At 72.0% G+C, this 54974-nt stretch carries 52 protein-coding genes, 2 tRNA genes and 1 pseudogene (1 of these 55 only partly in view); 25 read left to right on the top strand and 30 right to left on the bottom strand.

Translation table 11 applies throughout. The features are described from left to right. The 3 genes from ACZ6NZ_RS30245 to ACZ6NZ_RS30235 all read left to right on the top strand — a co-directional run. Positions 1-204: the 3' end of a BON domain-containing protein gene (locus ACZ6NZ_RS30245; RefSeq protein WP_465861264.1), read on the top strand. It extends 483 nt beyond the left edge of the window; only the last 204 of its 687 coding nucleotides appear in the window; its start codon lies off the left edge, out of view; its stop codon occupies positions 202-204. A 97-nt stretch (positions 205-301) separates the two neighbouring features. After that, positions 302-799: a redoxin domain-containing protein gene (locus ACZ6NZ_RS30240; protein ID WP_465861263.1), complete on the top strand. Its 498-nt coding sequence runs from the start codon at positions 302-304 to the stop codon at positions 797-799. After that, positions 796-1344: a DsbA family protein gene (locus ACZ6NZ_RS30235; protein WP_465861262.1), complete on the top strand. Its 549-nt coding sequence runs from the start codon at positions 796-798 to the stop codon at positions 1342-1344. Before ACZ6NZ_RS30240 ends, ACZ6NZ_RS30235 begins: the two co-directional genes overlap by 4 nt. Positions 1345-1349: 5 nt before the next feature. Here the strand turns inward: ACZ6NZ_RS30235 and ACZ6NZ_RS30230 are convergent. Further along, a pseudogene (locus ACZ6NZ_RS30230) lies at positions 1350-4264 on the bottom strand (helix-turn-helix transcriptional regulator). A gap of 76 nt (positions 4265-4340) precedes the next feature. Between ACZ6NZ_RS30230 and ACZ6NZ_RS30225 the strand changes: the two are divergent. Genes ACZ6NZ_RS30225 through serS form a run of 5 tightly spaced genes read left to right on the top strand, consistent with a single transcriptional unit; the run spans position 4341 to position 9687 of the window. Next, positions 4341-4817, top strand: a complete 477-nt coding sequence (locus ACZ6NZ_RS30225) for a hypothetical protein (RefSeq protein ID WP_465861261.1) — start codon at positions 4341-4343, stop codon at positions 4815-4817. Then, positions 4814-5962, top strand: a complete 1149-nt coding sequence (locus ACZ6NZ_RS30220; RefSeq protein ID WP_465861260.1) for an alcohol dehydrogenase catalytic domain-containing protein — start codon at positions 4814-4816, stop codon at positions 5960-5962. Before ACZ6NZ_RS30225 ends, ACZ6NZ_RS30220 begins: the two co-directional genes overlap by 4 nt. A gap of 50 nt (positions 5963-6012) precedes the next feature. Then, the gene (locus ACZ6NZ_RS30215) at positions 6013-7209 is read left to right on the top strand and encodes a saccharopine dehydrogenase family protein (RefSeq protein WP_465861259.1); all 1197 of its coding nucleotides are present in this window, start codon (positions 6013-6015) and stop codon (positions 7207-7209) included. 25 nt (positions 7210-7234) lie between these two features. Beyond that, positions 7235-8362 (top strand): DNA polymerase III subunit beta family protein, encoded by a 1128-nt coding sequence (locus ACZ6NZ_RS30210; protein WP_465861258.1) that lies wholly within the window; start codon positions 7235-7237, stop codon positions 8360-8362. A 41-nt stretch (positions 8363-8403) separates the two neighbouring features. Further along, complete coding sequence (gene serS / locus ACZ6NZ_RS30205; protein WP_465861257.1) at positions 8404-9687, top strand: serine--tRNA ligase; 1284 nt, start codon at positions 8404-8406, stop codon at positions 9685-9687. A 150-nt stretch (positions 9688-9837) separates the two neighbouring features. Here serS and ACZ6NZ_RS30200 read toward each other — a convergent pair whose 3' ends face one another. From ACZ6NZ_RS30200 to ACZ6NZ_RS30180, 5 genes are all read right to left on the bottom strand, one after another. Further along, on the bottom strand, positions 9838-12981 hold the full coding sequence (locus ACZ6NZ_RS30200; protein ID WP_465861256.1) for a discoidin domain-containing protein: 3144 nt from the start codon (positions 12979-12981) through the stop codon (positions 9838-9840). Between the two features lie 96 nt (positions 12982-13077). Further along, the gene (locus ACZ6NZ_RS30195; protein ID WP_465861255.1) at positions 13078-13980 is read right to left on the bottom strand and encodes a cytochrome c biogenesis CcdA family protein; all 903 of its coding nucleotides are present in this window, start codon (positions 13978-13980) and stop codon (positions 13078-13080) included. Further along, positions 13977-14624, bottom strand: coding sequence for a TlpA family protein disulfide reductase (locus ACZ6NZ_RS30190; RefSeq protein WP_465861254.1), 648 nt, complete (start codon positions 14622-14624; stop codon positions 13977-13979). Before ACZ6NZ_RS30190 ends, ACZ6NZ_RS30195 begins: the two co-directional genes overlap by 4 nt. 51 nt (positions 14625-14675) lie before the next feature. Beyond that, entirely contained in the window at positions 14676-16139 is a 1464-nt protein-coding gene (locus ACZ6NZ_RS30185; RefSeq protein ID WP_357223860.1) for an NADH-ubiquinone oxidoreductase-F iron-sulfur binding region domain-containing protein, read from the bottom strand. After that, a complete protein-coding gene (locus ACZ6NZ_RS30180; RefSeq protein ID WP_465861253.1) occupies positions 16139-17758 on the bottom strand; it encodes a hypothetical protein in 1620 nt (539 codons plus the stop codon). The genes ACZ6NZ_RS30185 and ACZ6NZ_RS30180 overlap by 1 nt, the downstream gene beginning before the upstream one ends. A 270-nt stretch (positions 17759-18028) precedes the next feature. On the opposite strand from ACZ6NZ_RS30180, the gene ACZ6NZ_RS30175 reads away from it, so the two are divergent. Continuing rightward, positions 18029-19474, top strand: a complete 1446-nt coding sequence (locus ACZ6NZ_RS30175) for an alpha-amylase (protein WP_465861252.1) — start codon at positions 18029-18031, stop codon at positions 19472-19474. 75 nt (positions 19475-19549) lie between these two features. Next, positions 19550-20461: a L,D-transpeptidase gene (locus ACZ6NZ_RS30170; protein ID WP_465861251.1), complete on the top strand. Its 912-nt coding sequence runs from the start codon at positions 19550-19552 to the stop codon at positions 20459-20461. A 16-nt stretch (positions 20462-20477) separates the two neighbouring features. Here the strand turns inward: ACZ6NZ_RS30170 and ACZ6NZ_RS30165 are convergent, their stop codons facing one another. After that, positions 20478-21350, bottom strand: coding sequence for an ATP-binding cassette domain-containing protein (locus tag ACZ6NZ_RS30165; RefSeq protein WP_465861250.1), 873 nt, complete (start codon positions 21348-21350; stop codon positions 20478-20480). A gap of 281 nt (positions 21351-21631) precedes the next feature. Here ACZ6NZ_RS30165 and ACZ6NZ_RS30160 point away from each other — a divergent pair, with 281 nt between their 5' ends. Both ACZ6NZ_RS30160 and ACZ6NZ_RS30155 read left to right on the top strand, forming a co-directional pair. Next, positions 21632-22486, top strand: coding sequence for an alpha/beta hydrolase (locus tag ACZ6NZ_RS30160; RefSeq protein ID WP_465861249.1), 855 nt, complete (start codon positions 21632-21634; stop codon positions 22484-22486). A gap of 76 nt (positions 22487-22562) precedes the next feature. Further along, positions 22563-23708, top strand: coding sequence for a site-2 protease family protein (locus tag ACZ6NZ_RS30155; RefSeq protein ID WP_465861248.1), 1146 nt, complete (start codon positions 22563-22565; stop codon positions 23706-23708). Here the strand turns inward: ACZ6NZ_RS30155 and ACZ6NZ_RS30150 are convergent. Then, positions 23693-24964 carry an FAD-binding protein gene (locus tag ACZ6NZ_RS30150; RefSeq protein WP_465861247.1) on the bottom strand — a complete coding sequence of 424 codons (1272 nt, stop codon included), beginning with the start codon at positions 24962-24964 and terminating at the stop codon, positions 23693-23695. The genes ACZ6NZ_RS30155 and ACZ6NZ_RS30150 overlap by 16 nt on opposite strands. Continuing rightward, positions 24961-25683, bottom strand: coding sequence for a hypothetical protein (locus tag ACZ6NZ_RS30145; protein WP_465861246.1), 723 nt, complete (start codon positions 25681-25683; stop codon positions 24961-24963). Before ACZ6NZ_RS30145 ends, ACZ6NZ_RS30150 begins: the two co-directional genes overlap by 4 nt. A gap of 150 nt (positions 25684-25833) precedes the next feature. Between ACZ6NZ_RS30145 and ACZ6NZ_RS30140 the strand changes: the two genes are divergently transcribed. Beyond that, entirely contained in the window at positions 25834-26256 is a 423-nt protein-coding gene (locus tag ACZ6NZ_RS30140) for a hypothetical protein (RefSeq protein WP_366609002.1), read from the top strand. Positions 26257-26289: 33 nt separating this feature from the next. Here ACZ6NZ_RS30140 and ACZ6NZ_RS30135 read toward each other — a convergent pair whose 3' ends face one another. The 4 genes from ACZ6NZ_RS30135 to ACZ6NZ_RS30120 all read right to left on the bottom strand — a co-directional run bounded on the left by ACZ6NZ_RS30135 (position 26290) and on the right by ACZ6NZ_RS30120 (position 29711). Further along, on the bottom strand, positions 26290-27219 hold the full coding sequence (locus tag ACZ6NZ_RS30135) for an LLM class F420-dependent oxidoreductase (RefSeq protein WP_465861245.1): 930 nt from the start codon (positions 27217-27219) through the stop codon (positions 26290-26292). 65 nt (positions 27220-27284) lie between these two features. After that, positions 27285-28322 carry a hypothetical protein gene (locus ACZ6NZ_RS30130; RefSeq protein ID WP_465861244.1) on the bottom strand — a complete coding sequence of 346 codons (1038 nt, stop codon included), beginning with the start codon at positions 28320-28322 and terminating at the stop codon, positions 27285-27287. Beyond that, positions 28322-28591, bottom strand: coding sequence for a hypothetical protein (locus tag ACZ6NZ_RS30125; RefSeq protein ID WP_124859437.1), 270 nt, complete (start codon positions 28589-28591; stop codon positions 28322-28324). Before ACZ6NZ_RS30125 ends, ACZ6NZ_RS30130 begins: the two co-directional genes overlap by 1 nt. 565 nt (positions 28592-29156) lie before the next feature. Further along, a complete protein-coding gene (locus ACZ6NZ_RS30120) occupies positions 29157-29711 on the bottom strand; it encodes a Uma2 family endonuclease (RefSeq protein WP_465861243.1) in 555 nt (184 codons plus the stop codon). A 169-nt stretch (positions 29712-29880) separates the two neighbouring features. Between ACZ6NZ_RS30120 and ACZ6NZ_RS30115 the strand changes: the two genes are divergently transcribed. From ACZ6NZ_RS30115 to ACZ6NZ_RS30090, 6 genes are all read left to right on the top strand, one after another. After that, positions 29881-30474 (top strand): TetR/AcrR family transcriptional regulator, encoded by a 594-nt coding sequence (locus ACZ6NZ_RS30115; protein WP_465861359.1) that lies wholly within the window; start codon positions 29881-29883, stop codon positions 30472-30474. A 10-nt stretch (positions 30475-30484) separates the two neighbouring features. Beyond that, positions 30485-30958, top strand: a complete 474-nt coding sequence (locus ACZ6NZ_RS30110) for a GNAT family N-acetyltransferase (protein ID WP_465861242.1) — start codon at positions 30485-30487, stop codon at positions 30956-30958. Between the two features lie 9 nt (positions 30959-30967). Next, a complete protein-coding gene (locus ACZ6NZ_RS30105; RefSeq protein WP_366609007.1) occupies positions 30968-31447 on the top strand; it encodes a hypothetical protein in 480 nt (159 codons plus the stop codon). Positions 31448-31521: 74 nt separating this feature from the next. Beyond that, positions 31522-32670 carry an MFS transporter gene (locus tag ACZ6NZ_RS30100; RefSeq protein WP_465861241.1) on the top strand — a complete coding sequence of 383 codons (1149 nt, stop codon included), beginning with the start codon at positions 31522-31524 and terminating at the stop codon, positions 32668-32670. Between the two features lie 317 nt (positions 32671-32987). After that, positions 32988-33932 (top strand): RNA polymerase sigma-70 factor, encoded by a 945-nt coding sequence (locus tag ACZ6NZ_RS30095; RefSeq protein WP_465861240.1) that lies wholly within the window; start codon positions 32988-32990, stop codon positions 33930-33932. A gap of 82 nt (positions 33933-34014) precedes the next feature. Further along, positions 34015-35202 (top strand): NAD(P)/FAD-dependent oxidoreductase, encoded by a 1188-nt coding sequence (locus ACZ6NZ_RS30090; RefSeq protein ID WP_465861239.1) that lies wholly within the window; start codon positions 34015-34017, stop codon positions 35200-35202. A 45-nt stretch (positions 35203-35247) separates the two neighbouring features. On the opposite strand, the gene ACZ6NZ_RS30085 is transcribed toward ACZ6NZ_RS30090, so the two are convergent. From ACZ6NZ_RS30085 to ACZ6NZ_RS30070, 4 genes are all read right to left on the bottom strand, one after another. Beyond that, entirely contained in the window at positions 35248-36462 is a 1215-nt protein-coding gene (locus ACZ6NZ_RS30085) for an Imm21 family immunity protein (protein ID WP_465861238.1), read from the bottom strand. A 206-nt stretch (positions 36463-36668) separates the two neighbouring features. Beyond that, entirely contained in the window at positions 36669-37553 is an 885-nt protein-coding gene (locus ACZ6NZ_RS30080) for a hypothetical protein (RefSeq protein ID WP_465861237.1), read from the bottom strand. 42 nt (positions 37554-37595) lie between these two features. Continuing rightward, on the bottom strand, positions 37596-38315 hold the full coding sequence (locus ACZ6NZ_RS30075; protein WP_465861236.1) for a hypothetical protein: 720 nt from the start codon (positions 38313-38315) through the stop codon (positions 37596-37598). Between the two features lie 94 nt (positions 38316-38409). Further along, positions 38410-41175, bottom strand: a complete 2766-nt coding sequence (locus tag ACZ6NZ_RS30070) for an AfsR/SARP family transcriptional regulator (protein WP_465861358.1) — start codon at positions 41173-41175, stop codon at positions 38410-38412. 147 nt (positions 41176-41322) lie between these two features. Here ACZ6NZ_RS30070 and ACZ6NZ_RS30065 point away from each other — a divergent pair, with 147 nt between their 5' ends. The 3 genes from ACZ6NZ_RS30065 (at position 41323) to ACZ6NZ_RS30055 (ending at position 43230) form a co-directional block, all read left to right on the top strand. Continuing rightward, a complete protein-coding gene (locus ACZ6NZ_RS30065) occupies positions 41323-41943 on the top strand; it encodes a dihydrofolate reductase family protein (RefSeq protein ID WP_465861235.1) in 621 nt (206 codons plus the stop codon). A 16-nt stretch (positions 41944-41959) separates the two neighbouring features. Then, complete coding sequence (locus ACZ6NZ_RS30060; RefSeq protein ID WP_465861234.1) at positions 41960-42412, top strand: hypothetical protein; 453 nt, start codon at positions 41960-41962, stop codon at positions 42410-42412. Between the two features lie 113 nt (positions 42413-42525). Next, positions 42526-43230, top strand: a complete 705-nt coding sequence (locus ACZ6NZ_RS30055) for a TMEM175 family protein (RefSeq protein WP_465861233.1) — start codon at positions 42526-42528, stop codon at positions 43228-43230. Between the two features lie 30 nt (positions 43231-43260). On the opposite strand, the gene ACZ6NZ_RS30050 is transcribed toward ACZ6NZ_RS30055, so the two are convergent. The 3 genes from ACZ6NZ_RS30050 to ACZ6NZ_RS30040 all read right to left on the bottom strand — a co-directional run bounded on the left by ACZ6NZ_RS30050 (position 43261) and on the right by ACZ6NZ_RS30040 (position 45049). Further along, the gene (locus ACZ6NZ_RS30050; protein ID WP_465861232.1) at positions 43261-43815 is read right to left on the bottom strand and encodes a hypothetical protein; all 555 of its coding nucleotides are present in this window, start codon (positions 43813-43815) and stop codon (positions 43261-43263) included. After that, the gene (locus tag ACZ6NZ_RS30045) at positions 43805-44353 is read right to left on the bottom strand and encodes a hypothetical protein (RefSeq protein ID WP_465861231.1); all 549 of its coding nucleotides are present in this window, start codon (positions 44351-44353) and stop codon (positions 43805-43807) included. The genes ACZ6NZ_RS30050 and ACZ6NZ_RS30045 overlap by 11 nt, the downstream gene beginning before the upstream one ends. Before the next feature lie 81 nt (positions 44354-44434). Further along, positions 44435-45049 (bottom strand): hypothetical protein, encoded by a 615-nt coding sequence (locus tag ACZ6NZ_RS30040; RefSeq protein ID WP_465861230.1) that lies wholly within the window; start codon positions 45047-45049, stop codon positions 44435-44437. 84 nt (positions 45050-45133) lie between these two features. On the opposite strand from ACZ6NZ_RS30040, the gene ACZ6NZ_RS30035 reads away from it, so the two are divergent. Then, on the top strand, positions 45134-45583 hold the full coding sequence (locus tag ACZ6NZ_RS30035) for a hypothetical protein (protein WP_465861229.1): 450 nt from the start codon (positions 45134-45136) through the stop codon (positions 45581-45583). Positions 45584-45621: 38 nt separating this feature from the next. On the opposite strand, the gene ACZ6NZ_RS30030 is transcribed toward ACZ6NZ_RS30035, so the two are convergent. After that, entirely contained in the window at positions 45622-46296 is a 675-nt protein-coding gene (locus ACZ6NZ_RS30030) for a nucleoside/nucleotide kinase family protein (protein ID WP_465861228.1), read from the bottom strand. A gap of 17 nt (positions 46297-46313) precedes the next feature. Further along, positions 46314-46502, bottom strand: coding sequence for a DUF397 domain-containing protein (locus ACZ6NZ_RS30025; RefSeq protein WP_465861227.1), 189 nt, complete (start codon positions 46500-46502; stop codon positions 46314-46316). A gap of 105 nt (positions 46503-46607) precedes the next feature. On the opposite strand from ACZ6NZ_RS30025, the gene ACZ6NZ_RS30020 reads away from it, so the two are divergent. Next, on the top strand, positions 46608-46952 hold the full coding sequence (locus ACZ6NZ_RS30020; protein ID WP_465861226.1) for a hypothetical protein: 345 nt from the start codon (positions 46608-46610) through the stop codon (positions 46950-46952). Between the two features lie 175 nt (positions 46953-47127). On the opposite strand, the gene ACZ6NZ_RS30015 is transcribed toward ACZ6NZ_RS30020, so the two are convergent. The 6 genes from ACZ6NZ_RS30015 to ACZ6NZ_RS29990 all read right to left on the bottom strand — a co-directional run bounded on the left by ACZ6NZ_RS30015 (position 47128) and on the right by ACZ6NZ_RS29990 (position 52073). Then, the gene (locus ACZ6NZ_RS30015) at positions 47128-47442 is read right to left on the bottom strand and encodes a helix-turn-helix domain-containing protein (protein ID WP_465861225.1); all 315 of its coding nucleotides are present in this window, start codon (positions 47440-47442) and stop codon (positions 47128-47130) included. Then, entirely contained in the window at positions 47442-47834 is a 393-nt protein-coding gene (locus ACZ6NZ_RS30010; RefSeq protein ID WP_465861224.1) for a type II toxin-antitoxin system RelE/ParE family toxin, read from the bottom strand. The genes ACZ6NZ_RS30015 and ACZ6NZ_RS30010 overlap by 1 nt, the downstream gene beginning before the upstream one ends. 83 nt (positions 47835-47917) lie before the next feature. After that, positions 47918-47991, bottom strand: a tRNA-Ile gene (locus ACZ6NZ_RS30005). Positions 47992-48113: 122 nt separating this feature from the next. After that, positions 48114-49352: an FAD-dependent oxidoreductase gene (locus ACZ6NZ_RS30000; protein WP_465861223.1), complete on the bottom strand. Its 1239-nt coding sequence runs from the start codon at positions 49350-49352 to the stop codon at positions 48114-48116. Then, entirely contained in the window at positions 49342-51459 is a 2118-nt protein-coding gene (locus ACZ6NZ_RS29995; RefSeq protein ID WP_465861222.1) for an MMPL family transporter, read from the bottom strand. Before ACZ6NZ_RS29995 ends, ACZ6NZ_RS30000 begins: the two co-directional genes overlap by 11 nt. 541 nt (positions 51460-52000) lie before the next feature. Continuing rightward, positions 52001-52073, bottom strand: a tRNA-Asn gene (locus ACZ6NZ_RS29990). A 294-nt stretch (positions 52074-52367) separates the two neighbouring features. Here ACZ6NZ_RS29990 and ACZ6NZ_RS29985 point away from each other — a divergent pair. After that, entirely contained in the window at positions 52368-52772 is a 405-nt protein-coding gene (locus ACZ6NZ_RS29985) for a hypothetical protein (RefSeq protein ID WP_396791430.1), read from the top strand. A 64-nt stretch (positions 52773-52836) separates the two neighbouring features. On the opposite strand, the gene ACZ6NZ_RS29980 is transcribed toward ACZ6NZ_RS29985, so the two are convergent. Continuing rightward, positions 52837-53844, bottom strand: a complete 1008-nt coding sequence (locus tag ACZ6NZ_RS29980; RefSeq protein ID WP_366613510.1) for a sugar phosphate isomerase/epimerase family protein — start codon at positions 53842-53844, stop codon at positions 52837-52839. Positions 53845-54056: 212 nt separating this feature from the next. Further along, on the bottom strand, positions 54057-54560 hold the full coding sequence (locus tag ACZ6NZ_RS29975; protein ID WP_465861221.1) for a sensor histidine kinase: 504 nt from the start codon (positions 54558-54560) through the stop codon (positions 54057-54059). Between the last annotated feature and the right edge of the window lie 414 nt (positions 54561-54974).

Below are 54974 nucleotides of genomic sequence, written 5' to 3'. Positions count from 1 at the left end.
GCCGACCGGATCGTCGACGCTCTCGCCCGGGCCGGAGCGACCGAGGCCGAACGGATCAGCGTCCGGGTGCACGGCGACACCGCCATCCTCGCCGGCCTGGTGCACTCGATGCCCGAACGGGCCGAGGTCGAGCAGGTGGCCTGGTCCGCGCCGGGCATCCGGGAGGTGCAGAACCACATCGCGGTCGCCCCGGTGCTGCGCTGAGCGGGCGCCGGCGTCCCACTGGGCGGGCGCGGGGCGGGCGCGGAACCACCCGGGGTGGGTGAGCCCGTCTCACCCACCCCGGGAGCAGGCTGGTGGCATGAGTGATCCGAACGGGCTGATCCAATCGGGACGCACTGCGCCCGGTTTCACCCTGCCGGCCACCCCGGACGGGGCCCTGCTGGGGCCTGAGCAGTTCCGTGGCCGGCCGGTCGTGCTCGCCTTCTACCCCGCCGACTGGAGCCCGGTCTGCGGTGACCAGATGTCGCTCTACCAGTCGGCGGCACCCGTCTTCGCCCAGTACCAGGCGGTGGTGCTCGGCGTGTCGGTGGACAGCATCTGGTCACACCGGGCGTTCGCGGAGAGCCGGGGCATCGAGTTCCCCCTGCTGGCCGACTTCGAGCCCAAGGGCGAGGTGGCCCGCAGCTACGGCGCGTACATGCCCAACGGCGAGGCGGCCCGCGCGCTGGTGGTGCTGGACCCGACGGGGAAGGTGGCCTGGAGCTACCTGTCGCCGCCCGACGTCAACCCCGGCGCCGACGGCATCTTCGACGCGCTGGACCAACTCGCCGCCGATCGGAAGGTGATGGCCCGATGAGCACGCCACTGCAGGTCACCGCCCGACTTCGAGACCCGGTGACCACCGACGACCACATCCGGGGGCCGGCCGACGCGGCGGTCACCATCGTCGAGTACGGCGACTTCCAGTGCCAGTTCTGCGGTGCCGCGTACCCGAACCTGCACGAGTTGCTGCGGCAGCGGGCCGACACCGTACGGCTGGTCTACCGCTATTTCCCGATCGCCAACGTGCACCCGTACGCCGAACGGGCCGCCGAGACGGCCGAGGCCGCCGGGGTCCGGGGTCGGTTCTGGGAGATGCACGACTGGCTCTACGAGCATCAGGACCAGCTCGACCCGGTGCACCTCTCGCTCGGCGTCGAGCAGGTCGGCCTGCCGCCGGACGAGTTGAACGCCGAGGTGGAGAACCGTGCGCACGCGGACCGGGTGCGTCGGGACTTCGTGGGGGGCATCCGCAGCGGGGTGAACGGCACCCCGACGCTGTTCGTCAACGGCATCCGGTACGACGGCGGGTACGACCTGGCCGACCTGCTGACGGCAGCGGATGCCGCCGCCAACGCCTGACCCGCTCAGATCAGACGCAACTCGCGCGCCCGCCGGACCGCCTCGCGCCGGCGGGTCGCGTCGAGTTTGCGGTAGATGTTGCGGACGTGGGTCTTGACGGTGTTGACCGAGAGGGACAACTCGCTGGCGATCTCCACGTTGGACAGGATGCTCTGCAGGTAGCGCAGGATGGTCAGCTCCCGTTCGGTGAGCGGCTCGTCGAGCGCGCCCCTCGGCCCGGCGGTCGGCTCGACGGCACCCTGTCCCGCGCCCCGCACCAGGTCACTGACCAGCGTGAAGTGCGCGGTGCCCGCATCCAGGTGCGCGGCCAGCAGGTCCCGCACCGGTGGTTCGGCACGGGTGAAGACCCTGCGGCAGCCCTGCGGGCCGGCCAGGCCCAGCGTCTGCTCCAGGATCCGACCCGCCCGACGCCCGTCCCCGGCGCGCTGGGCCAGCACCGCGTCGAGCAGACCGGCGTCCAGGCGTACCGGTAGCGGCCAGGCCGTGGCGGACGGCGCCTGCCAGTCCGGCAGGGTCCGCTCGGCGATGGCGGCGTCACCGGCTCGCAGCTGCACCTTCGCCAACGTCACGGCGAGCACCGGGTCGGCCCCCTCGTCGGTGGCGTCGGCCAGCAGGTCGCGGGCCGAGTCCAGGTCGCCCCGCGCGGCCCGCAGTTCGGCCTCGGCGGCCCGCAGCAGGCCGGTCAGCTCGTCGGCGGACGGCCGGTCGGCCAGCGCGTCCCGGGCCTGGGCGAGCAGTCGTTGGCCGGTCGCCGGGTCGCCCGAGTCGCGGCGTAGCTGCGCCTGGCACAGCGCGGCCACCGCCGCCGCCACCGGCTCGTCGCCGGCGGCGGTCAGCCAGTCCCCGCCCAGGGCCGGGTCGCCGGCCCAGCCGGGCGTGACGTCGAGCGCCCCGACGGCGAGGGCGAGGTTCGCGGTGGCCTCCTCGGGCTGGTCGCGCAGCAGCGCCACCACGGCGAGAGCCAGGTACGCGTGACCGCAGTCGAGCCGACAGGACCAGCCCCGACAGGGCGGCATGGCGAGCGCGTCCCTGGCCGCCTGCTCGGCGGCCCGCAGCTCGCCGCGCACCGCGAGCAGCAGTGCGGCGCGGCTCGCGGCGACCAGCTCGGTGCGGGGCCGGCCGGCTTCCCGCGCGGCCGCCCGGGCCCGCACGAACCGGGCGGTGGGCAGCGCCCCGTCGGCCACCTCGACCAGCCCCAGCGCGGTGCCGGTGAACGCCCGCAGGTCCAGGTCGTCGGCGGCGCCGCCGCCACCGGCCGTCGGGGCGGAACTCGAAACCCCCGTCGGCGGCCGGGTCGGCGTCGCCTCCGCCGGGCGGGTGCGCAGCAGGCGGGCGGCGGCGGCCCGGACCTCGGCGCGGTCGCCGGCGAGCCGGGCCACTGTCAGCTCCAGCGCGGTGACCAACCGCAGGAACCGGTCCCGTCGCGGCACCGGCAGACCCGCGGCGTGCCCGGCGGCGGCGCGCAGGTGAGCGGTGGCGGCCGGCAGGTCACCGGCGTACGCGCGCTCGGCGGCGCAGGCCAGCGCCACCTCCGGGTCGGCCCGGATCACCTCCGCCGACGGCGGGGTGGGCGCCGGGGCCTGCACCGGGTCCCGGTCGAAGCGGGTCAGCTCCGGCCAGTGCGCGACGAACAGGTCACCGGCCAGGTCCCAGCGGCCGGCGGCCAGGGCGTGCCGCAGCGCGTCGGCGGGACGCCCGTCACCCGCGTACCAGTCGGCGGCTCGGACGTGCAGGTCGCGTAGCTCGTCGGCGGGCAACCGGGCGAGGTCGGCGCGGAGCAGGTCGGCCAGCAGGGAGTCGTACCGGTACCAGGGCGGACGGGTGTCCTCGCGGTGCAGCAGACCACCGGTCCCGGCCAGGTCGGCCAGCACCTGCCCGGCATCGGCGCGGCCGGTCAGCGCCTCGGCCAGGTCGGCGCAGACGGAGTCGACGACGGCGGTACGGCGCAGCATCTCCCCCTCGGCCGGGTCGAGCGTCGCCAGCACCTCCTCACGCAGGTAGCCGGCGATCTCCGGGTGGTCTCCGCCGACCTGCCCCACCCAGCGCTCCGGGTCGGGCTGTCCGCGTACCGCGAGGGCGGCGATGCGCAGCGCGGCCGGCCAGCCTCCGGTGCGCTCCCGTAGCCGGCGCACCGCGGTCGCCGGCAGCGCGGCGGCGTGAGCGGTGAGCAGGTCGGCCACCTCGTCGTCGGTGAACGCCAGCTCGTCCGGGCCGATCTCGGTCAGCTCGCCGGCGAGACGGAGCCGGTGCAGCGGCAGGTGCAGTCCGGCCCGCGCGCCGATCACCAGACGGAGCCGCCGCCCGGCATGACGCAGCAGGAACTCCAGGCCGGTCAACGCCGCCGGGTCGGCGACCCGGTGCAGGTCGTCCAGGATCAGCAGTACCGGCCGGTCGGCGGCGGCGAGCATGGCGGCCAGCGCCTCCAGTTGGTCGGGGCGCGGCGGCCGGTCGGGCACCGGGCCACCCTCCGTCGCCCCGGTCGCCGAACGCAGCGCCGCGGCGAGGTACGCCCAGAGCCGGTCGGAGTCGTCGCCGGCCTCCACCGACATCCACGCCGAGACCGGCATGTCAGCCGATGAGACCGACAGATCACCGGAGTCCGGCACCATCGCGCCCGGCTCCACGTCGGGCGGCGCACCGCCCAGCCGCATCCAGGACGCCAGCAGGGTGGTCTTGCCCCAACCGGCGGGAGCGGCCACCAGGGTGACCGGTCCCGCGCTGCCCTCGTCCAACCGGCGCAGCAGGCGGGGCCGGGCGACCACCGGCTCCGGCGGCACGGCCGGCGTCAGCCGGGACGCCAACAGCGGTGGCCCCGATGCCGGTTCGACCCGTACGTGATCCTGTTCCGGCACCCGGCCCCACCCCCACCACGCGCTCCGCCCCCGGTCGGCGAGCGGTTACCCGGCACGAGCCGGTTCACCCCTTCCGGGCGAGCGCGCTTCACCCGGATGCGACCGACGATCGGGGGACGTGAACCGGGAGGACGGGTGGTACCGATGGGACGGCTGGCGCGGGCGGGACCAGCCCTCGGTGCGGCGGCGCTGGCCGGGGCGGCGCGGCTGCTGCGCGTACCCCGTCGGGGTGGCCGCCCCGGCGCGGGCGGTGACCCCGCGGCACGTGGCCGGCACGGCGCGGACGGTGACGCCGCCGCGCCGGCCCGGTGGGAGGTGGTGACCGTCGACCGGCCGCCGGAGCAGGTGCTGCCCGACGGCCGCCTGCCGGAGCCGCTGCGCCGCCTGGACGGGGCGGTCGAGGTGCGGGTGCGCCCGGCGCCCGGCGACCGGGGCACCGAGCTGGCCGCCCGACCGCGGGCCGGCGTCACGCCGCCCACCGGGCTGGCCGCGCACCTCATCGGCGACGACCCGGCTCTGCTGGTCCGCAGGACCCTGCGCCAGATCAAGCAACGGGTGGAGGCCGGTGAGGTGCTCCGCGCGGACCGCTCGGCGCTGGACCGCCCCGAGGTCCCCGGATGAGAGCGCTGTGTTGGGTGGCCGCCGGCGAGCTGGCCGTACGCGAGGTCCCCGACCCGGAGCTGCGCAACGAGCGGGACGTCATCGTCCGGGTTCGCCGCAGCGCCACCTGCGGCGGTGATCTGCCGCTGCTGGCCGGCGGGCACCCGCTGCTGCGGCCGGGCGACGTGCTCGGTGCGGAGTTCCTGGGCGAGGTGGTGGAGGTCGGCCCCGGGGTCCGCCGACACCGCGCCGGCGACCGGGTGGTCGTCGGCGCGAGTGTGGCCTGCGGCGGCTGCTGGTACTGCCGTCAGGGCCTGCACTCCTGCTGCGACAACGCCCACGCCGACCTGCCCAGCGCCGACCCCGACTGGGTCCGCTCCGACGTCGGCTGTTTCGGCCGGCCCCGCGCGGCGGGCGGTTTCGCGGGCGGCCACGCCGAGTACGTGCGGGTGCCGTACGCCGATGTGAGCGCCTTCGGGGTGCCGGACGCCGTCGCCGACGACCGGGCGGTGTTCGCCGCGGACGTGGCGCCGACCGGGTGGCTCGCCGCCGAGTTGGGCGCGGTGCGTCCCGGCGACGTGGTGGCGATCTGGGGTGCCGGGGCGGTGGGTCAGTTGACCGCCGGGGCGGCGGTGCTGCGCGGAGCCGCCCGGGTGCTGGTGGTGGACCGGCACGAGCAGCGGTTGCGGATGGCCGAGCGGCACTACGACGCCGAACCGCTGGACTACCGCCACACCGACGTGGCGGCTGAGCTGCGCGACCGAAGCGGTGGGCGCGGGCCGGACGTGTGCGTGGTGGCGGTCGGCACGCCGCCGGCCCGGTCGAGGGCCGAGAGGTTCGGTGGCCCGCACGCCGACCGACCGGACGCGCTGCGGGAGGCCGTGCACGCGTGCCGCAAGAGCGGTGTGGTGGTGGTGCTCGGCGCGACGGGCGGGTTCGTCGACGCGTTCCCGCTGGGCGCGCTGACCGAGCGGCGACTCACGCTGCGCGGCGCCAGCCGGCCGGATCTGCGGGACGTGCCGATGCTGCTGGACCGGATGGCCCGCGACGAGCTGCGGACCGAACACCTGGCCACCCACCGGCTGCCGTTGGCGCAGGGCCCCGAGGGGTACGCGCTGTTCCGGGACCGGGCCGACGGCTGCGTGCGCGCCGTGTTCACCCCGTGACCGCCTCCTCGTGATCGCTGATCGGCGATCACGAATGGCAGACTCTGAGGATGACTGGCGAGCGAACGTACGACGTGGTGCTGTTCGGAGCGACCGGGTTCACCGGCGGCCTGACCGCCGAGTACCTGGCCCGGAACGCGCCGGCCGAGTTGCGCTGGGCGTTGGCCGGGCGCAACCCGCAGCGCCTCGCCGCCGTCCGGGAGCGGCTCGCCGCGATCGACCCGGGCCTGGCCGACCTGCCGTTGCTCACCGCCGACGTGACCGACGCCGAGTCCCTGCGGGCGGTGGCGGAGAGCGCCCGGGTGGTGGTCAGCACTGTCGGCCCGTACATCCACCACGGGGAGCCGCTGGTCGGGGCCTGCGCCCGGGCCGGCACCGACTACCTGGACATCACCGGCGAGCCGGAGTTCGTCGACCTGATGTACGTGCGGCACCACGCCGAGGCGGCCCGCACCGGCGCGCGGCTGGTGCACGCCTGCGGCTTCGACTCCGTCCCGCACGATCTGGGGGTTTGGTTCACCGTCAAGCAGCTGCCCGCCGACGTCCCGATCACGGTGGACGGGTACGTGCGCGCCGGCGGTCGGTTCTCGGCCGGCACCTACCACTCGGCGCTCACCGCGTTCTCCCGTACCGGGCAGGCCAGCCAGGCGGCCCGAGACCGTCGGGCGGTCGAGCCGCGCCCCACCGACCGGCGGGTCCGGGCGGTGCCCGGCCGGCTGGCCCGCTCGGCGGAGCTGGGCATCTGGACCGTGCCGCTGCGGACCATCGACCCGCAGGTGGTGCGCCGCTCGGCTGCGGCCCGCCCGGAGTACGGCCCGGACTTCCGCTACCGGCACTTCGCCGCAGTGAAGCGGCTGCCCACCGTGCTGGTCGGCGCGGCCGGGCTCGGCGCGTTGATGGGGCTGGTGAAGCTGCCGCCCAGCCGACGCTGGCTGCTCGGCCGGCTCGCGTCCGGGCAGGGGCCCACGGCGCAGCAGCGGGCGTCGTCCTGGTTCCGGGTCCGGTTCGTCGGCACCGGCGGCGGGCGGCGGGTGGTCACCGAGGTCGCCGGGGGCGATCCCGGCTACGACGAGACGGCGAAGATGCTCGCCGAGTCGGCGCTGTGCCTGGCGCTCGACGAGCTGCCGTCGACCGCCGGCCAGCTCACCCCGGTCGCCGCGATGGGTGACGCGCTGCTCGACCGGCTCGTCCGGGCCGGCCTCACCTTCCGGGTGCTCAAGCAGGAGACGCGGGAGGCGGCGGCTTGACCCTCAACCGGGTCGAGGGGGCAGGATGCCCAGCGTGAGTGACCTGCACAGCATCGGCGAGCTGGCCCGCGCCAGCGGCCTGACCGTCAGCGCGCTGCGATTCTACGACTCGGCGGGGGTGCTGGAGCCGACCCTGGTCGACCCGGTGACCGGCTACCGCTGGTACGCCGAGGGGCAGATCGCCCCGGCCCGGCTGGTGGCCGGGCTGCGTCGGATCGGCATGCCGGTGCCGGAGATCGCCGCCGCGGTACGCGCCGAGCCGGCAGTGGTGCACCACCTGCTCGACGCGCACCTGCGCCGACTGGTCGACGGGCTCAGCGACGCCCGCCGCGAGGTCGACCGGCTCCGCGCCCTGGTGGACCCGACCCCGCCGACCGCCACCACACTCCTGGTCACTCCCGCCGCCCTGGCCGCCGCGCTCGACGCGGTGCGCTTCGCCGTCGGCGTCGACCCGGAGCTGCCGATGCTGGCCGGGGTGCTGTTCGACGTGGAGTCCGCCGGCGTCCGGCTCGTCGCCACCGACCGGTACCGGCTGGCGCTGGCTCGGGCCGGGGCCGACGTCGACGGACCGCCGGTGCGGGTGTTCCTGCCGGTGGCTCTCGTCGACGAGCTCCGCCCGCTGCTCGACACCGACGACACCTGGCCGGTGCGGCTGACGGTGGCGGGCACGGATCTGCGGGTGCGGGTGGCCGACCACACCCTGAGCGCCGCCGCCCTGCCGTACGACTTCCCGGACTACCACCGGCTGTTGCGGAAGTCCGTCGGTGAGCGGCCGACCGCGCGCCGGATCCCGGTGGACGTGGCCGCGCTGCGCGCCGCGCTGGCCGACCCGGGGGCACCCACCGTCGCCCTCGACCACGACGGCACGACCCGGGCGGTCACCGTGCTCGGCGTCGACGAGCACGGCGGGCTGCGGTTGCTCCCCGCCGCCGACCTGGGCACCGACGCGCTGCGCGTCGGGGTGGACGGTGGTTACCTGCTGGACGCGCTGAACGCGGCCGGCGGGGCGCAACTGGTGCTGGAGCTCGACGGGCCGATCGCCCCGCTGGCCGTACGCCGACCCGACGACGCCGACACCTACTCGGTGCTGATGCCGATCCGGCTGGAGAACCTCCCCGTCCCGGGCCGAGAGGGCCGCGACGGTAGCATCTGATGGTTCACCAGTGAACCCCGGACGGAGGCGTACGGAGCAGCATGCTCGACATGGAGTTGATCCGGAAGGATCGCGAGGCGGTGGCGACCGCGTTGGCGAAGCGTCTGGATCCCGCCGAGGTCACCCGATCCCTGGACGAGATCCAGCGGCTCGACCAGGAACGCCGCGCCCTGATCACGGAGATCGACGCCGAGCGGCAGCGCCGCAAGGCCGAGGCCCGGGCGTACGCGCAGGCAAAGCGGGCCGGCGAGGAGCCGCAGGCCGTCGCGCCGGAGGCGGAGCGTAAGCAGCTCGCCGAGCTGGAGTCCCAGCTGGACGAGGTGCAGGCCCGGCTGCGCGACGCGATGAGCGAGCTGCCCAACCTGCCCAGCGACGACGTGGTGGCCGGCGGCAAGGAAGCCAACCGGGTGGTCAAGACCTTCGGCGAGCCGCCGGTGATCGATAAGGTCCGCGACCACGTGGAGCTGAGCCGCGCGTTGGGCCTGGTCGACTACGAGCGCGGGGTCAAGCTCGGTGGGTCCGGTTTCTGGATCTACACCGGCATCGGCGCCCGGTTGGAGTGGGCGCTGCTCAACTACTTCGTCGACCAGCACATCAGGGCTGGCTACGAGTTCCTGCTCCCGCCGCACCTGCTGCTGGATTCGGCCGGCTTCGCCGCCGGGCAGTTCCCCAAGTTCTACGACGACGTCTACCACCTGGACTCGGCGTCCGCCCCGCGCGGCCAGTTCCTGCTGCCCACGTCGGAGACGGCGATCCTCGGCGCGTACCAGGACGAGATCCTGGAAACCCCGAAGCTGCCGCTGAAGGCGTTCGCGTACACCCCGTGCTACCGGCGGGAGTCGGCCGGCTCGCACTCGGACGAGCGCGGCACGGTGCGTGGCCACCAGTTCAACAAGGTGGAGATCTTCCAGTTCACCCTGCCGGAGCAGGCCGACGCGGCGCTGGAGGAGATGCTCGCCCACGCCGAGAGCCTGGTCGAGGGGCTGGGCCTGCACTACCAGCGCACGCTGCTCTCGGCCGGTGACGCCAGCGCCTCGATGAAGAAGACCCTCGACATCGAGGTGTGGATGCCGAGCACCGGCAAGTACAAGGAGGTGTCGTCGGTCTCCTGGGCCGGCGACTACCAGGCGCGTCGGGCGGCCATCCGTTACCGCGAGCCGGGCGGCAAGCAGACCCGTTTCGTGCACACCCTCAACGGGTCGGCGCTGGCCACCAGCCGGCTCTTCCCGGCCATCCTGGAGCAGAATCAGCAGGCCGACGGCAGCGTCCTGATCCCCAAGGTCCTCCAGGACCGCCTGGGCACCGACCGTCTGACCCCGCGCTAGACCCACTCACCCCGCCGATCTTGCACTTTCTGTCGTCTCGATGCCCCGATCCGCGTCTTTTGGGGCGACAGAAAGTGCAAGATCGCGGGTGTGTCGACGGGGCGGGGCCGGTGCGTTCGCACCAGCCCCGCCGTGGTCGATTTCGACGGTTCAGACGCCGAACGCCTCCACGGAGGTCAGCCGGGCGTCACCGGGTTGCCATTCGGCGACCGCGACCGCCAGGTACCGCGCGGAGGATCCGATCGCGACGGTGGTCTCGGGTTTCGGCTTCGGCACCGAGGCGACCGTCACGTAGCCGAGCCCGTCGGCCGAGGTGGCGACGGTGACCGGCCGCCGCCGACCGGGAGTCCAGGTCAGTCGGACCGAGGCCAGGTCCTCCAGCGATCCGAGATCGACCACCATCCGCCCGTTCGGGCCGGGTTGCCAGGCCGTCCCCGGGTCGCCGTCGACGGCGGCCGACGGGTCGGTCATGCCGGCCGGAAGCGGTGACGTCGGGTAGGTCGTCCGGGACCGGGCCAGGTCACTGGTCGGCGTCACCGTCCCACCCGCGAACGCGACGTCCTTGCGGTGTCCGGCGGGTACCGTCACCCGCTGTCGGGCGCCGCCGGCCGCGGACTCGATCTGCACCTTCACGATCTGCCCGGCCGGCGCGGTGACTCGGAGGTGGTGCGAGTCGGTGACGTCGAACCGGGTACCGGCGGGAACCGTCTTCCCCGGCTGCGCCGAGGTCACGATGAACCGGGGCGGCTCCACGCGTGCGGTCGCGGCGGCAAGGTCGACCTGGTAGGTGCTGGTCCCCGATCCGGTGACCTGGCTTCCGCGGTACAACCGCAGCGTGGCGTGCTGCGCAAGCGTGACGGAAGCCGCCGTGACGTCGTCGCCGGACAGGTTGAACAGGCTCAGGTAACCGTCCGCGTCACTCACCCGCAACGCCTCCGGACCGCCGCTGGGCAGGGTCCGGGACGCCGCGGCGGCCAGGGCCGACCTGCTGGCGCCCGCGTACCCCTCGATGATCAACCGAGTGCTGCCGGTGGCCGGTCCGCTGGACAGGGTGACGGTGGTGGCGGTCACGGTGATCGGGTTCTGGGCGTTGTGGACCACCAGACCCGCTCGCCCGTCGACGTCCAGCCAGGAGCCGGCGACGGTCGGGCTGTCCGGCACCACCGCCGCGTCGCTCCAGTCGGTGCCGTCGAGCGAGGTCTGGATGACGTAGCGGCTGCCGTACGCGGCCTCCCAGTCCAGGCGTACGCCGTTGATGTCGACGGACTCGCCGAGGTCGACGGCGAGCCAACTGTCCGCGCGGGCGCGTTCGTCGCGGGCGACCGCCCAGCGGGTGGAGGGGTTGCCGTCGGTCGCGCGCGCCGCCGGGTAGGCGGGGTCGGCGGACGAGGCCGTCGCGGGCCGGCCGATGGCGCGGTCGACCCCGCCGGCGTCGAGCACGGCGAAGGCGAACAGCGAGTAGCCGTACTGGGTGGAGGGGGTTCGACCGAGCATGCGCACGTACCGGGCGGAACGAGGCGCGAAGCTGATCTGGTCGGTTCCGCCGTCGCCGACGCCCGACTGTCCGGCCAGGGCGACGGACCCCTGTTCGCCGGTGAAGGTACGGGTGCCGGTGAGCCCGGGTACGCCGGGCATGTCCAGGTTGAACAGGGTGAACGTGCCCTCGTCGGCACCGGTGCCGGTGGTGGCGTACACGACCGTTCCGGTGGGCAGCGTGGCGTATCCGGCGGTGCCGCCGGCGACGCGGAGCACTGTCGCGGTGGCGTCGAGGCCGTCGCGGGCCACGGTGTACGCGGCGGAGGTGCGGCCGAGGACCGGCGCGGACTGCCTCGGCAGCAGCGAGGCGGCCCGGGTGTCGAACAACCAGTTGTCGTGGGCGGGGGCCCACTGGAACGAGACGAATCCGGTCTTGCTGACCGCGGCGGCGAAGGCGGCCGCACTCTGTTGGGCGGTCAGCCCGGCCTGCGACCCGAAGTCCCGGGTGCCCGCCGCCGCCGCGAAGAACGTGGTGCTGGTGACCGGCTGGACCACGCCGCCGTTGGCTGCTCGCCAGGCATGGAAGAGGTAACTGATGGCGATCTCGGCCCGGGCTTCGGGCTCGTACTTCGGCTCGCCGCTGAACTTGGTGAGCCGATTCTCGGGCGGGTAGTTCAGGTAGGGCATCAGCCGCTCGGCGAGGTCCGCCTCGGCCCGGGCGGCATGCCGGTCGCCCTGGACCTGCGCGAGGAAGGCGAGCGGCAGGACGTCACGGCCGTACAGGTGGTAGCGGTCCGCGACCATCGGCATGAAGGGCTCGCCGGCATCGCTGGCCAGCAGCCGCATGGTCCGCCACAGTTGGTCGCCGTTGGGCTGCCGGGACAGTGCCTCGGGGAGCGGTTGGCCGGCGGTCAGGAAGTGCGCCGCGGTCCGACCCGCGGTGCGCCACAGTTCCTCCTGGTAGTGCGGGCCGAAGGAGCCGTGGTTCTCGACGAGGAACGTGTCGTGGATGTTGTGGGCGGTGTTCCAGTCGGCGACCGCCCGACCGTCGACGAGGGCGGGGTTGGCCCGGTCGGCTGCCGGCAGTCCACTCGCGTTGAGCGTCCACATCGAGAATCGCTCGCGCCACGCCGCGGCGGCGGGGTCGTCCGTCGCCCAGGCCAGGCCGGGCGCGATCGCCTGGGCGTAGACCCCCATCTCCTCGAGCTTGGTGTCACCGACCCAGCCACCGGTGAGGCCGTTCGGTGTCCAAGCGCCACTGAGCGGGTCGTTACCGGTGCCGAGAGAGTGGGCGTACGCGGCCTGCCCACGGGCGATGCGGTCGACGTTGTTGCGGGTCACCACGTCCAGTTCGGACCAGAGCAGTCGGGCGGCCAGGACGAAGTACAGCTCGAAGGTGCTGTCCCAGAACAGCTGCCGGCCCCACTCGGTGCCGCCGGCGAGCCGGTTGGTGGCCGCGAACCGGCGGATGGTGGCGACGGTACGGGCGTGCAGGGTGTCCCGGTCGATGCCTGCTGCCGCCGGGTCGTACCCGGGCGAGATGAGCAGGACCGCGTTACCGAGGACGACCGCGAACCGGAAGTCCGCGAGGCGGTACGCGTTGATCGCCGGATCCCACTGCTCCTCGGCCCATCGGGTGTGGGCCAGCAGCAGCGCGTGGTAGGTGCTGGCAACCGGGCCGGTGGCAACGGCCGGTGACGTGGCGGTGGTTGGCGCGGCCTGGGCGGCGGCGGGTCGGGCGATGGCGAGTCCCGCGCCGACGGCGCCGCCAAGGATGAGGAGCCGCCGCCTGCTCAACTCGAATTCGGATATACGCATGGCGGTCCTTCGGTGTGACAACGTTGTCAGCCCAGCCTCCGATGATCGTTTCCCGATGTCAAGACCAACGCGTTACCTCAGGCCCCCACCGCGCCCTCATCGTTGATCATGAAGTTGTTGCTCCCCGCCTCGGCGTGTCGGGGCAATAACTTCATGATCGACGAGGGCTGGGGTCGGGCGGCGCTTCGCCAGGAGCGCGGTCAGGAGCAGGAGGGCCAGGGCGGCCAGCAGCACCACCGGGCCGATCAGATCCAGGGCGTCGGCCAGGGCTCGCTGGACCTGGGCGGCCACCCGGATGACCGGGTCGTGCAGCGCGTCGCGGCGGCCGGCGGCGAGGCGCAACTCGTACCAGCCGTACCAGCCGACGTAGCAGCCGGTGACCAGCAGCACCAGGCCACTGAGGCGAGGCACCAGCGCGCCGGCGACGCGCAGCCGGGCCACCAGGCCGTCGCGCACCAGCGCCACCCCGAGCGCGGCGACCGCGACCACCAGACCCATCCCGAGGGCGTACGCGCCGAACAGCGCCAACCCCTGACCGGTCGAGCCGGCCTGGAGGCTGGTCACCACGATGGCCAGGAACGGTGCGATGGCGCAGCCGAGCGACGCCAGCGCGTACGCGGCGCCGAACAGCACCATCGACGGCCAGGAGCGGGTCAGCCGAGGCGCCCGGGCCGACCAGCCGGGGGCGGGCAGCCGCCGACCGGCCAGCAACCAGCAGCCGGCCACCACCAGCAGCACGCCGAGCGCCACGGTCAGCCACGGCAGCCGAGGCCGCAACCAGCCGGCCAGCGGTGCCAGCGCCAGGCCGAACGCGCCGAACACCAGCACGTACCCCACTGTCAGCCCGGCCGCCGCGGTGAGCGCGCGGCCGACCGCGCCGCGGGTGTCCGACGTCCCGGCGACCAACAGCGAGAGGTACGCGGGCAGCAACGCGAAGCCGCACGGGTTGACAGCGCCGAGCATGCCGGCGGTCAGCGCGAGCAGCAGAGTGGCGGTCACGCCCCGGCCAGTGCGGCGACCTTGGCGGTGAGCGCCTCACCGTCCAGGAAGCCGTGGTGCACGACGGCGCCGTTCCGGTCGATGATCACGAAGATGCTCTGCTCGGTCACCTTGAACCGCTTCCAGAGCGCGCCCTTGGCGTCCTCGATCTGCGGCGTCCCGCCGAGGTCGAACTCGGTGACGAACTCCTTCATGGCTTTCCGCTCGCCCAGCCCGGCGACGCCGACGATCGGCACGGTGTCCCGGTATCGGGGTTCGATCTCGGCCACCGTCCAGGCCTGACTGGCGCAGGTGGCGCACCAGGGCGCCCAGAACCACAGCACCACCGGCTTGCCGGCGAGCCGTGCCGCGTCGAACGCCGCCCCACCGAGCGTGGTCCCGGTGAAGCGCAGCACGTCCGGGACCCGCGCCGCAGCGGCCGACGGCGCACCGGTCGGCGTGGGCGCTACCCCGGTCGGTGCGGATGACGCACCGGTCGAGGTGGACGGCGCACCGGTCGAGGCCGGGGCCGATCCGGCGGCGGCGGGCCCACCCGGCGCGGTGCCGGTACAGGCGGCGACACCGAACAGGGCCAGTACCAGCGCCCCGGCGGCGGCGACCCGGCGGCACTGCCCGGCTCTTCTCCACGCCCTGCTGATCCGCATCCGCTTCTCCGTTCCGGTCCGGAAGGGACCCCTGCTGGGCCTGACGCTTGGCTATTCGGCCTTGGCGAGCCGGAGAGCCAACTCCGGGCAGACCTTGACCGCCTTCAGCGCGCCCTCGCGCAGCCAGGTCGGCACGGGGGTGGCCGGGAAGGCCGGATATCCGTTCGCGTCGAGCCGGATGAAGTCCGGTACGACGTGCGCGCAGAGGCCGTGCCCGTCGCAGCGGGACCAGTCCAGGGTGAGCTTCTGCGGGTTCGCGTCGGGTGCGCCCGGCAGCCCCATCATGCCCTTGACCCGTCGGCCACAGCCGTCGCCGGTGCTGTGCAGCCGCAAATCCTCGACGAAGACCTCGATCGCGGAGAGCGCAAACCGGGCGGTGCCATCGGGGTGACTGCATGCGCCCCGGCCCTTCACCTCACCGGCGGCGGCGCGCACCACGTCCGCCGGTTGGCTGCCGGCCACGGCCAGGTCCACCGCTCGGGCCAGATCCGGCAGGCCCATCTTGCACGGCCCGCACTGGCCGGCGGACTCACCGGCCAGGTAGCGCACCACCTGGGCGGCCTCACCGAGCGGGCAGGTGTCGACGCCGAGCGGGACGATGATGCCCGCGCCCAGGGTGCCGCCGACAGCGGCCAGGCCCTTGCGGGAAACCTCGGCCTTCTCCGCCGCCTCCGGGGTGATCCACTTGCCGTGGTAGCCACCCATCAGAATGCCCTGGACGTCCGGCACCTCGCACAGGTCGAGCACGTCGCGCAGCGGCATGCCGGCGGTGCACTCCACCACGGCCGGTCGGCCCGCCGCGCCGGTGACCGTGAGCAGCACGGTGCCCGGCTCGTCGTCGGTGCCGAGCGCCGCGTACTCGTACGGGCCCAGTCGGGCGCCGATGGCGAGCTGGGCGAACGTCTCGGCGTTGGACAGCAGGGTGGGCAGGCCACTGACCCCGGAGTCACTGGAGCGTTTCTTGGTGCCCGGCGGGATGTGCGGCAGCCCGTTGATGCCGTTGACGAGTGCGCCGCCCTCGCCGGAGATGAACCGGTGCGGCACTGTGACGATCGTCGTCTGCACCGGCATCCGGCGCTCGTCGAGCGCGTCCATCAGTGAGTCCCGGCCGACCCCGTCGTCCGCCACGCCGATCACGATCTCGTCGGCGTCCAGCGCGTACGCGGCCAGCGCCGCCCCGTCCAGGATCAGGTGCGGGGCGCGGGTCAGCAGCACCTTGTCCTTCCAGCTGGCCGGCTCCCCCTCGGTGGCGTTGACCACCACCACGGCGGCGAGGTCCTGCCGCTCGCAGGACTCCAGCACGGCGCGCATCTTGCGGGCGAACGGGAACCCCGCCCCGCCCTTGCCCTTGAGCTGCATGCCCTCGGCGAGCTGGAGCAGCTGCGCGGGCTCCATCGGGCCGATCGGTCCGTGCACCTCCTCGTGCGCGCGCAGGTCGAGTCGGCCGTACTCGGCGAAGCCGGCGGTGAGCCGGGGCTCGCCCACACAGGCGACAGGCGGCACGGCGGTCCGCATCACTTCGCCTCACCCCGCAGCCCGGCCCAGTACGCCCCGTCCACCGCGTCGGCGCTGGCCTTGCGGCGCTTGGACTTGCCCTCGCCGGCGGCCCGCTTGGCGCGGCGGGACGCCAGGTCGACGAGGGTCGGGGTGTCGTCGACGGGCGGCGCCACCTCGTCCGGCATGTACCGGGCCGGCGGACGCCAGTAGTCCGGCTCCTCGGGCAGGTCGTCGTCGGCGCTGTGCCGGCCGCTGCCGCTGCGCGGCGCCGACGAGATCGGGCTGCTGGAGACCGGGCCGGCGGAGATCGGCTCGTCGGCCTGCCAGCGGCGCGGGCTGTCCCAGGGCTCCTCGGGCTCGTCGAGGGCCGGCAGCGGCGGCGACGAGTAACGGCTGCCGTCGTCCTCGCTGCGGGACCGGCGACGGGACCGCTCGGCGGCCGGCTCCTCGGCGCGACGCCGTCCGGTCGGCACGGCCTCGTCGCGGGTACGCGAGGCGCGCCGCCGGGTCACCGGCTCGACCTCCTCCTCGTCGCGTCGACGGGTGTCGGTCTCCTCCACGCTCCGGCGGGCCGACCGGCGGGTCGTCGACTCCTCCTCGGCACGTCGGCCGCGCGAGGAGCGTTCGGTCTCGGCGCGGGCGGCCGGCTCCTCCTCCCGCCGACGGCGGCTCGGCCGGGCCGGCTCGACCAGGGAACCGGGCTCGGGCACCACCGGGACGGTGAACCGTTCCGGGTCGCGGCGCGCGGCCGGCGCGGCCCAGGTGGCGGTGGTGGTGTCCGCCCAGGCGGGACGCTTCTCGGGGGCCTTCGGGCGTCGGCCCAACCCGGCCAGCAGCGACCTGGCGGTCTTCGCCTCCTCGGCCCGGCCGGCCATCACCGCGTTGCGCACCGCTGCCTGGTGCTGCTCGCGGCTGCGCCGACCGATGCTGACCGAGAACCGGACCAGCAGGGCCAGCACCACCAGCAGAACGCAGGCCAGGTAGCTGAACATCACCCAGGGCGCCGCGGCCCGACCCGCGTTGAGGCCGTGCACGATGGCGAAGGGCCAGGCCAGGTACGCGACGGAGTGCATGGCCCGCCACACCCACTTCGGACCGACGCCGGCGAAGCGGGCGCGGATGATGCCGGTCCAGATCACGCTGACCATCAGCAGCGCCGCCACAGTGCCGAGCCCGATGTAGAGCCCCCGGCCGCCGACGAACGGGACCAGCGCGTCGGTCGGCGCCGCCCGCCCGGTAGCGATCTTGGTGAGAACGTGGAAGCCGAGCCCGGCCACGCCCAGCACGCCGGTGGCCCGGTGCGCCGACTGCATCAGCACCCGGTGCGGGATGCGCAGCACCAGCCGATCGGTGGCGAGCAGACCGAGCATCACGGTGAGACTCAACGACACCAGGGAGATGACCCCGGCGAAGAACTCGGTGAAGAAGAAGCCGTACGCGTACGCCGACTGACCGACGCCGGTCAGCATGATCGCCGCCCAGAGCGCGGCGAGAGCCGACGCGATCAGCAGGGCGACCCCCGACCGTGACGGGGCGCGCACCCCCCGACTGCTGGCGCTGGTCCGGACCTTCGCCGCCTTCATGTCCTGCTGTGCCCGGGCCATCTGCTCCTCGATCGTCTCGCGGCGGCGTACCACCGGCCGACCCCTGCTCCCCCATCCAGTACGGACCGGCGGGGCGCGCGGATCACCTGGGGAAGAAATTTCTGGGCCGACATCGAACCGAGGGGCGCGGTCGTGCGTTCCCCCCGCCTCCTTCGACCGATCAGGACAGTGACGAATACCCATGCATTGACAGTCGTCGCAACACGCTTGTAACCTTTCAGCAATTTTCAGTCAGGTTTGCAAGATCTTGGCAAGTCGGACCTCCCCACCGCACCACCACCCCCGCTCCCGTCAGGAGTCCCCATGCACCGACGTCGGCGCGGCTCGGCGCTCCTCGCCCTCGGCCTGATCGCCAGCCTGCTCGTCCCCACCGCCGTGACGGCACCCCCGGCCGTCGCCGCCCCGTCCGGCGGCAAGAAGGTCATCGTCCAGCTCTTCGAGTGGAACTGGCCCTCGGTGGCCAGCGAGTGCCAGAGCACCCTCGGCCCCAAGGGCTACGGCTACGTGCAGGTCTCGCCCCCGCAGGAGCACGTACGGGGCAACGAGTGGTACATGGCGTACCAGCCGGTCAGCTACCGGATCGAGTCCCGCAAGGGCACCCGGGCCCAGTTCCAGTCGATGGTGAACACCTGCCACGCGGCCGGGGTCAAGGTGATCGTCGACGCCGTGATCAACCACATGTCCGGTCAGGCCAACGGCGGCACCGGCTGGGCCGGGTCGTCCTACTCGCACTACGACTATCCGGGCATCTACCAGACCCAGGACTTCCACCACTGCGGGCGCAACGGCGGCGACGACATCGCCAACTACAACGACCGGTACGAGGTGCAGAACTGTGAACTGGTCAACCTCTCCGACCTGAAGACCGAGTCGGACTACGTCCGTACGAAGATCGCCTCGTACCTCAACGACCTGCTCTCGCTCGGCGTCGACGGCTTCCGGCTGGACGCCAGCAAGCACATGCCGGCCGCCGACATCGCCGCCATCAGGAGCAAGCTGTCCCGCTCCGCGTACATCGTGCAGGAGGTCATCCACGGTGCCGGCGAGCCGGTCCAGCCGAGCGAGTACACCGGCAACGGCGACGTGCACGAGTTCCGCTACGGCAAGGACCTGGCCCGGGTGTTCCGCTCCGAGCGGTTGGCGTACCTGCGCAACTTCGGCGAGGGCTGGGGGCACCTGCCCACCGGCCCGGCCTCGGTGTTCGTGGACAACCACGACACCCAGCGCGACTCCGGTGGGGTGCTGACCTACCGCGACCGGGGCATCTACGCGCTGGCGAACGCCTTCATGCTGGCCTGGCCGTACGGCTCTCCGACCGTCATGTCCAGCTACACCTTCAGCAACCGGGATGCCGGCCCCCCGTCGGACGGCGCCAACAAGACGCTCAACGCCACCTGTTACTCCGGCTGGGAGTGCGAACACCGCTGGCCGGTGATCGCCAACATGGTCGGCTTCCGCAACGCCACCGAGGGCGCGGGAGTGGCCAACTGGTACGACAACGGCAACAACCACATCGCGTTCAGCCGCAGCGGCAAGGGCTTCCTCACCGTCAACGACGAGGACGCCGCGATGAACGGCCGCTCCTACTACACGGGGTTGCCCGCCGGTCGGTACTGCGACGTCATCCACGGCACCTACGCGGGTGGGACGTGCAGCGGTCCGGTGATCACGGTGGACGGTAACGGCTGGTTCGCGGCGAACGTGCCGGCGCACGACGCGGTGGCCATCCACATCGGCGCACGGGTCTGACGCGATCGGGGCCTTCGGACGGCGGGTCTCGCCGAACCGGGGGCCCCGAAGCATCCGCCACCATAGAGTGGTTTCGTGCCGTTTGACCGAAACACTCCGTACCGCCGTCGCGGCGTCTGGGTGGCCGCCGCGATCGGCGTACCCGCGCTGCTGGTGACCGCGCTGCTGGTCGGCCAGGCCCTCACCCCGAGCTCGACGGCCCCCGACGACCGCGACGTGGCGGTGGCCGACCCGACGCCGAGCAGTGTGGAGCAGAGCCCGGAGGAGTCGATCCCCCCGGCCGCGCCCGCCCCGGACGGGCTGCCGGTGGTCGACTACGACCCCGCACCCGGGGGGTTCCCGGCCGACCCGGCCACCATGGACGTCACACCGCTGGCCGACGGCGCGCACCCGACCAGACGGATCGCCGCGTACGACGCACCCGGCGGTCGACCGCGCGCCTTCCTCGAACCGACCATCCGCGGCGTCGAGCTGACCATGCCGATCGCCCAGCGACGCGCCGGCTGGACGGCCGTCCTGCTGCCCTCGGCCAACCGCCGACTCGCCTGGCTGCCGCCCGGCGGCTTCGAGACGGTGCCGCTGCGCGACCAGATCGTGGTGGAACGCAAGGTCCACCGGCTCACCTGGTACCGGGCCGGCAAGGCGGTGCGCTCCTGGGAGGTCAGCCTCGGCCAGTCCGGCCAGGAGACCCCGCTGGGGCGGACCTTCATCCTGGGCCGCACCCCACCGCCGGAGGAGGTCTACGGCGGGGTGGACATCTACGCCCTCGGGTCGGTGCCCGACGACCCCGAGTCGGTGCCGTCCGGGCTGCGCGGCGCGCACATCGGGGTGCACACCTGGCACAACGACGACGAGCTGGGCGAGAACACCACCAACGGCTGCATCCGGCTGACCCGCAGCGGTCAGCGGGAACTGCTCGCCGAGGTCCGCCCTGGCAGCAGCGTCGTCGTCGTCGACCAACTGGCCGCCCCACCGCCGACCGCCTGAGCCCCGGCGCGCACGGTCACTCGCCGAGCAGCCAGCCATTCTGCTCGGCGACCCGGATCGCGTCGGCCCGGTTACGGGCACCGGTCTTGCCGATCGCCGCCGACAGGTGGTTGCGTACCGTCCCCTCGGACAGGTGCAACGCCCTGGCCAGGTCGGCGACGCTGCCACCGCCCCGGGCCGTGCGCAGCACCTCGGTCTCCCGCTCGGTCAGCGGGCTGAGCCCGGCGGCCAGCGTCTCCGCGGCCAGCGTCGGGTCGACCACCCGCAGGCCGGCGTACACCCGGCGGACCGCGTCGGCGAGCTGCCGGGCCGGGGTGTCCTTGACCACGAAACCGCTCGCACCGGCCTCCATGGCCCGACGCAGGTAGCCGGGCCGACCGAAGGTGGTCACCACGAGGACCCGGCAGGTCGGCAGCGGCTCGTCGAGCACCATCAGGTCCGGGTCGGGCAGCAGGGCCAGGGCGAAGCGCAACCGCTGCTGCTGACCGCCCGAGCAGCGCCCGACCACCCGATCGGCGATGTCGGTGATACCGGCCCGCTCCAGCACCTCCGCCACCGGGCGGGTGTGCCGGTAGAAGTGCGCGGTCATCCGCACCGTCTCGCCCACCGTGAGGTCCTTGAGCAGACCACCGGTCTGGAGTACGGCGGCGACGCGACCTCGGGCCACCGCGTCGTCAGGAGTGCCACCGAGGACGCGGACGGTGCCCGAGTCCGGGCGGGACAACCCGAGCAGCATGTCGATGGTGGTGGTCTTGCCCGCGCCGTTCGGGCCGAGGAACGCCACCACCTCGCCGGGCTGCACCCGAAGGCTCAACCCGTCGACAGCGGTGACCGCGCCGAAGCTCTTGGTGAGGCCGTCCAACTCGACAGCCGGATGCGTACTGGTCATGCCAGTCATGCTCCGGCGGCGCGTGCCCCGATGCCCGGAGCGGTCGTCACGCTCCGGCCGTGACATTTGTCAGGGGGCCCGGCACCACGGAGAGTGACCTCCGTGCGAGCCAACACCGAAACGAGCGTGATGTCCCTGAGTCATCATGATGTCCCTGAGTCATCACGCTCACTGCCACATCCGCCCGCGAGCGCGACCCGCCGAGTCGACAGCCGGCGGAGGCATTCCCGGCGCGGCAGCGGGTAACCGCCGGGCCGAAGCCGCGACACCGGGAGGACACGATGGGTGCCACGCCGCAGGGTCAGCTCGACACGATCGTGCTGATCCACGGGCTCTGGATGACGCCGCGCAGCTGGGAGGGGTGGGCCCAGCGCTACACCGAACGCGGCATGCACGTCATCGCCCCCGCCTGGCCCGGCATGGACCGGTCCGTGGAGCAGTTGCGCGACGACCCCGGCCCCATCGCCGAGCAGAGCATGGCCACCATCGTCGCGCACTACGACAAGATCATCCGGGCGCTGCCCCGACCGCCGATCATCATGGGTCACTCGTTCGGCGGCCTGTTCGCCCAGGTCCTCGCCGACCGGGGTCTCGGCGCGGCAGTGGTGGGGGTGCATCCCGCGGCGATCAAGGGGGTGCTCAAGGTGCCGCTGAGTCAGCTCCGCTCGGGCTTCCCGATCCTGCGCAGCCCCGCCAACCGCAGCAAGGCCGTCCCGTTCAGCCAGGACGACTTCGCCTACACCTTCGGCAACACGATGAGCCGCGAGGAGTCCGACCGGGCCTGGCAGCGCTACGCCGTCCCGGGCGCTGGCCGGGTCTTCTTCGAGGGCGCCTTCGCCAACGTCGACCCGCGCTCACCCGCCCGGGTCGACGTCGGGCGCACCGACCGGGCCCCGCTACTGCTGATGGCCGGCGAGGCCGACCACGTGGTGCCGGCGTCGGTGGTCCGCGCCAACGCCGGGCTCTACCAGAAGTCCCGCGCCCTCACCGCGTACGAGCAGTTCCCCGGCCGGTCACACTTCACCGTCGGCCAACCCGGCTGGGAGCCGATCGCCGACTACGCGCTGGACTGGGCGCTGCGCGCGGCGGCCCTGCCCCGCGAGGCGACCATCGCCAGCGAAACCCCCCGCCGCTGACCCTCGGCCTCCAAGATCAGGCAAGACCACGCTGGCGGTGCCGCATGTCGGCGTCCTGGCGGGGTACCTCTGTGCGATGAGGGCCAGTTTCCGGCTTGGCCGGGTCGCGGGGGTGCCGGTCGGTGTCAACTGGAGCGTGCTGGTCATCTTCGCGCTGATCGCGTGGGGGTTGGCCGCGAACCAGTTCCCGCGTTCGTACCCGGACCGCTCACCCGTGGCGTACGCCCTCGCCGGCCTGGCCGCGGCGGTGGTCTTCTTCGTCGGCCTGCTCGCCCACGAGGTGTCGCACGCGGTGGTGGCCAAACGCAACGGCCTGGAGGTCGACGGCATCACGCTGTGGCTGTTCGGCGGCGTGGCCGAGTTGCGGGGCGAGCCGCGTGACCCGGGCGCGGAGTTGCGCATCGCCGGCGTCGGCCCGCTGGTCAGCCTGCTGATCGGGGCGTTCTTCGGTGCCATCGCTGCGTTGCTGGCGCTGGCCGGGCAGGGCGGGCTGCTGTTCGGGGCGGTGGCCTGGTTGGCGGGGATCAACGTACTGCTGGCCGTCTTCAACGTGTTGCCGGCCGCGCCCCTGGACGGCGGCCGGTTGCTGCGCGCCGCGGTATGGAAGGCCACTGGCGACCGGACCCGGGCGTCGGTGGTCGCCGCTCGGGCCGGCTGGGTGCTGGGCGTGCTGCTGATCGGCCTGGGGTTGTGGCAGTTCCTGTCCGGCGTCGGTTTCGGCGGGCTCTGGTTGGCGCTGATCGGCTGGTTCCTGATCGGCGCGGCCGGCATGGAGGAGCGACAGGCCCGCACCGGCACCGCGTTGCGCGGGATCCGGGTGGGCGACGTGATGACCCCGCAGCCGCAGACCGCCTCGGCGCAGATGACTGTCGCGGACTTCGTCGACCACTACCTGTTCGCGTACCGGCATTCGGCGTTGCCGCTGACCGAGGACGGCCGGCCGACCGGGCTGGTCACCGTCGACCGGGTGCGGGGCGTACCGCCGGAGCGGCGGGCGTCGACCACGCTGGCCGAGGTCGCCTGTCGAGCCGACGATCTGGTGCTGGCGCAGCCCGGTGAACAGCTCAACGACCTGCTCCCCCGGCTCTCCGAGTGCGCCGACGGCCGCGCCCTGGTGGTGACCGAGGACGGCCACCTGACCGGCATCGTCTCCCCCAGCGACATCAGCCGCGCCGTCCAACGCAGCACCCTGGTTGGCCAGGGCGGTCAGCGGGGGAAGTAGCGGTCCAGGGCCGCGGTGCGGAACGTGCCCTTCGGGTCGAGGTCGGCCAGGAGCGCGGCGAAGTCGGCGTAGCGCGGGTAGCGGGCGGCCAACTCGGCCGGGTCGGTGACGAAGACCTTGCCCCAGTGCGGGCGGGGCGCGAAGGGCGCCAGCCGCTCCTCCACGGCGGCCACCACGGGCAGCACCGCCGCAGTGTCGTCGACCCAGGTGAAGTGCAGTACGAAGCTGTCCCGCCGGTGGTTCGGGCTCAGCCACAGCTCGTCGGCCGCCACCGTCCGGAGCTCGGACACCAGCAGCACCGGGGCGATCAGGTCCGCCACGTCGTCCAGGGCGGCGAGCGCGTCCGCCGCCGCCGTACGCGCGACGTGGTACTCGGACTGCAGTTCGTCGCCGCTGCTCGGGGTGAAGCCGAGCTTGAAGTGCGGCAGCCGCTCGTGCCACGGGCCCGGCTCGCCGAGCTGCGGCGTGCAGTTCTCCGCCGGCATCCCGAGCACCGGGTGCCGGGGCTGGTCGGCCGGCGTGGTGCCCAGCCAGTCCGCCGGGGGTGGCGGCTCGTCGGCGACCTGCTTGCGCCACACCTCGCGCAGTCGGGGCGTACGGAAGTCGGTGAAGAGACTCACGCTGTACGCCGAGCCGAGCGCCTCGTCCAACGCCGTCCGGTCCAGATCGAGGCGTACGTACTGGCGCAGCGCGAAGGTCGGTACGACGTCCAGGGTGACCCGGGTGACCAGGCCGAGCGCGCCGAGCCCGACCACCATGCCGGCGAACGTGTCGGTATCGCGGTCGACCCGGAGCAGGTCGCCGTCGGCGGTGACCAGTTCCAGGCCGGCGACCGCGCTGGCCAGGTTGCCGTGGGTCTGGCCGGAGCCGTGGGTGGCGGTGGCCACCGCTCCGGCCACCGAGATGTGCGGCAGCGAGGCGAGGTTCGCCAGCGCGTACCCCTGGGTGTGCAGTTGTCGGGCGACGTCGCCGTAGCGCATCGCGCCGCTCACGGTGACCTGCCCGCGCTCGTGGTCCACCTCGACGACCGGGGGCAGCCCGGCGAGACTGACCAGGTCACCGTCGGTGTCGCCGAGACGGTTGAAGGAGTGTCCGCTGCCCACCGCCCGGATCCGGCTGCTGCCGGCGACGAGCCGGCGCAGTTCGTCGACGGAGGTGGGGCGGTGGAACGCCGTCGCGGCGTACCGCACGTTGCCGGCCCAGTTGCGGCGCGGAACGTCAGTGCTCGACGCGGTGTGCGGTCCCTGCGCGGTCATGTGGCGGTCTCCCGATCGGTGCTCTGGTGGTCGGCCAACGCGGCGACGAGGGCACCCAGAACGGTATCCGTCTCGGATGTGTTGTAGCCACGCTGGGCGATCGGCAGACCGGCCCTGGTGGCGCGTTCGATCTCCCCGCGGGCCGCCTTCCGGGCTGACGTGTCCCCGGACATCAGCGCGTCCTGGCCGCGTCGGATCAACCGGTCGACCCGGTCCATCTGGTAGCCACGCAGACCGATCATGAACTCCGGTGCCTCGAAGGCGGCGCGGCGCACCGCGAGCAGGTCGACGAACCGGTCGCCGGCATAGCGGGTCAACGCGGCCGACACCTGCTCGGGCTGCTCCCGGACCTGGTCGAGGACGAGCAACTCGATGGCCGGGCGACCGTCGGACGGGTGGCGCGCCGTCACCAGCTCACGGGGCACACCCTGCACAGGAACCAGTAACAGTCGCGGCGGTTTCGCGTAGCCGTCGCGTCGGGGCGGCTCGTCGAGGACCAGCGTGTCGACCTCGTCCCACCGGATCTCCCGGCGCAGGCCGGGACGCCGGATGCTGAGCCCTTCCGAGTGGATCCTGAACCGGAACGGCCGCATCGCGCTGACCAGCGCCACCGCGCCGAGCGCGATCGCCCCCACCGCGATGATCGTCCGTAGCAGGGCGCCGTCGCTGGGATAGACCAACAGAAGCACCCCACCGAGTACGCACACCGAGGCGAGCACACGGGCCCCCCGATTCCGGCGCAGTTCCACGCTCGGACCCCCGTTTCATGACCGTGGCGTCGGTCCCGACATCTTCCGCCAGACCGGGCACCAGGGACACCGGTCGATCGGGCACGGTTGTTCTCGTCGTCGTCGGGGAACCCTACGCCCATGAGCAGCTACCGTGATCCGGCCGCACGAGGCGACGTCTTCCCCTCCGAGGAGGAGCTGGACCCGACCGGCACCGAGGTCGAGCAGGCCAGCGCGCCGCCGGCCGGCGGGTTGTCGAGCCACCCGTCGCCAACGCCCGGTCCTCGGCCCACACCGGCGCCCGCGCCCGCCCCGACGCCGGTGCCGGCACCCGGCCCGCCGCCGCGCGCTCCGGGCGCACAGTCGATCGTGACGCGTCACCTGGACGGCTCGGTGGAGGTGGTCACCGACCTCGACGGTGACGGCGTCGCCGACGTCGTCCAGATCGACGTGGACGGTGACGGGATCCCGGATATCACCTACGTGGACAGTGACCGCGACGGGCGGCTGGACACCGTGCTGGGTGACCCGAGCGCGGTCGGGACGGGTCTGCACCGGGCCTGACCGGCAGCGTCGTCGGACGGCCACCCGACCGACTCAGAGCTTCGCCATCACCTCGCCGGCGACCAGCTCCAGGTGCTCCAGGTCGCTGAGGTCGAGCACCTGAAGGTAGAGCCGCTCGCTGCCGATCTCCGCGTACCGGCCGATGGTGTCCAGCACCTCGGCGGGCGTTCCGGCCAGACCGTTGGCCCGCAGCTCGTCCGGATCGCGACCGATGGCGGCAGCCCGGCGGGCCACCTCGGCGTCGTCGCGCCCGCAGCAGAGCACCAGGGCGTTGGACCAGACCATCTCGGCCGGGTCCCGACCGATCTCGACGCAGGCCGCGCGCACCCGGTCGAACTGCGCGGCGGTGTCCGGCACCGAGGCGAACGGCAGGTTGAACTCGTCCGCGTAGCGGGCGGCCAGCCGAGGGGTGCGCTTCGCGCCCGTACCGCCGAGCAGGATCGGAGGACGGGGCTGCTGCACGGGCTTGGGCAGGGCCGGCGAGTTCCGGACCGGGTAGTACCGGCCGTCGTGGTCGAACCGCTCCCCCGGGGGCGTGGCCCAGAGCCCGGTGATGACGGCGAGCTGCTCCGCCAGCCGGTCGAACCGCTCGCCCAGCGGCGGGAACGCGATGCCGTACGCGCTGTGCTCCTCGGCGTACCAGCCGGTGCCGATGCCCAGTTCCACCCGGCCGCCGCTCATCTGGTCGACCTGCGCGACCGTGATCGCCAGCGGGCCGGGCAGCCGGAAGGTGGCGGCGGTCATGAGCGTGCCGAGCCGGATGCGGCTGGTCTCGCGGGCCAGGCCGGCGAGCGTGGTCCACGCGTCGGTGGGGCCGGGCTCGCCGCTCACGTCCCCCATCTTCAGGTAGTGGTCGGACCGGAAGAACGCGCCGTAGCCGGCGTCCTCGGCGCAGCGGGCGACGGCGAGCAACTGGTCGTAGCTGGCACCCTGCTGGGGCTCGGTGAAGATCCGAAGTTCCATGATCCGAGCATAGGGTTCCCCGGTCGGCCCGATCGGCGGGATGCCGACCGGGCCGCCGGTGTCACTCACACGTACGGCCGCTTGGCGTACGCCTCGCGGAGCGCGGTCAACCCGACCGCCTTCGGCACCAGGGTGCCCCAGCCGGAGTTGAAGTAGTTGGTGCGCACGATCCGTGGTCCTCGCTCGGCGTTGAGCTGGGCGATCGCCGGCGGGACGGTGGCGATCCAGGCGGCCTGGTTCGGAATCTCGGCGACCCTGACGCCCCACTCCGCGATGATCACCGGTCGGGACAGCGCCACCGGGCCGAGATCCGCGACCGCCCAGTCCTTGGTGCGCCGAAACCGGGCCAGCGCGGTGTGGCTGGCGCTGGTGCCGTACACGTTCCACTGGAGGTAGTCGAGGCGGGACATCAGCGCCTCCGGGTGGGTGCGCTGGAAGCATTCCCGGTCGAAGCCGCCCAACCCGACCGAGAAGGTCGTCCCGGTGGGCAGGGTCCGGGCCTTGAACCACGTCAGGATGTAGTTCATCGCCTGCACCGCGCGAGCGTCCGACTCGGCCCAGGTGTACGCCTTCCCGTCCTCGGTGGTGCCGAACTCGTGATCGGTGTCCAGTTCCGAGGCGAGTTGGATGTTCACCCCGAAACCGAGCGACCGGTACTGCGACAGGGCGCGGGCGAACAGCCCGTCGCACTGCCCCTTGATCACCTGGTTGTACCCGTACGCCCTCGGCCAGGTGGTGCCGGATCGCTGCTGAATGGTCATCGACGGGGCCGGCACCGTGTAGCTGACGCCATCCACAGTGAAGCTCTGCGGGCCATAGTTCGGGGCGCCGTAACTCTTCAGCTCCAGGACCATGTTCATCTGCACACCAGCCTTACCCAGGTTGACCAACCAGGGCCGGTTGTAGCCGGGGAAGATGTAGCCGTCGGCGAAGCTGCGGTACTGGGTGAGCGACCGGAAGTTGCCGCCGGTCATGTCGGCGGTCGGGTCGGCGCCCCCGGAGAGGTAGTAGCCGCCGAGCACGGGTTGACTCAGGCTGTAGTCGGCGGCTGCCGTCGCGGTGTTGCCGGCGGCGTCGCGGACCTGGACGGTGACCCGGGGCATCACGCCACCGACCGATACACGGCCACGGAGCCGTTGTCGGAGACCCGGGTCCAGGTACGTCCGGAGTTGTCGGTGACGGTCACTGTGAGCGGGTCGATGACCGCCGTGACCTTGACCGGCGCGCTGCTGTTGCCCTGCGCGTCGGTGACCACGATGGTGACGGTCAGCGGTTTGGTGTCGGCGTCTGAGTAGGTGACGGTCAACAGCATCTGGTCACCCGGCGCGAAGACGGATGCGTTCAGGGCTGCGGTTGCTGTGGGAGCGGCCATGTCGGGCCCTTTCTTGCTCGGTCGCCGGGCCTCGGCGCGCGGTCGAGCGACGCCGGACCCCGACGGGGTCCACAGTGCGAAAGGCCGGCGGGGCACGGGGACGGTGGGCACGACCGGCGGACGGCGCTGCCTGACTGCCGATGGTGCTGACGTCCTTGTCCCGATGGGCGGAGGCACCGCTGCGGGCGCCCGCAGGGGTGTCGGTGACAGCGACGGCCTGTCGTACGCGTGATCGGCACGGCAGCTGTGCCGTGACCGCCACGGCTTCGAGGCCGGGCTGGGTGAGGGCGGCACCGGTGCGGACGATGTTGTCCCCGCCGGGCCGGAGGATCGGGATGTGGCCCGCCACCCGTCTACCTCCACCTGCCCCAAGGGTGCTCTACCAGGGGCTTTACCGTCTTGTCCGAATTGCGACAAGAGCGCGGAAGAGCTGGGGGCGACGGTTACTCGACCGCTACCAGGCGGCTCCACCGACCCACATACGCCTCGTACGCGTCAGCGTTCGCCCACACCGGCCGCACCGTCCCGGAACGACAAGACAGGCCCGGCTTGTCGGTGCTGGCTTTCAGTCGAGATGGTCGGCGGGGGCGGTCTGGAGCAGCCAGGCCAGGGGCATCCGTGCCCGCGTCTCGTAGCTGCCGTCCCTGCTCAGCCGGTGGAGGGTTACCGTCTGCGCACCGTCCCGATCGACGACCCAGTACTGCGGGATCCCCGCCGACGCGTATTCGCGGACCTTGGTCACCGAGTCCATCGCCTCCGAGCCCGGCGAGACGATCTCCACGACGAGTACGACGTCGGCGACAGTGGCCCAGACGCTGCGGGACGGCGGCTTACGCCAGACGCTCACGTCGGGGATGCGGCCACCGTCACCGTCCGGCCCGGAGATGCGCACACCGACCGCCTGAAGCACCTGCTCGGCGGGCCACCCGGCCAGGATCAGCCAGGCAAAGAGGCGGCTGGCGATCATGGCGTGTTCCGAATCGGGCGGCGGCATGACCGACAGGACCCCCTCGGGGCTGGTCTCGTAGCGGTGACCGTTCGGATCGGCGGCGTTCATCGCCGCCACGTCCTCGAGCGTCACAACGGCGGGCATGTGCATGCCGACAGCCTCAGCGCTCATGGGTCTCATCCTAGGTGACCAGCGGTGCCGAGCACCGCACCCGATGGGCGCAGCGTCCGCCGCGGTGGCGACCGGCCCACCCGATCTGGCATTCTAGGCAAGTGGAACCAGGTTCCGCTAACCACGACACGGAACACTGTTTGATGGAGGTAACGGCGCGTTGGTCGACATCGACGGCGAACCAGGCAGGCCGACCCCGCGGAAGCGGGCCGACGCCCGGCGCAACGAGGCGACACTGCTGGCCGCCGCCGCCTCGGCCTTCGTCACCTCGGGCGTGGACGTGCCCGTACGCGACATCGCCACCCGGGCCGGCGTCGGTGTGGGCACCATCTACCGCCACTTCCCGACCCGCGCCGACCTCATCGTCGCCGTCTACCGGCACCAGGTCGAGGCCTGCGCGGAGGCCGGCCCGACGCTGCTGGCGGAGAGCGACACACCGCACGCCGCCCTCGCCCGGTGGATCAATCTCTTCGTCGACTTCCTGGTCACCAAGCACGGCCTCGCCGAGGCGCTACAGTCCGACAACGCGGCCTTCGAGGCGCTGCACGCCTATTTCCTGGACCGACTCCTGCCGGTGTGCGCCCAACTGCTCGACGCGGCTGCCGCGGCTGGCGAGATCCGGCCCGGCGTGACGGCCTTCGAGCTGCTGCGCGGTGTCGGCAATCTCTGCATCGGCGCCGGCGAACCCCGCTATGACGCCCGTCGCATGGTCGAACTCCTCGTCGCGGGGCTGCGCCAACACCAGGTCACCGAGCCGCGATAGCTTGCTGATCATGGCGAACTGGGAGCTTCGGCCTGCCTCGGCGGCGGACGTCGAGGCGGTGGCCGAGTTGCGGGCGGTGACACTGCGGGCCGATCTGGAACGGCTCGGGCGGTACGACGAACAGCGGGTGCGGCAGCGCCTGCGGGACGGTTTCGCACCGGCGTACACCTGGGTCGTCGAGGTGGACGGCGCGTTCGCCGGCTGCGTGGCGCTGCGGCCCGCCGCGGACGCCCACTGGCTGGAGCACTTCTACCTGGCTCCGCGGCTACAGGGCAGTGGCATCGGCACGGCAGTGCTGCGCGAGTTGCTGCGCCGGTGCGACAGCGCCGGCACGCCCGTCCGACTGAACGTGCTGCGGGGCAGCCCGGCCCGCAGCCTGTACGAGCGGCACGGTTTCACCCTCGACACCGAGGATCCGGTGGACGTGTTCATGGTTCGCGCACCCAAGAGGATCACCTCCGAGATTCCGACAGTGTCAATGTAACGTTGACGGATGACGTCGGAGCTGGCCCGGCTGGCGGAGGTCCGCGCCACCCGCGCCCGCCTGGACGAGCAGGAGCTGGAGCTCATCGACCGGGCACGCCACGACGGTGCGACCTGGGCTCAGATCGCGACGGCACTCGGCCTCGGCAGCCGGCAGGCGGCCGAGCAGCGTCGACAACGGCTGGTGGCGGCGCGGTGGTCGCGGCGGCGGCAGCTCGACCTCCAGCTGCCTCAGCAGATCGCGGCGCTGCGGGCGGCGGTGGCGGACCTGGCCCGGTGGATCGGGGCCGACCAGCGGTGGGACAGCCGATTCCGTCGAGCGGCGCTCGTTCGCAGCACCGTGGACGCCGCCCTGGACGCGGCCCCGGGTTCGCTGCACGCGTTGGCCCTGCACCTCACCACCGATCTCGCCGAAGCGGGTGAGCGGCTGCCCGCGCCCGCGCGGACGGCCGCGACGAAGATCGACGCCGCCCTGTCAACGGTTCGTTGACGGAGGTCAGCAGCATTGCCTGCGCTCCGCTCAGGCTTGAGGATTGAGTCACCTCGACTCACCTCGGAGTGCTCATGCGTCGCAACGCGGGCCTGTTCGTGGCGATCTCTCTGCTGTCCGGCTTCGGCAGCAGCGCCATGTCCCTGGTCGCCGGCATCTGGATCCTGGACCTCACCGGCTCCGCCGGCCTCGCCGCCCTCGCCGGGCTCTGCGTCTACGCCCCGGTGCTCACCGGCCCGTGGTTGGGCGGTCTGCTCGACCGGGCGGCCCGAAGGCCACTGGTCATCGCCGTCAACCTCATGCTGGCGGCCGCCCTGCTCACGCTTCTCGCGGTACGCGGGCCGGGGCAGACCTGGCTCATCTTCGCCGTCGGGTGCGCCTACGGCGTCAGCTACGTGCTGATCGACGCCGGCGAGACGGCGTTGCTGCCGTCGGCACTCGCGCCGGCGGAACTCGGTGACGTCAACGGGTGGCGCTCCAGCGCGCAGGAGGGCATGAAGCTCGTCGCTCCCCTGGCCGGGGCCGGCCTCTACGCGTGGCGGGGCGGCCATGCGGTCGCCGTCCTCAGTGCCGCCATGCCGGTCCTGGTCGCCACCCTCTACGCCCTCCTTCGCCTGAAGCGTGCGCCCGCCGACCGGCCCACCGAGCGCGGCGACGGCCCACGTACCGCATTGATGGTCCTTTTTCGACAGCGAGCGACACGGCTGGCGGTCGCGCTCGCCGCGGTGTCGATCGCCATGTCCGGCTTCACGACCGCCGGGATCTACGCGATCGTGGTGACCGAGCTACGCCTGCCGACGACATTCCTGGGTGTGCTGGCCAGCGCGCAGGGCGCCGGTTCCGTTCTCGGTGGCCTGATCGTCGGCCGGCTCATCGCGGCGAGAGGTTGCGTGGCCGTGGGTGTCGCCGGATCGGCGTTGTTCGCGGTCGGCTGCCTGACACGCTGCCTGCCGTGGTGGCCGGCCACTGTCGTCGGGGCGGTGGTGGCCGGCGTCGGGCTGCCCTGGACCCTGGTCGCGGCGGTGACCGCCGTGCAGACCCACACGCCGTCAGCGCTGCTGGGACGGGTCTCCGCGACGGCCAACACCGCGATGTTCGGACCCCTCGTCGTGGCGATTCCGCTCGGCTCCGCAGCCGTTCACCTCGGTGCCCGCCCGCCGCTCATGGCAGCCGCGGCAATCTGCCTGACCGCCGTCGTGGTCGCCACGTTCCGCCGCGGGTGAGCTGCGCGGCAACGTCGTGCACGGCCCGCAGGTGCGCGGCGAGGCGCGGCGGTGCGTCCAGGACCTCCACCAGGGCGACGACCTGGTCGGGCAGGGGCCGTAGCGGCGGGTCCGCGGGTGCGGTGAGGGCGCGGCGCAACGGATCGGACGTCACAGCGGCAAGGGTACGATCACACGACGACGTGCGACCCGTTGATCAAGTGATGAAAAGTAGGTCAGGAACAACGCTCACAGCTACTTTTCATCACTTGATCATGTCGCGAGCGGTGGGACGGGCACCGGGACGACGGCGCGACCCGCCCGGATACTGTCTAGTCATGCCGCTCAGCCCGGACGAGGTCGAGGTGTTCGAGCACTCCAGGCCCCGCCTGGAGGCGATCGCCTACCGCCTGCTGGGTTCGGCCAGCGACGCGGAGGACGCCGTCCAGGACACGTTTCTCCGCTGGCAGGGCGCGGACCGGGAACACGTCGAGACGCCCGAGGCGTGGCTGACGAAGGTCCTCACCAACGTCTGCCTCAACCAGCTGACCTCGGCGCGGGCCAGGCGGGAGACCTATGTGGGCACGTGGCTGCCCGAGCCGATCCTCGGTGGGGACCGGATGCTCGGCCCGCTCGACACCGCCGAGCAGCGCGAGTCGGTCTCGATGGCGGTGCTGACCCTGCTGGAGCGGTTGTCACCCAACGAGCGCGCGGTGTACGTGCTACGGGAGGCCTTCGGCTACCCGCACGGTGAGATCGCCGAGATCCTCGGCATCACCGAGTCGAACTGCCAGCAGACCTACCGGCGTGCCAAGCAGCACGTCACCGCCGAACGGGCCCGCGCGGAGGTCGACCTGGCCACCGCCCGCAAGGTCGTCGCGGAGTTCCTCGCGGCGGCCAACAATGGCGAGATCCAGCGGCTGGTGGAGTTGCTGACCGACGACGCGACGAGCACCGCCGACGGTGGCGGCAAGATCCCGGCCCGGTCCGCGCCGATCGTCGGCGCACTGGCGGTGGCGAAGTTCCTGCGTGGTCTGTTCAAGCCGGCCGACGTCAAACGGGACCTGGTGGGTGGCAGCCCAACGGTGCACGTCGCCACCGCCAACGGCGCTCCGGCGGTGGTGGTCGTGATCGACGACCGGCTCATCGGCGTGATGTCGCTGGAGGTGACGCCCGAGGGCGTCGCGGCCATCCACAACCAGGTCAACCCCGACAAGCTCGTCCGCGCCGCCCGGCAGTGGTCCGCCTCGGAGCACGAGGAACCCATCCTCCGCGTCTGGTGATCCACCTCATAGCCGGCTCCTGTCAGGAATCGCGTCGCTGTCCGGTTCAGGAAGCGACCATCACCGAGACAGGAGTGCCACCATGAAGCACCGCATCGTCGTCCTCGGAGCGGGTTACGCCGGAGCCATGGCCGCCGGGCGTCTCGCCAAGCGGCTGCACCCGGACGACACCGAGATCACCCTCGTCAACGCCGACGCGGACTTCGTCGAGCGGGTCCGCCTGCACCAACTCGCCACCGGACAGGACCTCGCACCACGCCCACTGAGCGAGGTCTACGCCGGCACCGGTGTCACGCCTCGGCAGGCGCGGGTCACCGCCGTCGACGCCGACCGCAGGACCGTCGCGCTCGTCGACGACAACGGCACCGACGAGATCGCGTACGACACGCTCGTCTACGCCCTCGGCAGCGGCAGCGCCGATCACGGCGTGCCCGGGGTCGGCGAGCACGCGTACGACATCGCCGGCAGGCCCTCGGCGCTGCGGTTGCGCGACCGCCTCGCCCACCTCGCTGCCGGCGGGACCGTGCTCGTCGTCGGCGGCGGCCTCACCGGCCTCGAAGCGGTCACCGAGATCGCGGAGACCCGGCCGGACCTCGACGTCGCGCTCGCCACCCGCGACGGCCTCGGCGACTGGCTCAACGGCAAGGCGCAGCAGCACCTGCGCGGCGTCTGTGACCGGCTCGGCATCACCGTGCACGAGCACGCCGACATCGCCCGGGTCGAGGCGGCCGGTGCGGTCACCCGCGACGGTCGGGAGATCCCGGCCCAGGTGACGGTGTGGACGACCGGCTTCGCCGTGCACCCCATCGCCGCCGCCACGACCCTGGCGGTCGCGGAGACCGGTCAGATCATCGTCGACGCCACCATGCGGTCGGTCTCACACCCCGAGGTGTACGCGGTGGGTGACGCCGCGATCGCCGAAGGACCGGGCGGCAAGCCGCTGCGGATGTCCTGCGCCTCGGGCGTCCCGATGGCCTGGCAGGCCGCCGACGCCATCGCCGCGCGGCTGACCGGCCGGGCCAAGTTCCCCAAGGCCCCGCTGCGCTACTTCAACCAGTGCATCAGCCTCGGTCGCCGCGACGGCATCATCCAGTACGTGACCGCCGACGACCGGGCCAGGCCGGCCCAGCTCACCGGGAAGCTGGCGGCCCGGTACAAGGAGTTCGTCTGCGCGGGCGCCGCCTGGAGCATCGGGCACCCGATCCTGTACCCGGTCCGCCGCCACCGCATCGTCCCGACCCGGACGGAGATCCGCGCAGCCACCTCCTGACCCACGACTGAGGTACGAGGAGCTGCCGTCGACCGGTCGGCGCGTTCAGGCTGGCTGCGTCTGCTCGACCAGGTGAACCAGCACCAGTGCCGTGCTCCTGTCCGGCTGTACGACAGCGGTGCGGATCAGGTACGTGCCACGGGCCAGGTCCACCGCGAGGTGGGTGGTGTGCTTCAGCCCGTCGCCGGTGTAGCCGGAGTCGAACAACTCGGCCGGCCCGCTGGTGGTCCACGTACCCGCGTCCTGCCAGTCGGCGATCTCCAAAGCCCGGGGAACGAGGCGGACGACCTCCGCCTCGGAGTCGGCGTAGAGCCACCGCACGAAGATCCGCCGATCGGGAAGGTACGTGGTGGAGGCCGGTTCGTCGGCCAGAACGAGTGCCTGGTCGGCACCGACCTCCAGCACCCCGACGTAACCGTCGATCCGGCAGGCCCGGTCGTAGTCATCCCAGGAGCCGTCGCCGTCCGACGCGCCCTTCCACTCGCCCAGCGCGGTCGTCGGCACGACGATCAGCGGACCGCCGCCCGAGTCGACCCACGGCAGCAGGCTGACCGGAGTGCGCGTACGAGCGAGAACCCGGGCCAGGTCGGTCATGTCGGTCACGATCGCGTCGGCACCGGCAGCGGTGAGGCGTTCGGCCTTGCCGGGTTTGTTGGCGTACCCGATGCAGGCGACACCGGCTGCTCGGGCGGCCTCGACGTCGGTGGCCGAGTCACCGATCAGCACAGCGGCACCGGGTGCGACCTTCAGCGCCCGCAGGGCCCGCACAACGGGCGTCGGGTCGGGCTTCAGCGAATCGGGATGCTCGCCCCGCCCGACGACGGCGGCGAAGTAGCGGGCCCGGTCGCGGCGCCCGAGGTAGGCACCGATGGCGGCGGCGGAATTGTTGCTGACGATGGCGAGGCTTCGCCCAGTCGCCAGGCAGGACCTGACCAGGTCGAAGGCTCCGATCGTGGTCTCCGCGGACGCCGCCGCCTCGACCTCCGCCGATGCTAACGCCGCACCGACGACGCCGACCAGCTCGGGCGCGAACGCGGCTGTCGCGCGGAACAGCGCCAGCGGGTCGTCTCCGTCGCGTAGCTCGTCGGGCAGGACGACGCCCCGGCTGAGAATCAGCTGACGCAGGTCGGCGGCGACGCGCGGCGCGGCCCTGCTCCCGAACAGGCGGCAGATCGGTCCGTCGAAGTCCACGAGTACGGCCTCGGCCCGCTCGGCGATGTCGGCGAGCCGGTCGGCTGGCCGTTCTGCCTCGATCGTCACCACGCGCTCCCGCAGGCCGTCCTCGCCGTCAAGGCTGTCGATCCTAGAGGCCGACGCGGGCCGAGTCGTCCGGGGACGGCTCGGCCCGCCTGCACCCCGGGCGTCGTGATCGATCCGATTCCGGGAAGCGGTGTACCTCAGCGGCATCCGTGTTCCACTGAGGTACACCGCATCCGCCCCATCGAAGACGACAGCGGCCCGCCCGGTCAGAACCCGCCCCACGGACGGGCCGAGCACTTCCAGGTCTTCCCGTTGTCCTGCGAGACGCAGAACACGAGGAACTTGCCGAGGATCGGGAGGGTGACGGTGAAGAGGTGGCCCTTGGTCTTCGCGTAGACGACGCCGGACTTCTCGGCGATGTCGGCCAGCACCCAATCCGGGTCCGGTCGCTCCACTGTCGCCACCCGACGCAGCGACGGGATGTCCCTGCCGTCGAGAAGCGTCCTGATCTCGTCCGCCGAGGGCTCACCGTCGCCGATGAGCGTCTGCACGCTGGACGGGCCGTCGACGGCGACACCATTCGCCTTCTCGAAGGCCGCCTTCGTCTCGCGGATCGTGGTGCCACCGGGAAGGTCGAGGGTGAGGATCAGCTCGCCGGTCCGGCGCGACAGCAGACACTCCCAGACGGACTTGCCGGACGCGACGCACATGGTCAGGCACCACTCCCGGCCGCCGGAGGTGGACGAGGCGAAGAGCAGGGATGTCGCCGTCCCGCCGTCGCCAGTGCCGTCGTACGTGCCGTCGGCGAGGTCGGCCATCGTCGTGCCGAGCACCTCCCGGCTGCCCGGGATCGTGCCGACGACCTTGACACCGTCGACCTCGTTGCCGGCGGCGAGCGCCGCGAGTTGGTCGCCGGTGAGGTTGCGCCCGCCGGTGTCGACGGCCAACACCTTGTCCAGGTCGCCGACGGGCCGGCCGGTCAGGTCCTCGAGGTGCCGAAGCATCGTCCCCGGGGCACCGGGGTGGTCGGTGATCGTCGTGCGGGCCTCCCCCTCGGCGGCCTGCGACGGAGCGTACGAAGCCGTGAGCCCGACGATCAGGGCGGTCGTGACGATGGTGGCGCGCCTGGTGATGTCCCGCAGAGTTGTCATGCTGTCCTCGTTTCCGTGATGGTGTCGGCGGGGTGGGACGGGCTACCAGCGACACGTGACGATGTCACCCGTGGTGTTGGGGGACCCCCAGTCGCAGTGGTCGTCGATCCACTCGCCGATCTCGCCGATCGTGTCCACGATCCAGGCGAACACCGACTTGATCGCGCCCCAGAGGCTGAAGTAGACGACAGTCGTCTCGGGTGTCCCGCCGGCCTCGTCGATGACGTCCTTCGTCGACATGGCGGCGTCGGGCTTCTCGATGATGTCCAGCACCCGTACCCCGGTGTCGTCCTTGCCGGCCAGCAGCGCCTCGACCTGCTCCGGGGTCCGCTCCTTGCCGTCGTCGACGGCCACGATGGCGCGGTCGACGAACACCTCCCGGCTGCCGCTGACGGCTTGGGCGATGCCGGCGATCTCGCCCACTGTGAGGTCGTTGCCGAGCGCGGGGCCGGTGAACCGCCGGACCGACGCGGCACCGGACGGCTCGATCTGGATCTCGGCGGCTGTGATCATGTCGTCCGCGCCGAAAGGTGCCCAGGCGAACGTCCACTTTTCGCCGACGCAGCGGAACGGGCCGTACTCCCGGCCCTCGGGGGCGATCTCGGTGCGGAGGATCTTGCCGCGCTCGTCGACGTGCTGGACCACGCAGTCGGCGCCCTTCTGCTGCGGCTTGTCGGCCTGGGCGACGGCGGCGGAGGACATGGCCAGCACCGTCGCGCCGACCACCCCGATCACCGCCAGGCGGTGTGCCAAACGACTCATCGAACACTCCATTCCTGATGCGGAGGAGACTGGTGTCCGAAGAGTGCCGGGCCGCGCTGAAGCGGCCCGGAAACGGCGCGGAAAGCGGCGTACGTCAGCGCAGCCGAGTGGCGTCGAGCTGGTCGAGGTCGGCGCGGATCGAGTCGGCGTCGGCATCGCCGAGTTCGTCGAGAATGGTCAGGGCTCGCCGCCACGCGGCGCGGGTGGCGGGGACGTCGCCGAGCGCCAGGTGGCTGCCGCCGAGATTGACGTACGTGCCCGCCTCGGCGTACCGGTCGTTGACCTGCGTGAAGAGTTCGAGGGCGTGCTCGTAGCAGGCGATGGCCCGCCGGTCGTCGCCGAGCTGGTGGTGGGCGTGGCCGAGGCTGTCCCAGGTGTCGGCCTGTCCCTGGACGTCGTCCACCTCCCGCAGCATCCGCAGCGCCTGACCGCACGATTCGAGGGCACTGTGGTAGTTGCCGAGCAGCGCTTCCTGCCAACCGACCGCGTTGAGGGTGTACCCCTGCCCGGCCCGGTTTCCGGCCTCCCGAAACAGGGTCAGCGCCCGCCGGGAATGGTGCAGCGCCTGCTCGTGCCGTCCCTGCCGCTCGGCCAGTTGACCAAGGTTCAGGCAGGTGTGCGCCCGTCCGGCGTCGTCACCGACGTCGGTGAACAGGTCGAGTGCGCGCCGCAGGTGGTCGTCGGCCTCGTCGTACCGTCGCAGGCGGGAGCAGGCGAGACCGAGGCTGCGGTGCGCGTGGCCCTGCCCCGCCGGGTCCCCGATGCGGGACGCGGCGGCCAGAGCGATCTGCTGCGTGCCGAGCCAGTCCTGCCAGTGCCCCTGCCGGTGCAGAAAGCCGGCCATGGTCCAGGCGAGCTGCCAGGCGTGTCCCTCGAACCCGGAACGCGCCGCGAGCGGCACGGCGGCGAGCAGGACGGGGACCTCCGTGGCGAACCACGCCGCGGCGGCCGACCGGCTCCTGGGGCGTTCCGGCGTCACGCCCGCCCGGGTTGGCGGGAGGTTGATCGCGCTGAAGTGCGGGTGCAGCGCCAGGTCGGCGGCGTGAGCGGTGTGCAGGCAGTGGTCGAGCAGCCGGTGGATGGCGGCCCGACGCTCGGCCGGCGGCTCGGCCTCCTCGGCCAGGTCGGCGGCGTACGCGCGCAGCAGGTCGTGGAACGCGTAGCGCCCGTAGGTGTGCTCGGTGAAGAGATTCGCCCGGGTCAGCTCGGTGAGCAGAGGACCGGTCGCCGGCCCGTCGACGCCGGCCAGGCTCGCCACGGCCGGGGCGGAGACGTCCGGTCCGGGATGCAGGCTCAGCAGCCGGAACAGCCGGGCCGCGGCCGGGCTGAGCGTGCGGCACGACCAGGAGAAGACCGCCCGTACGTCGGTGGCCTCGTCACCCGCGCGGAAGGCGTCCAGGTCGCCCAGCTCGCCGGCGACGGCGGCCAACGAGAAGTGCCGGTTGGTGGCGGCTCTGGCGGCCACGATGGCCAGGGCGATGGGCAGCCGCGCGCACCGGTCGGCGATGGTGTCGGCCGCGGCGGGTTCGGCGGCGACCTGCCGCTCCCCGAGCCGGCGGACCAGCATGTCGCGGGCTTCGCCGGGACTCAGCAAATCGAGGGGCACCGGTTGGGCGCTCTCGGTGACGACCAGCGGGATGAGCTGGTCGCGGCTGGTGACGACGGCGAGGCAGTCCGGTGAGCCGGGCAGCAGCGGCCGGACCTGCTCCGCGTCGCGCGCGTTGTCCAGCACCACCAGCAGTCGCTTACCCGCGACCGTCGTGCGGTACAAGCTCGCCATCGAGTCCACGTCGCGGGGCATCCGGGCCACCGGAACGCCGAGCGCCTCCAGGAAGCCGTGCAGCGCCCGCGCCGGTTCGGTCGGCGTCGCCGCCGGGTCGAATCCGCGCAGGTTGACGTAGAGCTGCCCGTCGGGGAAGCGTTCGGTCGCGCGGTGCGCCCAGTGCACGGCGAGGGCGGTCTTGCCGACGCCGGCCGTCCCGGACACCACGACGGCGCCGCCCCGGTCGATCAGCGCGTCAAGGGCGGCGAGCTCCGCGTCGCGTCCGGTGAACGTGGGTACGGGGGGAGGCAGTTGCGCCGCGACCCTCGTTGGCGCCGCCGCGGCCGGTGCGGCGATGGCGGTGTCCTGGCGCAGGATGGCGCACTCCAGGTCACGTAGCCGCGGCCCCGGGTCGAGGCCGAGGTTCTCCCGCAGGTTGTCGCGCAACCGCCGGTACGTGGCGACCGCCTCGCCCTGTCGGCCGTCGCGGTACAGGGCGAGCATCAACTGCGCGTGCAGGTGCTCGTCGAAGGGGTGTTGTCGGACGAGCCGTTCCAACCCGGGGACGAGGCCGGCGTGCTCACCGACGGACAGTCGGGCCTCGGCGAGCGCCCGTTCGGCCTCCAACCGTAGGCGTGCCAGGTGTTCGGCCTGCTCCTCAAGCCAGGCCGACCCGGCCACGTCGGCCAGCGGTGGGCCCCGCCACAGTGCCACCGCGGCCGTCAGGTGCTTCACCTTCTCGTTCGGGTCCGTCGAGCGCCGGGCCAGCTCGATGAGACGCTCGGCGGCCTGCACGTCAGTGGAGTCCGGCCCGGTGTCGAGCAGATAGCCGGGCTGGCGCGCCACGATCGACCCGGGCTCACCGAGCACCCCGCGTAGGTAGGAGACGTGGCGTTGCAACGTGTTCGCCGCGGTGGCCGGTAGCTGGTCGCCCCAGACCACGTCGATGAGCCGGTCGATGCTGACGACACGGCCCGCGTGCAGCGCCAACGTGGCCAGTACCGCCTTGCGCCGTACACCGTTCACCGCCTGCGCAACGCCGGCGACAACCACCTCCACCGGCCCGAGCAGCCGGACCCGCACCCCCGTACCAACCATCGAGATCACCGAATCAGGCTAAATCTCCGCCCGGGATGCTCGGTCCGATCGTCGCGCACTGGACACGATCCACGGGGCACCAGAGCCGGACTCCGGGAGCTAGCCTCTAGCGCACTACGGCAGGGAGGTGCGCCGGTGGAGAGCGCTGTGACCACACGTAACGGCAAGGTGATCGTCGACCAGACCATCTCCGTCGACGGGTACTCGGCCGGGCTCAACCAGACCGAGGAACGCCCGTTCGGCGACGACGGCGGTGACGGCTGGGGCCGTGGGCTGCACGCCTGGATGTTCGACGCCGCCGAGGAGAACCAGGCCGAGCTCGACCAGAACACAAACGCCTCGGCGGTCATCATGGGGCGCAACATGTTCGGCCCCGTGCGCGGCGGATGGGATCGGCAGTGGAACGGCTGGTGGGGTGACAACCCACCGTTCCACAAGCCGGTTTTCGTGCTCACCCATCACGGCCGCGAGCCGCAGCCGATGGAAGGCGGCACCACCTTCCACTTCGTCACCGACGGGATCGAGTCGGCGCTCGCGCGGGCCCGTGCGGCGGCCGGTGGCGGCGACGTCCTGATCCACGGCGGTGCGACCACCATCAACCAGTACCTCGCCGCCGGCCTGGTCGACGAGCTGCGGCTGCACATGGTGCCGCTCACTCTCGGCACCGGTGTGCGGCTGTTCGACGGCGTCCCGCCGCTGAAACTGGAGCAGGTGACGGCGCGGGCGGCGAGCACGGTCCTGCACGTCACCTACCGCGTGCTCTCCTGAACCGACGGAGGTTGCGTTGTCCGCCATCGCGTCACTGACAGTGGTCCCCCGGGACAGCATCACCGAGCTGGCTCGCCTGGCCCGCACATCGCCGTCGTCGTTCCGCGCGTACCTGGCCGAACACGGGAGCAGCGCGCGACAGGAGTACGACTGGTCCGGCTACTGCATGTTGTACGTCCTGACCTACCTGGAGGAGCGCGACATCGACCTGGATCCGCCGGAGTTCAACGCCGAGTCGGAGGCGATCAACAGCGCGTACGGCCTGACCACGCTCATCGCTCCCGCACCAGGGTTACTGGATCAGCTCGACCCCGCAGCGCACCGCGCGGAGGATCTGGCGTCCCACTTCGCCGAGATGGGGATGGACTTCGAGGAGAGCGGCCCGGCCGGGCTGGACGGGCTGAGGCTGTTGCGCGACTGCGTCTCCGACCTCGGCGACCACCAGGTGTTGCTGCTGCACATCGGCTGAGTCCGACTCGTCCCGGCGGAAGACCCTGCCTGACCCGCAGGCCGGTTTGGTTTCCGCGACGGCGGGAACCCGCGGCACCGGAAGGCTCTTGGGTGACCACCGTGGGGAGGCTCATGCGCTGGTTTCGCGCGGCTCGCGGCGTCTCCACCGAGGGCACCATCAGATCCAGCAACCCGATCGGTGCGGAACGAGATCCGAAGCGGCTGATCACCCTCAGCGATGCGGTCATCGCCATCGCCGTCACCCTGCTCGTTCTGGAGATCCAGCCGCCGCAGGACACCGAGCACCTGCGCCGCGGCCTCGCCGAACTGTGGCCCTCCTACGTGGCGTACGGCATCACCTTCATGCTGATCGGGCAGATGTGGGTGAATCACCACGTCATGTTCGACCACATCCGTTCCGCCGACCGGCTGCTGCTCTGGCTCAACACCCTGCTGCTGATGGTGATCGCGTTTCTGCCGTTCGCCTCGTCCCTCCTGGCCCACGCGTTCGAGTCCGGCCACGGCCAGCGCACCGCACTCGTCTTCAACGGGTCCACCTATCTGGTGGCCGCCATTCTCTTCAACGTGATCTGGGAGTACGCCAGGCGCGGCCGTCGCCTACTGACCTCCGCCACCGACGACGACACCGCACGGGCGATCAGCAGGCGCTTCCGCCCTGCGCCGGTCTGGATCGCCGTCGGGACCGCGCTGGGCGCTCTTCACCCGGTCGTCGGCCTCGTGGTGGTCATCGCGTTCATTCCCTTCTACTGGCTGCCGATCAAAGGCGAGGTTGGCAGCATCCGGCGGACCCGCGAGCAGAGTCACGGTGACCAGTAGCCACGTACCACCTGCTCTGTTACCCGGGCCTTAGCGGGGCCGAAGGTCGCGGGGGGTGAGCGGCCGACCCGCCGCGTCCTGGACGGCGACTGCCACCGAGTTCCTGCCAGCCCAATCCGCGCCGGGTGGGGCGGCCTGCACCACGAAGCGCCTGGACCCGTCGGCGCCGTGGACCTCGAGAGGCACCAGTTCGGCGTCACGGAAGCGGGGCTGGACATCTCCGCCGTCCGCGGCCACCTCGGCTCGGACGGCCGCGGCGGGAAGCATGCCGAAGAGGATCGGGGCGGTGGCGCCGCGGAGCGTACGGACGCTGATCTCGTAGTGCTGTAGAACTCCGGAGTCGGTGCAGGTGCGTTCCACTGTCGCGCCGTCCTGACGCAGGTAGAGACACTCGCCCCAGGTGCTTTCCCGAACCTGGACCACCGACCAGTGCACGCCGCCGGTCGTGCCTTCGGTGAGTAACCGGGGCCCGGTGACGCTCGGCCGTCGCCCGTCCCAGCCCTCCCAGGTGAGGCCACCGACCACGACAAGACCACCGAACACCACCACCGCGGCCACCACGGTACGGAAACGGCTAGTAGACATGCAGATCACCGCCGTGCGCGTCGTGCAGCCGCAGCGACACAACCTCGACCCGGTCGCCAGCGTCGGGTACGTACACGGCGTAGACCCGGTAGGCGTCGTGACCCGATCCGATCGTGGCCGCCTCGCGTGGCGTCCCGTCGCCAAGGGTGATCTGGATCGACGTGGCGACGGCCGGCACGATGCCGTAGAGGATCACCTCCGGCAGTCGCCTGCCCAGACGTTCCGAATGGACCTGCTCGACCCGGCCACCGGCCAGCCAGCCGTCGCCGTCCGCCACCCGGGGCCAGGCGCAGTCCTTACCCGCCTCCCGCCAGTTGACGTACGGGTCGGAGAACGTCTCCCGCTCAAGTTTGGCGCAACGGGCATCGAACGAGCCGGTGACCCGGAGCCGATAGTTGTCGCCCTCGTCGAGGGTGAAGAAGGCGACGTTGCTCTTCCACCGGTCACCGATGGCGACATAGGTCCAGCCGCAGACCGCCAGCAGGACGAGAAGGACGATGAGACCCCGGCGTACGGCCCTGCGCGGTGCGGCGGTCATGCGACGCTCCTCGGTGGGGTTGACGCACTCACGGTAGCGCCGACGCACCAGCGCCTCGGGGAGACTGCAGTGCCTGCCGCGTCAGCTCGCGGTGCCCGGCCAGACCGTCACCCGAATCTTCCACCCCCCGCTCATGGGCTCGACGAACTCGACGGCCGCGACGTGCAGGTCGCCCCGCGTGCGAACGCAGTATCGGCTCCCCTTGACATATCGGGAGTTGCTCGTCGCGAAGCTGTTGAGCAGCGAAAGGCAGTGCTGCCGTTGCGGTGCGCCGGGCTGGCCCCACTTCGCCAGACCGGACCAGGCCGGGTAACTCGTCATCACGTTGCCGGCGTCGTAGATGTCGATGCTCGGGTCCGGGACCGTGGCGACCTTCGGTGGATCCGCGTCGAGGTCGACACCGTTGTTGGTGAACAGCAACTCGTACGGACCCGCGCCCGCGCCGTCCACCGAACCGGCACGCGGTGGCGTCACGGCCGGGCCAGCCGTCGCCGCCGAACTGGGCGCGGTGGAAGGCGGGGCGGTCGCCCCGGTGGACGTCTGCTGACCGTCGTCCGCGCCGAAGCCGCCGATCTGGTGCACGAAGGCCGCCGCACCCACGATCGCGGTGATCAGGGCTGCGACGGCGGTGAGCATCCCGGCCATTGTCTGCCAGAACGGCTCCCGTCGACCGGAGCCCTGCTGCGGATCGGTCACGCTCTTTCCTTCCGCCACCTGGCACTCGCGCTGATCATCGCACGAGCCTGCCACCCGTCGATGCCTGCGGCCACCGTCTTCGACGTGACGGACATCGACAGCCGTAGGATGCCCACCGTGGGATATTCGGTGTGGCCGTCCGGCCGTCTGCACCTCCGGGAGTCGGACGACGCCGCCGCGGTCGCCGCCGCCAAAGCCGCCATGGCCAAACAATCTGGTGGGTACGACCCCGACGACTCCCCGTCGGATGACACCCTTGTGGACATAGCGTGCGAGGCCAGAGCCTCGATCACCCGCGACGGCGACTGGATCGAATTCGAGCATGACGACGAGGGCGACCCCAAGTGGTCGTACCAGGCCATTGCCTTCTACGTCGCGATCGCGCCGTTCGTTCGCTCTGGAACGGTCCACGTCGAAGGCGAGGACGGCGCCCGCTGGTCCTACACCTACGCGAACGGGCAGGTCACCCAACAGGGTTGGAACGGTTGGGATGGATCCGTCGAGCCGTTTGGCCAGTACGTCGACCGTGGGTGATGCGGCCGCCCACTGTGCGCTCGACGGGATGAGTGCGGTCAGTGCGTCCGTATCTCCCAGACCGGCCGCTGAGGCTCGTCGTTGTGCACGACGATGTCGGCGTGCTGGGTCGGCCGGGCCGTAGCGAGGTAGAGCTGCTGGGAGGGGATGTAACGCTCCCGCCAGCGCCGTTCGACGTCGGCCCGGGTCGACGCCCGGCGCTCCCGGACCACGGCACGGTCCACGGTCCTGTCGAATGCCGTCGACACGAAGACGCGCAGCTCCCACCGGTAGACCAGTTCCGGGCGCAGCAGAAAGACGCCGTCGAAGACGAGCACGGCGTCGGCCGGGGCAGTCACGACCGGCGGAGACAGCACCGCATCCGTCGCGCTGTCGTAGACCGCGGATTGGAAGCGTCGACCCCCGCCCGGCCCCAACGGGTCGAGGAGAACCCGCTTCAGCGCCTGATAGTTGTGGGTGTCGTGGTAGCAGCCAACGGCTGAGTACTCGCCGCGCGGATAACGCTGCGCCCGAGGAAAGAGGAAATCGTCGATCGTGGCGCGGATGACGTAGCGGCCCTGCGCGCGCAGGACGACGGTCAACTCGTCGGCGAGGGTGGTCTTACCGGCGGCCGGCGGCCCGTCGACGGCGACGCGCGTCGGGTAAGCGACCGCGATGGCCCCAACTGCCTGGGCCAAACGCGTGATCAGCTCGTCGCGCGTGCCGTGGACCATCCCGTTGCCCTGCCGGGTCAGGGGCGGCAGGCGTTCGACTTGATGGTGTCGACGAACGCGTCCCAGGCGGCGGGCGCGAAGCTCAGCATCCCGGCATCGGGCGCCGTGGAGTCGCGCACGTCCACCTGGACCCGCCGGTCGCGCACCTCCACGCACTGGCCGTTGCTGCCGGAACGGCTCGACGTGCGCCAGGCGTTACGTTCCATGCCTGCTCAGCTCCTTGATGAATCTGATTGACTCGGCGGGTGACATCGCCAGCGTCTTCAGATTGTCGTACGCCGCCGACAGCCACGCCAGGTCGCGGCTTGCCAGTGGGACGGTTGGTAGACCGGCAGCGTGATCTCGCCGGGTGGTTGGTGACGCCGCTGTTCACCCTGGTAGCCGCTCCGGTGTTGGCCTGCTTCGTCGGGCTGTTGGGAAGCCTCGTTGACCACAACGGCCCGCCGGCGCTGTGCAAGGAGGCCATCGCCGACAACATGTGCGAGGAGACCAGCCTTGGGGTGGTCGGCGCACATGTGGTCATCTCAGGCGTCATGTGGTTGCTGCTCTGGGTTATCCCGTGGTGGCGAGGTCTTCGCACGGTGCGCGTTCTGCTGGCCCTCGCTGCGACCGTTGTTCTCGTACTCCTGCCAGTGCGGATGTTCGACTGGTCCTGATACACCCGACAATCGCGCGTCGCGTCTCGGCGCAGCCTGCGCTGGGCTGACCGGCCGCGCTGCGCGTGGTGGGCCGGAGGCACCACCATGCGAACCAGGCGGTGACCATCGCCGGTGACCCGCTGCCGCTGCGGATGCTCAGGTCAGGAGCGCGGCTCGGCGGCCCGACGCAGGATCAGGCGATCTGACGAAGATCGCTGCCGTAGTCGAAGATGATGCGCATCCGAGCGCCCAGCGCTCGGGCGTACCGGCTCAGGGTCGCGACCTCGTTGGCCTCCAGGTCGCCGTTCTCGATCTGGCTGACTCGGCCCGGCGTGACCCCCATCAACTCGGCCACCTGCCGCTGAGTGAGACCGAGCCGTTTACGCTCCTCGGCGAGGTGGAACGCGCTGACCCACGCCTCGGTACGGGCACGCTCCATATCGAGCGCGTCGTCGTCCCCGTCGTGCAACTCGGCACGGATGTCGTCCCAGTCTTGGAAGTCGCCCATCAGCCCTCCCTCCGCTTCCTCTCAAAGGCGAGCCAGCCTTCGTACGCGACCTCGGCGACCGGGATCGCTTCCTCATACCATCGAGACCAGCCGCCGGCCTTGTTGCCGGCCACCAACAGCACCGCCTGCGACCAGGGATCGAAGACGAACAGAAATCGGATGGCGGCTTCCCGCCCAGACCTTGGTCGCAGCTCCTTGAGGTTACTGATGTTCGAACCTTTGAGCGTGTCGACCAGTGGACGCCCCAGACCCGGACCGGCGTCAGCGAGCATGTCGATCGCCACGTTGACCGACCGGTAGGTCGCCGGATCGGTTTGGCGGAGCGAGCGCAACCAGTCGCGTACATCGCTGGTCGTTCTGATCGCCCAGCGACGATCGGGGCCGTGCGGCATGGGGCTAACTATAGCCCAGCCTATACCTCTGGACAGCATACGAACCGAGAAGCACAGGTCGAGAGCTGAATGACATCGGTCGGTGGGGCGGGCGGGGCTCGAACCCGCGACCGAGGGATTATGAGTCCCCTGCTCTAACCGGCTGAGCTACCGCCCCGAAACACCGCGCCGGATCTTATCCCGCTCGGCGATCAGCAGCCAGCATCGAGCCGGCCGGTGCCCACGCCTGCGCCAGCACGATGGGCAACAGGAATATAACAGCGTGCTCGGGTACGACCGTCAGCCGGCGCGCAGCTCGTCCAGTACGGCACCGGCGGCGCGCCAGCCGCTGGTGAGAGCACCTTGGATCGATGGGCTGTCCCGGTGGTCACCGGCCACGAAGAGGCTCTCCCCCAGCGCCACCGGCTTGCGCAGCCGCCCCTGCGGCGGCGGCGCGGCGGGTAGCGCCTGGGGAATGGCCACGGTGGTGAGGTGGGTCCAGTCGGCGGTGGAGCGGCCGTACAGCCGGGTCAACTCGGCCCGGATGGTCGGCTCGGGTGGGGCCGTCGGGCCGACCACCGAGGTGGCGATGAGGTGCCGCCCGGTGGGCGCGTACGTCGGGGCGGCGTTGCTGAGCACCACGGTGTTGGCGACGAGTTCGCGTCGGTCGCCGTCGACGAGCAGGATCGGCTCGCTGAGCGGCGGCTCGGGGGCGCTGTGGTAGTAGGTGGTGTAGCTGTGCATGCGTACCGTCGCCAGGGCTGGCAGCAGCGCGGCCGCGGCGGGCGGGTCGACGGCGACCACGACGGCCCGGCAGTGGATGTCGCCGGCCTGGGTGCGGACCCGGCCCGGCGTGACCTCGGCGACCGGGGTGTTCAGGTCGAGCAGGTCGGCGGGGAGCGGCGCGGCGATGGCCCGGGGCAGCGCAGCCATTCCTTCGGCCGGCAGGCCGATCCGGCCGCGGGCGAAGGAGCGCAGCACCATCGCCAGCACGTGGCTGGAGGTGGAGAGTTCCCGGTCGACGAACACACCGGACAGGAACGGTCGCAGCAGCTCCTCGATGATGGCGTCGGAGAGGCCGGCGCGGCGCAGCGCCGACTCGGTGCTGGTTTCCGGCGCGTCGAGGAGCCGGGACGCGGGGAGGGTGGCGCAGCCGGTGGCGAGGGCGGCGAAGCGCAGCCGGTCGAGCAGGGAGCCGACGCCGGCGAGCGCGGTGCCGGGCCCGCCGGTCGGCTCGCGCAACGGGTTGACCAGCCGCAGCAGCTTGTCGCCCTTGCGGACCAGCACACCGGAGGTGAAGTAGCCGAGGTTGAGCTGGTCGGTGTCGAGCAGCGTGCCGAGCCGAGGGTAGGCGGTGTTGAGCACCTGGAAGCCCCGGTCGACGAGGTGACCGTCGACCACGTCGGTGGCGACCCGGCCGCCGAGCCGACCCTCGGCCTCCACCAGCCGCCAGGGCACGCCCGCGCGGTGCAGCCGGCGGGCGGCGGCGAGGCCGGCCAGGCCGCCGCCGACGATGACCACATCGGTTTCAGCCAGCACCGCGCGCCTCCCGCTCACCGTTCGCCCGGGACAACCGGCCCGGCCACCAGATCTTCGGCCCGATGTCGTACGCGAGTGCGGGCACCAGCAGCGACCGGACGATGATGGTGTCGATCAGTACCCCGATCGCGACCGCCGTACCCAATTCGACGAGCACCACGAGTGGCAGGACGGCGAGGGCGGAGAACGTCGCGGCGAGCACGATGCCGGCGGAGGTGATCACCCCGCCGGTGACGGCGAGGCCGGCGAGCACTCCGGCGCGGGTGCCGCGCTTGACCGATTCTTCGCGGACACGGCTCATCAGGAAGATGTTGTAGTCGATGCCGAGCGCGACCAGGAAGACGAACGCGAACAGCGGGAACGAAGAGTCCACGCCGGGGAAGTCGAAGACGTGGCGGAACAGCAGCGCGCAGAGGCCGAGGGTCGCCGCGAAGCTGAGCAGCACCGTGGCGATCAGCAGCAGCGGGGCGAGCAGTGCGCGCAGCAGCAGGGCCAGGATGACCGCGATGACCACCAGCACCACCGGGATGATGACGTTCTGGTCCCGCTTCGCGGCGTCCGAGGTGTCCACGTTGATCGCGGTGAACCCGCCGACGACCGCGTCCGCGCCGGGCACCTGGTGTACGGCCACCCGCAGCTCGCGGATGGTCCGCTCGGCGCCGTCGCTGTCCGGCGGGTCGGCCAGGGTCGCCTCCAGTTGGACCCGCCCGTCGACGACCTTCGGGGCCGCGTTCGCCTCAGGCGGGCCGGTCTGCGGGCCGGCGGTGAGAGGGCGGACGTCGGCGACCCCGGGCACGTCCTTCGCCACCTGGGCGACCTGCCGGGCGGTCTGCTCGGTGGTGAAAATGGTGGCCGGGCTGCCGGTGCCGGCCGGGTAGTGCCGGGAGATCACCTCCTGACCGTCCACCGAGTCGGTGCGCTGGGTGAAAAGGTCGGACTGGCCGAGGGTGGTGGCGCCGAGCTGGGTGAGGCCGAGGGTCAGCACGGCCAGCACGACGGCGGTGCTCAGCCAGATCGGGCGGGCGTGCCGGGCCACGAAGCCGGCGACGCGGCTCCAGATGCCGTGTTCGGCCCGCGGGTCGGCCTGGTCGGCTCGGGGCCGTCGGGGCCAGAACGCCCAGCGTCCGCCGAGCACCAGCAGCGCGGGGAGGAAGGTGAGCATCACCAGCAGGGTGGCGGCGATGCCGATGGCGGCGACCGGTCCGAGCGCCCGGTTGGAGTTGAGACTGGACAGCAGCAGGCAGAGCAGGCTGACGATGACGGTGCCGCCGGACGCGATGATGGCCGGCGCGGCACCCTTCCAGGCGGCCTTCATGGCGTCCCAGGGGCGCTCATGCCGGTGCAGTTCCTCCCGGTAGCGGGCGATCAGCAGCAACGCGTAGTCCGTGCCCGCGCCGAACACCAGCACGGTGAGGATGCCCTGGGCCTGCCCGTTGAGCTTGACCACGTCCGCGTCCGCCAGCAGGTAGACGAAGACCGAGGCGAGGGCATACGAAATCCCGGCGGCCAGCAGCGGGAAGATCCACAGGACCGGGCTGCGGTAGACGACCAGCAGGATGACCAGCACGACGACCAGGGTGACCAGCAGCAGTGGTCCGTCGATGGCGGAGAAGACCTCGATCAGGTCGGCCAGCAGGCCGGCCGGGCCGGAGACGTCCACGGTGAGACCGTCCCGGTCACCGCCGGTGATGTCGCGCAGGTGCTCGACGACGGTGCCGATCTCCTCGCCCTCGGCGTCGTCGACCGGTACGACGACCTGGAGCGCCTGGCCGTCGTCGCTCGGGATGGGCGGGGGCAGTGGGGTGACCACGCCGGGGATCTGGGCGAACCGGGCGGCGTCGGCGCTCACTCGTTGCCGGTCCGCGTCGGTGATCCCGGCGCGCCGCTCGTAGACGACCAGAGCCGGGATAGTCTGCCGGTCGACGAACTCGCCAGCGAGGTCCTGGGCGCGGGTCGCCTCAGCGTCGGTGGGCAGGAAGGCGGCATTGTCGTTGGTGGCGACCTCGCTGAGGCGTCCCGCGTACGGGCCGGACACACCCCCGATCACCAACCAGGCCAGCACGACCGCCACCGCGACCAGCGTGGCCCTGCCGCCTCGTCCGGACATCCGCCCCTCACACCCCAAGGTTCGACGCGTCGATCGACGCAGCGGAAGGTCGACATCGACCATCCTGCCGGGAAGGAGACCCCCTAGCGGCCGAAACCCCTCATTCGCCCTCGCGCCCCCGCGCCCCGCGCCCTCGCGCCTCGCGCCCCGCGCCCCGCGCCCTCGCGCCCTCGCGCCCTCGCGCCCCGCGCCCCGCGCCCCGCGCCCCGCGCCCTCGCGCCCTCGCGCCCTCGCGCCCCGCGCCCCGCGCCCCGCGCCCCGCGCCCCGCGCCCCGCGCCCAAGATCGTGCAATAACCAGGATGTAGTGGCCTCACCGACGCGCCGACACCACTACATCCGGGATCGAGCACGATCTTGCCGCCGTACTCCTTGGGCGGTGAGGAAGATCCGCGCAACTTCCCGGATGTTGCTGCCTCAGACGGCCGGGAAGCAGCAACATCCCCGATGTTGCTGCCACGAACGGTGGCGCGGGACGGCGCGGCGCGGCGCGGCAAAACGCCCGTCGGCTTGGGCCGACGGGCGTTGGGTGGAGAAGAGAAGCTCCCCCGATTGGACTCGAACCAATAACCTGCCGGTTAACAGCCGGCTGCTCTGCCAATTGAGCTACAGGGGATCGTGCACCGCCTGGAATCGGATCTCGCCGACGCCGTGCGACGGGACAAGAGTACAGGACTTTCCCCGGTGGCGGTCCAGTGGGTTCCACCCCGGTGCCGACTGATCAAGAGGCGCAGGTCAGGGTCCGCGAGGCATTGACAAACAGGGTAAATCGTCATCCCGGCACAACCATGCTTGAGCGGGGAGCAGGATGGGTAGTTAGCTGCGGACAGAGGACGCAGGCGCGAACAGGTCGCCTTCCGACGGGGCAACTCGCCGGGGTGACGGCGCGTCAGGTACGGAAGGAGCCGCCATGCGCGGAAAGATCATGTTTCTTGGCGGGCTGGCTGCGGGATTCGTCCTGGGCGCCCGTGCCGGCCGGGAGAAGTACGAAGAGCTCGTGGTCAAGGGCCGCAAGGTGCTCGACCACCCGACCGTCCAGGAGGCGGCCGGGGTGGCGCAGGCCCAGGCCAACAAGCTCTACAGCGAGGGCAAGGACAAGCTCGGCCAGACCAAACTGGGCGAGAAGCTGGGCAACGGCAACGGCAGCACCGGCAAGCAGGAGCTGACCGCCGCCGACGACGCGTTCGCCGGCACGCCCGCCACGGTGGGTGCCAAGGCGGGCACCAGCACGGTCGGCACGACCTCCGGGTCGCCGTCGTCCACGAACCCCCGCACCAAGCCGTCCGGCTCGGGCACGAACGCCAGCACGCTCTGACCAATCGCACGTCGACGGGCCGGTCGCCGCAGGGCGACCGGCCCGTGGTCTGTCCGACGCGCGGTCAGTCCTTGCTGCTGAACGCCGCGTCGAAGGCGGCGCTCGGTGCGTCGAAGGCGAGCCGGCGGACGAACTGCAACGCCTCCGGAGCGCCGACCAGCCGGTCCATTCCGGCGTCTTCCCACTCGACCGAGATCGGGCCGTCGTAGCCGATCGCGTTCAACGCGCGGAAGCAGTCCTCCCAGGGCACGTCGCCGTGGCCGGTGGAGACGAAGTCCCACCCGCGCCGCAGGTCGGCCCAGGGCAGGTGCGAGGCGAGCCGGCCACGCCGGCCGTCGCCGGTACGCACCTTCGCGTCCTTGCAGTCCACGTGGTAGATCCGGTCGGCGAAGTCGAAGATGAAGTTCACCGGGTCCAGCTCCTGCCACACGAAGTGCGACGGGTCCCAGTTCAGCCCGAATGCGGGCCGGTTGCCGATCGCCTCCAGCGTCCGCTTCGTCGTCCAGTAGTCGTACGCGATCTCACTGGGGTGCACCTCGTGCGCGAACCGCACTCCCACCTCGTCGAACACGTCGAGGATGGGGTTCCACCGGTCGGCGAAGTCCTGGTAGCCGCGCTCGATCATCGACGGCGGCACCGGCGGGAACATCGCGAGGGTGTGCCAGATCGACGAACCGGTGAAGCCGACGACGGTCTTCACCCCGAGCTTCGCCGCCGCCCGCGCGGTGTCCTTGATCTCCTCGGCGGCCCGCTGGCGAACTCCCTCGGGCTCCCCGTCGCCCCAGATGCGGCCGGGCAGGATGTCCTGGTGCCGCTCGTCGATCGGGTGGTCGCAGACCGCCTGGCCGACCAGGTGGTTGGAGATCGTGAAGACCTCAAGGTTGTGCTTCGCGAGGGTTTCCTTCTTGCGCTCGACGTACGAGTCGTCGGCGAGCGCCTTGTCGACCTCGAAGTGGTCGCCCCAGCAGGCGATCTCCAGACCGTCGTAGCCCCACTCGGAGGCGAGCCGGCAGACCTCCTCGAACGGAAGATCGGCCCACTGGCCGGTGAAGAGCGTGATGGGTCGCGCCATTGTCCTTCTCCCCTGTTGTGATGGGGATTCCTTGTGCGGACCGGGGCGAGGGTGACCGGACGTGCGTGGCACCCGAGCGGTCACCGGTGGGTGCGGAGCGCACCTGAGCCCGGCGGGTTGCGCCTCCCACCGGGTCACCGGCCACCAGCACGGTCGCCGACCCCCACCCTATTTCCGCACTGCCCCATCGGGGAAGCCCCGCGGTCGGCCGATCATCCGATGATGTCCTCGGGCGCGGGCAGGACAGCCCGTACGGTGAAGCCGCCACCGGCTCGCGGGCCGGCGGAGAACGTGCCGCCGAGCCGCTCGGCGCGCCTGCGTACCCCGAGCAGACCTCGACCGGCGCCCTGGGCGCCGCCGCCGGACGGTGCGGGACCGACGCCCTCGTCGCGGACTTCGATGCTGATGCCCGCGGCGTCGTAGCGGAGGCGGACCACGACCGGGGCGCCCGGCGCGTGCCGGCAGGCGTTCGTCAGCGCTTCCTCGATGATCCGGTACGCCACCACGTCGACCGGGCCGGGTAGCGGACGGGGTTGCCCGGCCATGGTCCACCGCACCGGTTGACCGGCGGTGAAGCCTTCCACCAGCGCGTCGAGACGGTTCAGGCTGGGCGCCGGCCCGGACGGGTCGTCGGGCTCGTCGGCCCGGCCCAGCGCACCGAGCAGCTGATGACCTCGCGCCAGCACCGTCCCGCGCCACTGCGCGAACAACCCCATGCAGGTCAAGGTACGGCAGCCCCCCGCAACCCACCGCCCGGCACCCCCGCCCCGCCCTGGCCCCGCACCCCGCCCCGCCCCCGCCCCCAACCCCGCCGATCTTGCACTTTGTGTCGACGAAACTTCGGCCTTGTGGCTTTTGTCCCGACAGAAAGTGCAAGATCGACGAGGTGAGGGGCGGGGGCGGGGACGGGGCGGGGCGGGGCGGGGTGGGGCGGGGCGGGGCGGGGTGGGGCGGGGCGGGGTGGGGCGGGGCGGGGTGGGGCGGGGACGGGACTGGGCGGGGACGGGACTGGGCGGGGACGGGACTGGGCGGGGCGGGAGGGGCCCCCGCGAACCCCCCCGCCCCACCCCGGGTTAACAGGTTTTGGAGGGACCACAAAATGTTTGGTGGGGTTTTGGACGGGCAAAAGG

This window comes from Micromonospora sp. NPDC047756 (genome assembly GCF_055587245.1).
Note: the sequence above shows the minus strand (reverse complement) of the source record. Positions and strands in the feature narration are given on the sequence as shown.

Excerpts from the sequence above, each read along its gene's own strand:
- ACZ6NZ_RS30210 (WP_465861258.1), top strand. The coding sequence starts at position 7,235 with ATGCCCAGCGTGAGTGACCTGCACAGCATCGGCGAGCTGGCCCGCGCC.
- ACZ6NZ_RS30150 (WP_465861247.1), bottom strand. The coding sequence starts at position 24,964 with ATGACCGCGCAGGGACCGCACACCGCGTCGAGCACTGACGTTCCGCGC.
- ACZ6NZ_RS30120 (WP_465861243.1), bottom strand. The coding sequence starts at position 29,711 with ATGAGCGCTGAGGCTGTCGGCATGCACATGCCCGCCGTTGTGACGCTC.
- ACZ6NZ_RS30070 (WP_465861358.1), bottom strand. The coding sequence starts at position 41,175 with ATGGTTGGTACGGGGGTGCGGGTCCGGCTGCTCGGGCCGGTGGAGGTG.
- ACZ6NZ_RS30100 (WP_465861241.1), top strand. The coding sequence starts at position 31,522 with ATGCGTCGCAACGCGGGCCTGTTCGTGGCGATCTCTCTGCTGTCCGGC.
- ACZ6NZ_RS30160 (WP_465861249.1), top strand. The coding sequence starts at position 21,632 with ATGGGTGCCACGCCGCAGGGTCAGCTCGACACGATCGTGCTGATCCAC.
- ACZ6NZ_RS30225 (WP_465861261.1), top strand. The coding sequence starts at position 4,341 with ATGGGACGGCTGGCGCGGGCGGGACCAGCCCTCGGTGCGGCGGCGCTG.
- serS (WP_465861257.1), top strand. The coding sequence starts at position 8,404 with ATGCTCGACATGGAGTTGATCCGGAAGGATCGCGAGGCGGTGGCGACC.
- ACZ6NZ_RS30055 (WP_465861233.1), top strand. The coding sequence starts at position 42,526 with ATGCGCTGGTTTCGCGCGGCTCGCGGCGTCTCCACCGAGGGCACCATC.
- ACZ6NZ_RS30220 (WP_465861260.1), top strand. The coding sequence starts at position 4,814 with ATGAGAGCGCTGTGTTGGGTGGCCGCCGGCGAGCTGGCCGTACGCGAG.
- ACZ6NZ_RS30045 (WP_465861231.1), bottom strand. The coding sequence starts at position 44,353 with ATGACCGCCGCACCGCGCAGGGCCGTACGCCGGGGTCTCATCGTCCTT.
- ACZ6NZ_RS30025 (WP_465861227.1), bottom strand. The coding sequence starts at position 46,502 with ATGGAACGTAACGCCTGGCGCACGTCGAGCCGTTCCGGCAGCAACGGC.
- ACZ6NZ_RS30125 (WP_124859437.1), bottom strand. The coding sequence starts at position 28,591 with ATGGCCGCTCCCACAGCAACCGCAGCCCTGAACGCATCCGTCTTCGCG.
- ACZ6NZ_RS30090 (WP_465861239.1), top strand. The coding sequence starts at position 34,015 with ATGAAGCACCGCATCGTCGTCCTCGGAGCGGGTTACGCCGGAGCCATG.
- ACZ6NZ_RS30080 (WP_465861237.1), bottom strand. The coding sequence starts at position 37,553 with ATGACAACTCTGCGGGACATCACCAGGCGCGCCACCATCGTCACGACC.
- ACZ6NZ_RS29975 (WP_465861221.1), bottom strand. The coding sequence starts at position 54,560 with ATGGGGTTGTTCGCGCAGTGGCGCGGGACGGTGCTGGCGCGAGGTCAT.
- ACZ6NZ_RS30165 (WP_465861250.1), bottom strand. The coding sequence starts at position 21,350 with ATGACCAGTACGCATCCGGCTGTCGAGTTGGACGGCCTCACCAAGAGC.
- ACZ6NZ_RS30155 (WP_465861248.1), top strand. The coding sequence starts at position 22,563 with ATGAGGGCCAGTTTCCGGCTTGGCCGGGTCGCGGGGGTGCCGGTCGGT.
- ACZ6NZ_RS30175 (WP_465861252.1), top strand. The coding sequence starts at position 18,029 with ATGCACCGACGTCGGCGCGGCTCGGCGCTCCTCGCCCTCGGCCTGATC.
- ACZ6NZ_RS29980 (WP_366613510.1), bottom strand. The coding sequence starts at position 53,844 with ATGGCGCGACCCATCACGCTCTTCACCGGCCAGTGGGCCGATCTTCCG.
- ACZ6NZ_RS29985 (WP_396791430.1), top strand. The coding sequence starts at position 52,368 with ATGCGCGGAAAGATCATGTTTCTTGGCGGGCTGGCTGCGGGATTCGTC.
- ACZ6NZ_RS30130 (WP_465861244.1), bottom strand. The coding sequence starts at position 28,322 with ATGCCCCGGGTCACCGTCCAGGTCCGCGACGCCGCCGGCAACACCGCG.
- ACZ6NZ_RS30185 (WP_357223860.1), bottom strand. The coding sequence starts at position 16,139 with ATGCGGACCGCCGTGCCGCCTGTCGCCTGTGTGGGCGAGCCCCGGCTC.
- ACZ6NZ_RS30140 (WP_366609002.1), top strand. The coding sequence starts at position 25,834 with ATGAGCAGCTACCGTGATCCGGCCGCACGAGGCGACGTCTTCCCCTCC.
- ACZ6NZ_RS30240 (WP_465861263.1), top strand. The coding sequence starts at position 302 with ATGAGTGATCCGAACGGGCTGATCCAATCGGGACGCACTGCGCCCGGT.
- ACZ6NZ_RS30050 (WP_465861232.1), bottom strand. The coding sequence starts at position 43,815 with ATGTCTACTAGCCGTTTCCGTACCGTGGTGGCCGCGGTGGTGGTGTTC.
- ACZ6NZ_RS30135 (WP_465861245.1), bottom strand. The coding sequence starts at position 27,219 with ATGGAACTTCGGATCTTCACCGAGCCCCAGCAGGGTGCCAGCTACGAC.
- ACZ6NZ_RS30030 (WP_465861228.1), bottom strand. The coding sequence starts at position 46,296 with ATGGTCCACGGCACGCGCGACGAGCTGATCACGCGTTTGGCCCAGGCA.
- ACZ6NZ_RS30235 (WP_465861262.1), top strand. The coding sequence starts at position 796 with ATGAGCACGCCACTGCAGGTCACCGCCCGACTTCGAGACCCGGTGACC.
- ACZ6NZ_RS30190 (WP_465861254.1), bottom strand. The coding sequence starts at position 14,624 with ATGCGGATCAGCAGGGCGTGGAGAAGAGCCGGGCAGTGCCGCCGGGTC.
- ACZ6NZ_RS29995 (WP_465861222.1), bottom strand. The coding sequence starts at position 51,459 with ATGTCCGGACGAGGCGGCAGGGCCACGCTGGTCGCGGTGGCGGTCGTG.
- ACZ6NZ_RS30010 (WP_465861224.1), bottom strand. The coding sequence starts at position 47,834 with ATGCCGCACGGCCCCGATCGTCGCTGGGCGATCAGAACGACCAGCGAT.
- ACZ6NZ_RS30110 (WP_465861242.1), top strand. The coding sequence starts at position 30,485 with ATGGCGAACTGGGAGCTTCGGCCTGCCTCGGCGGCGGACGTCGAGGCG.
- ACZ6NZ_RS30075 (WP_465861236.1), bottom strand. The coding sequence starts at position 38,315 with ATGAGTCGTTTGGCACACCGCCTGGCGGTGATCGGGGTGGTCGGCGCG.
- ACZ6NZ_RS30215 (WP_465861259.1), top strand. The coding sequence starts at position 6,013 with ATGACTGGCGAGCGAACGTACGACGTGGTGCTGTTCGGAGCGACCGGG.
- ACZ6NZ_RS30105 (WP_366609007.1), top strand. The coding sequence starts at position 30,968 with ATGACGTCGGAGCTGGCCCGGCTGGCGGAGGTCCGCGCCACCCGCGCC.
- ACZ6NZ_RS30200 (WP_465861256.1), bottom strand. The coding sequence starts at position 12,981 with ATGCGTATATCCGAATTCGAGTTGAGCAGGCGGCGGCTCCTCATCCTT.
- ACZ6NZ_RS30095 (WP_465861240.1), top strand. The coding sequence starts at position 32,988 with ATGCCGCTCAGCCCGGACGAGGTCGAGGTGTTCGAGCACTCCAGGCCC.
- ACZ6NZ_RS30015 (WP_465861225.1), bottom strand. The coding sequence starts at position 47,442 with ATGGGCGACTTCCAAGACTGGGACGACATCCGTGCCGAGTTGCACGAC.